This is a genomic window from Clostridium sp. chh4-2, assembly GCF_002899675.1.
Taxonomy (GTDB): Bacteria; Bacillota; Clostridia; order Lachnospirales; family Lachnospiraceae; genus CHH4-2.
Genome location: NZ_PKUU01000006.1, coordinates 1 through 57,671, shown reverse-complemented (window position 1 = coordinate 57,671; position 57,671 = coordinate 1). Strand labels below are relative to the sequence as shown.

The following is a 57,671-nucleotide window of genomic DNA, read 5'->3' as shown; positions in this document are numbered from 1 at the left end:
AGCATCGATATAGAAAAAGGTGAGTTTTTCACGCTGTTAGGCCCGTCCGGGTGCGGGAAAACAACGCTTCTGAGGATGATTGCAGGTTTTAATACAATTGAAGAAGGGGAAATCTATATAAAAGACCGCCTTATTAATAAGGTAGAAGCGCATAAAAGAGATATTGGGCTGGTATTCCAGAATTATGCTATTTTCCCTCATATGACTGTACGGGAAAATGTTGCGTATGGGCTGAAGGCAAAGCATATGCCTAAAAGCCAGATCGATGAGAAGGTGAGAGAAGCGTTGAAACAGGTTCAGATTGAGCCGCTTGCGGACCGGAAGCCCAATGAGCTGTCAGGAGGACAGCAGCAGAGGGTGGCTTTAGCCCGGGCATTTGTCATTGAACCCGGAGTGCTGCTCATGGACGAACCCTTATCCAATCTGGATGCAAAGCTGCGGGTTCAGATGAGGACTGTGATAAAAAGGCTTCAGAACCGTCTGGGCATTACCACGATCTATGTAACCCATGACCAGGAGGAAGCGCTTGCGATTTCGGACCGGATCGCCGTAATGAAAAACGGCAATATTATGCAGATCGGAACTCCGGAGGAGATTTACGGGCATCCGGCCAATGTATTTGTGGCGGGATTTATCGGGACGACGAACTTTATCAAAGGAACCTTGTCCGCTGTCGGCGGAACAGGAACGATCCGCACAGAGGGCAGAGAATACCGGGCGGCCTGCAAACGGGATTATCAGGGAGAAGTAATTCTGTCTGTCCGGCCGGAGCATGTCCGCCTGGCGGACGAGGGGATTCCGGGCGAGATCACATTTTCTGTGTTTCTCGGCGATTATATTGAATATGAGATTCGGTTGGAAAGCGGAAGCGAGATCAGGCTGAATGAGTATCTGGCGGAGGATGAGAAAAGGAAAAACGTGGGACAGAAGGTATTTGTACAGTTTGAAAAAAAGCGGATGATGGCATACGACCCGGTTACGGAAGAGGTGATTACGTGCTGAAAAGGAATGGGGTTAAACTGGATTTCTGGATGATCTGTAATATTGTGATATTGGCATTTTTAGGCGTGTTTCTGATCTTCCCATTTTCTTCATTGATTTTCAGAAGTTTGTTTTCATCGAAAACGGATGGAATTACACTGCAGAATTTTGTCACCTTTTTTACAAAGAAATACTATTACAACACATTGAAAAACAGTATGTACTGCTGTGTGGCAACCACCATAACAACCACGGTAATCGGCGTGCCGCTGGCCTATCTGATGACACGCTACAATGTGTGGGGAAAGAAAATCATCTATGTATTGATTGTGATGTCTCTCATGTCCCCGCCATTTATCGGCGCTTATTCCTGGATTATGATGTTTGGCCGGTCCGGTTTTGTCACAGGGCTGCTGTCGAAGATCGGCATTACGGTGCCGACGATCTATGGGAAACTGGGAATTATTCTTGTATTTACGTTTAAGCTGTTTCCGTACGTCTATTTATATACGGCGGGGGCTATGAACAGCATTGATAGTTCTCTGGAAGAAGCGGCGGAGAATCTGGGGGCCAGCAAGATGCGCAGACTGATGACAATCACACTTCCTGTGGTTCTGCCGTCTATCGCTGCCGGAATCGTTATGGTTTTTATGACATCATTAGCGGATTTTGGTACGCCTATGCTGATCGGCGAAGGATTTACGGTTTTGCCGGTGCTGATTTATAACGAATATATCAGCGAAATGGGCGGCAATGCCAACCTTGCCAGCGCGCTCAGCGTGATTGTGGTATGTTGTTCGACGGGGATTCTGTTAATACAAAAGCTGTTGATTTCCAGAAAAAATTATGTGATGACGGCGCTGCGCCCCCCGAAAGAGGTTGAACTCAGAGGCGTCAAACGTTTCTTAGTCTCCGTTCCGGTTATTATCGTAACCGCAATCGCCATTATGCCGCAGATTGTTGTGCTGATCACTTCTTTTGTCAATACGAACGGGCCGCGTTTCGTGGAAGGGTTCGGCATAAACAGCTATAAGATGGTGATTAACAGGCTTGGCCTGAATATCAGAAATACATATTCATTTGCGGTGGCCGCGATTGTATTGATTGTGTTGGGCGGAATGCTGATTTCTTATCTCACTGTGCGAAAGAGAGGGAAGATTGCTAAGATTCTGGACTGGCTTATCATGTTTCCTTTCGTTATTCCCGGGTCTGTGCTGGGTATCAGTCTGGTTGTGGCATTTAATAAGAAGCCTTTGCTGCTTACGGGGACGGCGGCCATCATGGTAATCTCCTATGTGGTGCGGAAACTGCCGTATACGGTCCGGTCGGGAAGCGCGTTCCTGCATCAGATGGACCCGTCTGTAGAGGAAGCATCTGTGAATTTGGGGGTGTCCCCGATGAAAACATTTTTTAAGATTACGGCGCCTTTGATGCTGCCGGGAGTCCTGTCGGGGGCTATTTTAAGCTGGATCACGTGTGTGAATGAACTGTCTTCAAGCATAATGCTTTACGCGGGGAAGACCTCAACCATATCGGTGGCCATCTATACCGAAGTGGTGAGAAACAGCTACGGAACGGCTGCGGCGCTTTCCTCTATTCTCACACTGACTACAGTGGCATCCCTGATTCTGTTTATGGCAGTGACGAAAGGAAAGGGATCGGTAATTTAACGGAGAGAAGGACATAAATATGATAGTTTCAAATTATGAAAGGGAGTACATGAGGGAGCTTGCAAACCGTCAGAGAGAGATCGCGGCTCTGCCCTGTATGAAGGAAAGGGAGCGGATGTGGACTCTGCATAATGATGCGAAGGGGGAAAAACCGCTTGTCACGGTAGAGGTGAGAACCTTTATCCAGGATTTGATTCCTGAACTTGTCTGTGAAGATGAGGCGGCCAGAGGAATAGAGAAAAAGCTTTTATCGACGATCTGCGGATATGAATATACAAGGGATGACCGGGTTGTTTCGGATTATTATGCCGTGTCGCCTGAAATTGATTTTTTCCCATTTTCAATAGAGCAGGTGAAACATCGTTCTGAAAAAGAGAAGACGAATCAGGTGGCATTTTCCGTAGAACCTTCCATTACGGACCTGGAACATCAGGTATTTGAGCTGGGGCCGTCAAAATACCATTTTCATAAGGAAGCGTTTGAACGGGAAACAGAATTGGCCCAGGAGCTGTTCGGAGATATTCTGCCGTTAAGGGTACAGGGGCCGCCGCTTGGATATTATCTGTCCAAAACGGTGATGGAACTGCTTGGAATGGAAGAAATGCTTTATGCATTTTATGATTATCCCGAGGAACTGAATCTGCTGATTAAGAAGGTGGATGAGGAATACCAGAAATATTTCGATTATCTGGAACAGCAGGGATTTCTCAGATCCAATAATGAAAATGCGCTGGTTAAGATGGGAACCGTGGGATACACGTCCCAGCTTCCTGACTGGAAGGCGTTGGAGGGAAAGAGGGTTACTACAAAGGATATCTGGGGACATTTGAATTCTCAGGAGACGGTTTCCATATCCCCGGAGACATTTAAAGAGTTTTTCGGCAGTTATTATCTGAATGCGGCCAAACGATTTGGGTTATGCACTTATGGCTGCTGTGAACCCATACATCCGGTTTGGGACGGATGCCTGGACCGGATGCCTGAAAGCCTGAGGAAAGCATCCATTTCCCCATGGTGTGATGAAGCGGTTATGGGGGAGCGGCTGAGGGGAACTTCTGTTATCTACCACAGAAAACCCAGCGCGGAATTTCTGGGGGTCGGAAAAGAGCTGAATGAAGAAGAATTCCGGCGGTACATTGAAAAAACCTTGATTCTTGCAGAAGGCTGCAAGGTGGAATTTTCATTCCGCGATGTGTATACGCTGAACGGCAACCGGGAGAAAGTGGCCCGTGCGGTTCAAATTGTAAGAGAATGTATCGGCCGGTTATGGAAAGGGTGAATGCTGCCAGATGCCGTTTCTGTATTCGCTGGGGGTAACTCCCATATGTTTTTTAAATGCGGTGCAAAAACTGCTTTCACTGTTGAAACCACAGTTAAAACAGATCTCTTTCACCGTACAGTCGGTGGATTTTAAATAATGCATGGCCGTATTGATCCGAACCTGAAGAATGTAGTCGTAAGGGGAATACCCGGTTTCGTGCTTGAAAATTCTGGTAAAATGATAAGGGCTCATATGGGCCCGTTCCGACAGGGCGTTTAAACTGAGTGGATTATCAATATTCTCATTGATGTAGAATAGGATATCATCGATTGTGGCCGTATGTTTTTGCGCAGCGTAGCTGCTGTCGGCGCTGAGCAGCAGGTCGGTCAGAAGCTGGAGGATGTATTTGGAAATAAGGGGTTCGTTAACATTTTTTTCCTGAAATGACAGAAAGATTTTTTTAATGACGTCTTCAAAATGGAGCGGGTCTTTGAGAGAGATCACATTGCCGCAGCTTTCCAGAATAATCTCGGAATAAGGGCAGGAAGTGCTTCCGTCAAAATGCAGCCATAAAATTTCCATGCCGGTCAGGGTATAATAAGCGTGAGGGTCGTAACAGTTGACAAACACACAATGTCCCTCTTTAAATGGATAGGTGATACCGTCGATTTCCAGGTATCCCTGTCCTTTTTTTACATAAATGATCAGAAAGCTGTCGTAATTATTGCGGCTGATATGATATTGTCCGTTACAGTAATAATGCCCTGCGCAAAAAGTATAAAAATAAGCCTTTTTTGCCTGAAGACAAGGTGTATACAGATATAACTGTGAATTTTTTTCTACGCCGGGACCTAGAGGACGCATTAAGGATCTCCTTTTTCATAAATGAGGTTTGCAGTTACTGATAGATTAAGTGTATCTCTAATATTTTAATTTTTCAATAAAAAGCTAGGATGAATATTTTTAACTGTTCAGTAGGTCTGCGCATTTACTGCGCTGACCGTAATAAAACTTGGAAAAGCAGGCAAAAATCCCATCGCCGCAGGCGATTTCGCATGGATTTTTGCTTGTAATTGTGAGGATACTGAACAATTACGAATATTTTTAAAATTAATAGGCATAATACTCATGTAACAAAAATAAATCGATATGAAACCAGGAGGTATGTAACGATGGCAAACAGAAATTATAGTGATATGGACAACTCTAGCTCAAGAAACAGCAGCCAGAACAACAGCCAGAACAACAACCAGAACAACAATCAGAATAACAGCCAGAACAGCAGCCAGAACGGCAGCCAGAACAACAGCCAGAACAGCAACAAGAACAACAGCCAGAACAGCAGCAAAAACAACAGCCAGAACAGATCTAACTGCTAATTGCATCTTTAAGGCTGTCAAGCTGGAGCCGTCACTTTAACAAGTGGCGGCTTTTTACATATAATAATAGTAGAACGTGCCTGAAAAGTCATTTCCACTGCCTGAATGCACCGGCCGGCGGAGGTAATGGCTTTTAAGACATCCTTCAGAAAGGACAGGTGGTTTTATGTCATTCCCTACAATTACATTGAATGAACTGGAATATTATCTGGATCAGGGAAGAGATATGATGGTGATAGATTTGAGGAACCGTTCTTCCTATCAAATGGGCCATATTAAAGGGGCGGTCAACATTCCTTTTAATGAAATAGATGATAATCTGGACTGTTTACCAAAGGATAAAGACTTGATCTTATACTGTTCCAGAGGCGGACAAAGTCTCCGGGCCAGCCGGTATTTGAGTGAGATGGGCTACCAGGCAGTGAATGTGGCCAATGGAATTACCTATTATAGAGGAAAATATCTGGAACGGATGTAGAACTTCATTGACAGATGATAGGCAAAAGCCTTAAAATACTGTTATAAATGCCCGCAGGTGCGGATGAGAATCCGCATCGGGCAATAGAATGGAGAAGAATTATGAAATATTTATTTGCATCAGATATTCATGGATCTGCGTATTACTGCAAACAAGTTTTGGATGTATATAAAAATTCCGGCGCACAGCGTCTGATTCTGTTGGGAGATATTCTCTATCACGGCCCGCGCAACGAACTTCCGAAAGATTATAATCCCAAGGAAGTTTTTGCCATGCTGAATGGATATAAGGATCAGATCTATGCGATCCGGGGAAACTGTGATTCAGAGGTGGACCAGATGGTGCTGGAATTCCCCATGATGGCGGATTATGCCCTTTTAGCTTTAAACGGCAAGACCATCTATGCAACCCATGGACATGTGTTCCACGAGGACAATCTGCCTCCGATGCAGACCGGGGACATTTTAATTCATGGACATACCCATCTTCCGGTAGCGAAGAAGCTGGGCGAAATTTATATACTGAATCCTGGTTCCACATCCCTGCCTAAGGAAGGCAATCCTAACAGCTATGCTGTGCTGGAAGAGGATGTGTTCAAGATTCTCACATTTGAAGGCGAGATCCTGAAGGAAATAACATTATGAGAAAATTTGAGTTGATTGCTCCGTGCCATTTCGGATTAGAGGTGGTTTTAAAAAAGGAGATAACAGACCTGGGATATGAGATTACCCAGGTGGAAAATGGAAGAGTGACATTTGAAGGCGACGCGGACGCTGTCTGCAGGGCCAATATATTTTTGAGAACGGCGGAGAGAGTTCTTTTAAAGGTGGGAAGTTTCCGCGCGGAGACATTTGAGGAGCTGTTTCAGGGGACGAAGGCGATTCCGTGGGAAGAATATATCCCGAAGGACGGTAAGTTCTGGGTTGCCAAAGCGTCTTCCATTCAGAGTAAGCTGTTCAGCCCTTCCGATATACAGTCGATTATGAAAAAGGCCATGGTCGAACGGCTGAAACGGGAGTACGAGATGGACTGGTTTCCGGAAAATGGAAGCAGCTATCCTTTGAGAGTATTTCTCTATAAAGACCAGGTTACGATTGGAATCGATACAACGGGAGAATCCCTCCATAAGCGCGGTTACAGAACACTAACCAGTAAAGCCCCTATCACGGAGACTTTGGCGGCGGCTTTAATCATGCTGACGCCTTGGAATAAAGACAGGATCTTGGTGGACCCGTTCTGCGGAAGCGGAACCTTCCCCATAGAGGCGGCCATGATGGCTGCCAATATCGCTCCTGGCATGAACCGCAGTTTCCTCTCCGAAGACTGGAAAGACCTGGTGCCGAGAAAATATTGGTACGGCGCCATGGATGATGCCAATGAAGCGGTCAATATGGACGTTCAGGTGGATATCCAGGGATATGACGTGGACGGAGACATCATTAAAGCGGCGAGGGCCAATGCGGAGGCGGCGGGAGTGGATCAGCTGATTCATTTCCAGCAGAGACCGGTCAGCGCATTGAGCCATCCTAAGAAATATGGATTTATTATTACCAATCCTCCTTACGGAGAGCGTATCGAAGAGAAAGAAAATCTTCCGGCTCTGTATACGGAGATCGGAGAACGGTTCAAAGCGTTGGATTCCTGGTCAGCCTGCCTGATCACCGCTTATGAAGATGCGGAAAAGTATATGGGCAGAAAGGCGGACCGAAACCGTAAGATCTATAACGGTATGATGAAAACGTATTTTTATCAGTTTATGGGTCCAAGACCCCCAAAAAGAAAAGTAGGAGAATCAGTTGAAGCGCAAAATTAGATATCTGGTTATTATTGGTTTGCTGCTGATTCTTACCTGTGTACAGAAAGTTGAGTTTTTCTATTCCGAGGCGGTGGTGGAAGGAAATGTGAAATCCATCCCGCCGGTGGAGTGGAGAACTGTGGTTGCGGAGAGTGTGAATTCCAAGCCGATCATTCTGATGGTAGACGGCAAACAGGTTGAGACAGCACGTGACCGCCTATATATGGATTCCAATAGTATGGAAATTATGATGCCGGTGTCGATGGTGACAAAGGCATTTTCCTGTGCAGAAAATTATTATGATAATTCCAGGCTGGTATTGGAGAAAAACACCCTTCGCGTTGAGCTGGAGGAATCGGTGGTGAACCGTGACGGAAAATTATACATACCTCTGACGGATATTGAACAGGGCCTGAATTATACGATGAATTGGGACATCGGAACCCATACGGTGACGATGGTGAACAAGAACCCTAATATGAGAATTATCCCCTATGCCTATGATTACAGGAAAGAAGGCCGTGTTCCGGCAGTGAAAAATCAGGGCTCTCTGGGAACCTGCTGGTCTTTTGCATCGCTGACGGCGTTAGAAACGGTTTTAATGCCGGAAGATCCCATGGATCTGTCTGAAGATCATATGTCAATTAACAACAGTTTCCATCTGTCGCAGAATGACGGAGGGGAGTACACCATGTCCATGGCCTATCTGCTGGCATGGCAGGGGCCGGTGCTGGAAGAGGACGATCCTTACGGGGACGGAATATCACCGGATGATCTGGACCCGGTTAAACATGTCCAGGAGATCCAGATTCTGCCCAGCAAGGACTATGAGAAGATAAAGGAAGCCGTGTATCTGTATGGCGGCGTTCAAAGCTCTCTTTATACGTCGCTTAAAAACTACAAAAGCCGTTCTGTGTATTATAATCAGGAAAACAATGCCTACTGCTATATCGGGCCGGATAAACCGAACCATGATTCTGTGATCATCGGCTGGGATGATAATTATCCTAAAGAGAATTTTAACATGGATTTAGAAGGGGATGGGGCCTTTATCTGTGTGAACAGCTGGGGGCAGGAATTCGGCGACGAAGGTTATTTTTATGTGTCCTATTATGATACCAATATCGGCATCCATAATATTCTCTATACCAGAGTGGAAGACCCTGATAATTATGACCATATCTACCAGACGGATCTTTGCGGATGGATCGGCCAGCTGGGGTATGGAGAGGAAACCGCTTATTTTGCCAATGTATATAAAGCCGGAGACGGGGAGGATTTACGGGCAGCAGGATTCTATGCCACAGGGCCTGATACGGATTATGAAGTATATGTTGCCCGGAATCTGGATGAGAGCCGGGATTTTTCCAAGCGGACTCTGGTGGCAAAGGGCAATTTTGCAAACAGCGGATTTTATACGGTGGATTTTGACAGGGATATTGAGCTGGATGACGGGGAAGAATATGCGGTGATCGTGAAGATTACAACTCCCGGTTCCGTTCATCCGGTGGCAATTGAATACGATGCCGATGACAATAAAGCTCAGGTGGATATCACGGACGGCGAGGGCTACATCAGCCTGAAGGGAACCGTCTGGGAGCGGAGCGAGGAAAAACAGAGCTGCAATTTATGCCTGAAAGCATATACGGTGGATCGCGGCAAACGCGGGGATTCACTGAAATAAATGGAGGAACATGATGAAACATAGGATTATATTTGCTACGGGAAATGAAGGTAAGATGAGGGAGATTCGTTTGATACTGGCGGATTTGGGAATGGAGATCCTGTCTATGAAGGATGCCGGAGTAGAGCTTGACATTGTGGAAGATGGGACGACATTTGCAGAAAATGCGGAGATTAAGGCTAAGGCTGTATGGGAAAAGACCGGAGATATCGTGCTGGCTGACGACTCGGGCCTGGTGGTAGATTATATTAATGGGGAACCGGGAATTTATTCCGCCCGCTATATGGGAGAAGATACCTCTTATGAGATAAAAAATAATAACATCATAAGCCGTTTGGCAGATGCCAAAGGCAAAGAACGGAGCGCCCGTTTTGTGTGTAACATAGCAGCAGTGCTGCCTGACGGACAGGTGGAACATACGGAAGCTTGTATGGAAGGGCTGATCGCTGATGAACCCGCAGGAAATGAGGGCTTTGGTTATGACCCGATTCTCTACATACCTGAATTCGGGCTGACCTCCGCCCAACTGAGCATCGAACAAAAGAATCAGATCAGTCATAGGGGAAAGGCTTTGGAGGCCATGAAAGAACGCTTAAACGCAATATTAGGGAGGAAAGCGGATGAAGATACTGATTGTTAGCGATACGCACCGGCGGGACGAAAACCTGAAAACAGTGATCGAGAAAACGTCTCCTATTGATATGCTGATACATCTGGGCGACGTGGAGGGAAGCGAAGATAAGATCGCAGGCTGGGTAAATGAAGGATGCCTGCTGGAAATGGTAGCGGGCAACAATGACTTTTTCTCCGCCCTGGACCGGGAACGGGAGATCACAATCGGAAAGTACCACGTTCTTCTGACCCATGGACATTATTATAATGTATCTTTGGGACCGGATCATCTGTTTGAAGAAGCCAAGGACCGGAAGATCGATATTGCCATGTTTGGACACACTCACAGGCCCTTTATGGAAGTACGGGACGGCGTTACGGTATTGAATCCGGGCAGCCTTTCCTATCCCCGCCAGGAGGGAAGGAAGCCGTCTTATGCGGTTATGGAGATTGACCGATATGGGGAAGCGCATTTTACATTCAATTATTTGTAGTAACTGTTCACAGGGCGGGAATATTGATACAAAAATCAGTGTCAAGCTTGTTTGTAAGCGGATTTTTGTATCGATATTCACATCGGAGGAACCTCCTGGCTTTTGTATGGCCATTGGCCATGTAAGAAAATGTTCCCTCTGAATAGTTACGAACTGTTGTCAATGGATAATAAATGGGATAATAAAAAATATAAAAACTGTTGACAAGGCGGAAGCTTTAGTATATAATAACTCTTGCGTTGTGAAACGGCGCCTGAAAATACAAGCGTAAGCGGAGTTTTCTGTCGGATCGGGGTGTGGCTCAGTTTGGCTAGAGTACCTGGTTTGGGACCAGGGGGTCGCAGGTTCGAATCCTGTCACCCCGATTAACAATTTTATATTACCTATGCGGGTGTAGTTCAATGGTAGAACACTAGCCTTCCAAGCTAGATACGTGGGTTCGATTCCCATCACCCGCTTACTTTTATCGGAAATTCTTTTTTGAAGAATTTCCGTTTTTTTATTGTAAGCGGCAAGGCAGCAGGAGCTGATTAATTTGAAAGTTACAAAAAGAAGATATAAATAATACAAAGAATATAAAATAAAACTATAAAATGTAACCAAACTGTAACCGGGCTATGGTATACTGGTGCTATTAAACGTATTATTATGAATAGGAGTATAAATATGGATCGGACAATCAAACGGTTTATGAAGAGAAGCTTTTCTTTCTTTTTATCATTTTGCGTAGTATTTATATCCTGCTATAATGTGGCCTGGGCGGATGTGCAGGAAACAGCAGCAGAGGAAGAAGCGGTAAAGTACATTGTGGACCTGGATCAGGATAAGCTGCAGTCTGCGGTTGAAACCGCCATACGCGGTGGACATATGGCAAAAAGCCTGGAAGAATATCAGTTCACCGGCGATGATGAAAGCACGCTTTTAGAATACAGTCTGCTGCTGGCCTCAAGCAAAGCGAATCCTCTATATGAAGTGAATTACCCATTTAAGAAGGGGCAGATTCCCTCTAAGACGGATATTCACATATTTGTCCGTAAGGCGGAGCTGGAAGAGGAAGAGCTGGACAGTGAAGATGGTGAGGACGAATTAGAGATAACGGCCGATGACAGCGGTTATCAGGTGACAGGAGAGGAAACATTGATTGTCCTCTATTCAAATCATTCTAAAAAAGATGTGATTTTCAGCCTGCGCATCGGTAATTGTATTACTCCGGAAGCGTATATCGCAAGCGCCGTTTCTCTAAAAGAAGAGATGGGGGAATTGAAAGAAGTTCAGGAAACTGCTGTTTCTATAGAAGAAACTCAGCCGGAGGAAACGGAAGAATCCGTGGAAGAGACCCGCTTGGAGGAAACAGAGGAAGAAACAGACGCAGTTCAGGACCAGGAAGAAACCATTGGTACTGAAGAATCTGCGGATCAGGACGACGTAACGGATGAAAGTGAAGCTGCTGAGGATCAAAATGAAAATTCCGAAGCAGGAGAGGAATCCGAAGAAGTATCCGAAGAAGATAATCAGGAATCAGAGGATTTTGATGATGTGAGCAACTCAGAAGCAGAAGATGAAGACAGCAAAGGTGACAGCAGTTCAGAGGAAATTACAGATGAAGGCTCTGATGGCTCTTCAGGTGAAGCGGAAGAAGCCGGTGATTCAGAGGCGTCCGATGATTCAGAGGAAGCCGGAGATACAGAACAGGGATCAGGAAGCGAAGAATCCGGCCAGAGCGATTCACAGGAAGAGGCGGATGGTTCAGATGAACAGTCAGGATCTGAGGACAGCGAGGACATAGGAACGCCTGTGGCCAGCATTTCCAGACACGAAGCGCCGGTTGTAGGGGCGGCTTTTGAAGAAGATGAGCTTGAGGAAGAAGAGATACTGGAGTTAGAAGAAGCAGAAGTCGGCATGAATTTGAATGCGGTTCTGGGTGGAAAGAAAGCGGATGCGGTTTATGTGATGACCAGCTTTTCCCTTGGAGACATTGTTTTGCAGAAGACTTACGCGTCCAAGATCACGGTTGTCAATCAGCAGACGGACAGCAGCGTGGATGGAAGTGACGCTGTGTGCGATTACACGTTAAAACTCAGCAGCAGCGATGGAAATGAGATGTCAGAGGGCGCATTTGATTCTGAATATGATGAGGAAAGCGGAATTCATACCATAAACTTTAGTTTGGAAGCAGGTTCTCGTATTACATTTACGAATGTAAATCCTCATTCCGTTTATTTACTGACGCAGAAGACTCAGGAATACAATAACTTTAAAAGTGTAAAAGAAGAAAAAGAAAAGATGAACTGGACCGTATCCGGAGAGTCCGGCGGGGGAGAGAGTCTGGGAGAAGAGTTTCCTTATGGATACGACGATTTTTCCGGCAATGACGCCTATGGTTCATTAATCGAGAGAGCGGAAGCCTTAGTCCGGGCCGCAAGAAAATGTAAAAATGACGATGAGAGAAAACGTCTTCTCGGGATTACAAGCTTTCCGAACAATGAGGAATACAGAAAGAAACTGGTAAAGGATTACTGCAAATACAATTTTGAAGACGGTACGACAGGATGGCCCCTTGCGGTTGACGAAGGTCTGGGAGACATTTTGGAGATGTCTAAAGCCAGCAAATTGGAGACGAAAGACGTTCTGACCGAAGAAAATGCATATTTAAATGTCTATATTAAGCCTGGCGCCACCCCACAGCTGATTCCTTATATCAGTAAAGATTCCGGAGCAAAGCTGTTTGAAGGCAATAATAATGTGGCGGATAAATGGAGAGCTTATCTGGTCTATAATTATGAAGACGGAAACTGGTATGAATGTGAGAACGGATCTTATGCGGATATCGCCTATCTTTACAGCCATACGGTATCGGAAACATTGAAAGACAGAGGTTATGAAGTCCTGAAATATGATCCGCGCAAGGAAGAGGCAGATCTGGATCAGGCCGAAACAGAGGGCTCCTTTATCAAATCGGGATTTCCATGTAATATAACGGTGACGTTCACCAATGAATATATCTATACCGCGCCGGCGCCTGATGATAATCAGGGAGAAGTGCCGGAGGGCGGCCAGGGGGAAAATGAAGGAGAAACCTCAGGTGATAATCAGGGAGAAAAACCGGACAATAACCAGGAAGTGAAGCCGGATGATAATCAGGAAGTGAAGCCGGGGGATAACCAGGAAGTGAATCCGGGAGATAACCAGGAAGTGATTCCGGATGATAACCAGGGAGTCAGCCCAGATGATAATCAGGAAGTGATCCCGGATGACAATCAACCGGCCTCCCCGGACAGCAGCCAGGAATCCTCAAATGGTGATTCAAATAGTTCCAGCGGGGAAGATGGCGGAAGCGCCGGAAGCAGCTCAGGAAATACTTCCGGAGGCAGCAGTTTTGGCGGACCCGGCAGGCAGGACGGATATGTATCGGAAGGACCAGGGGCTCAGAATAGGGCCGGAGAAACTGTGGATATCCAGGCGGAGCCAGTTCCAATGGGAGCGATTCCGGTAGATAATGTATCGTCAGCCCAGGACTTATTTGTTGTGGATGACGGAGAAGTGCCTTTGGCGGCACTGCCTAAGACCGGCGATTCGGCCAATGCCAAAGCGCAGACGGCAATGATTTTATCGGGAATCTTGCTGGCGTTTTATACGGCGGTCAGCAGGAAGAAAGAAACTGAATAGTCAGAAAAGAAAACATAGTTAAAAAGAGTTTAGAAGGTATTGTGAAAACGCATTTGGAGTCTGTTTCAGGCAGGCCGTGCGGTTCTTCACAATACCTTTTTGTATCATAGGAAAGTGATCCTATGATACAAAAAGCCCTCCGGGCAGGATCGCACTGCGGCGGTGAGGTATAATGTCGCTGAAGCGACCCGCCGCAGGCGGAGAATCCCGCAAGCGGGATTCTTTTTTATATGTCAGGGTCCATATATTAAAGCACAATCTCCTGTTTTAAGGCATTTTATATAGTATTTCGCTGTCAAATTGTCCCGATATTTTCAAGTGGGACTTAATCCCCGAAGTCTGCGTTCGCTTAAATTATCCGTTGCCGGAATATCTAAATCTTTGTAATCTTCTCTTGACTATTGGGTTACCCTATAGAATATCATAGATTCTGCGGCTGAAATTTGTGAAAATACAGGAGTATTATACATGAGTTATTCATTATCAAAAAAATTTACCTTTGGATCACTGTTGGTGTTCGCGCTTCCTACCATGATTATGATGGTGGTTATGTCCCTCTATACCATCGTGGACGGTATGTTTGTATCACGGTTTGTCAGCACCAATGCCCTTTCTTCGATTAACATCGTATATCCAGCAGTAAATATTGTGCTGGGAATCTCGGTTATGCTGTCCACCGGAAGCAATGCCATCGTTGCAAGAAAGATGGGGGAAGGAAAAGCGGAAAGCGCGAGGGAGACCTTTACTGCCATTATTCTTTTGAATATCGGAATCGGCCTGGCCATTGCGGTCTTTGGAAATCTGTTTGCAGCGCCCATCGTCCGGCTTTTGGGAGCCAGCGACGTGCTGCTAAAGGACTGCGTTACCTACCTGAGGTGGCAGCTGGGATTTGCGCCTGCTTTTATGCTTCAGATTCTGTTCCAGATGTATTTTATTACAGAGGGACGGCCGGGAATCGGCCTGTTTCTGACTTTGGCGGCCGGGCTGACCAATGCTGTGCTGGACTATGTGCTGATCGTGCCTATGGGTTACGGCATTGCGGGAGCCGCCATCGCTACGGTCACCGGTTATATGATTCCGGCTCTGATTGGACTGATCTATTTCACCCGTTCCAGAAAATCGCTCTGGTTCGTTCGTCCAAAATGGGACCGCCGGGAGTTGGGGGAAGCCTGTCTGAACGGCTCGTCGGAGATGGTTACCAACCTGTCCGCCGGCGTCATCACGTTTCTGTTCAACCGTTTGATGATGCGGTTTGCAGGCGAGGACGGTGTGGCTGCGATCACCATTATCCAGTATTCGGAATTTTTACTGAACGCATTATTTATGGGATTTTCTCAGGGCGTATCCCCGGTGATCAGCTTTAACTACGGCAGCAAAAACCATAGCCAGCTGAAATCGGTATACCGGACTTCTATGATTTTCACACTGGGAGCCTCCGTTACGGTATTTCTCTTCGCCTGGTGGGCCGGAGATGCGGTTGTGACCGTGTTTGCCAGAACAGGAACCGCGGTGTATGAGCTGGCGAGTCATGGCTTTTCCATCTTTGCATTTGGTTTTCTCTTCTCCGGGCTGAATATCTTCTCTTCGGCCTTGTTTACGGCGCTGGAAAATGGTAAAGTGTCTGCGGTTATTTCTTTTGTGAGAACTTTTGGGCTGATTATCACCAGCCTGTTGGTACTGCCGGCATTGCTGGGCGTGGACGGCGTGTGGATGGCGATTCCGCTGGCGGAGCTGGGAAGCACGCTGCTGTGCCTGTACTTCAGGAAGAAGAATAAGGGGAACTATCATTATGCGTGATATTTTTTAGGCAAATGATTTGCCGACCTGTGTAAATGATTGTCCAATCTTTTGATTTGTGAGCATTTTGAACGATAAAAAAGGACAAAGGCCACCGATCAGCAGGAAGAAATTGAATAGTTAAAAAAGAAAACGTAGTTAAAAAGAGTTTAGAAGGTATTGCGAAAACGCATTTGGAACCTGTTTCAAACAGGCCATGCGGTTCTTCGCAATACCTTTTTTGTATATTAGGGTTTAAATGTAAAAAACAATTCTTCATTTGAAATAATTTGAATAATTTTTTCACTTTTGTATTAATACCAGTTGGGAAAAATATGAATGAAATTAAAGAGATTAGTAAATGAGTTGACAAAAATTTGTGTAATATGTATAATAAATAAAAAGTGTTAACGCACACACTTTTAAAAATATTAAAAATGGAGGTATGAGTTTATGAAAAAGCAGGCTATGAGATTTATGTGTACTATGGTATGTGCAGCTATGCTTATGGCAAGCGGCTGTTCAGGCAAGCAGGTGGAAACACAGCCGGAGAGCCAAAGTAAGGAACAGACGCAGGCGGAGGCAAAACAGGAAGCAGAAAAAGAAACGAAAGCGGAAGCTGAAACACAGGACAAGCCAATGGTTGATTATCCGAAAAGTTCACTGACAATGATCGTTCCGGTAGCGGCAGGAGGCAATATGGACGTCATCGGCAGAATCGCAGCCCGTTACCTGGAAGAAGAGATTGGAAAGCCTGTAGTGGTGGAGAATATAAAAGGCTCCGGCGGTGCGGTTGGAGCGACTACCTATTTAGCAGAGGATGCCAATACGGAGAAGATTATATTTCTTCCTTCATCATTATTTACCGTAACCCCGCTCTATAGCGAAACGGAATATAAGCTGGATGACTTTACTCCGATTATTGGATTTAACCAGGCGGTCAGCGGAGTATTTGCATCAGCCGATTCCAATATAAAGACATTTGAAGACTTAAAAAATTTTGATAAAGACAAGACGCTTTTATTCGGAAGCGGAGGCATAGGAGTTGCCAACTACCTGTTTCAGTGTGCAGTATACGAAGAGCTGGGATTGAAGTATGATACGATTCCTCACTCAAGCGGTTCAGAAGGGCTTGTTAATGTTATTGCAGGAACAACTGATGTTGTGCTTTCCTCTATGGCAGCAGCAAAACAATATGTGGAAGATGGTTCACTTGTACCCCTGTTTGTATATTCGGATCAGCCATACAGCTATTCGAATGGAGTAACGGCGCCTCCTCTGTCAGAGTTTGGTATTAACGCACCTTATGACACCACACAGTTTTTTGCAATCCGTTCAGGAACGGATGACAGCATTGTTGAGTATCTGAGAACCTCTATTGAACATATATACGAGAACGAGAAATTTATGGAAGAATATACGGCAGCCGGCGGAGAGTTAATCCCGTTAAAGGGTGATGAGTTGAAACAGCAGATTGATACGCTTCAGAAAACAGCAGAAGAGATATACAACAAGATCAGTAACTAATGAGTGCACGGGATCAGGGGGATTTCATGAGAATTAATATAAAAACAAATTTATGCGCAGGTATTTTATGTATAGCGGCAGCTGTTGTTATCTGGTTTTTAATTCCAATGCAGATAGGAGCGCCTGCATCCGACAACATTACAGTTAATGCCAGGCTGTTTCCTCAGATTTTCACTGTTCTGATCGGTGTTTTTGGTATTATCCTGGTGGCAGGCAGTCTGGTGTTTCATAAAGAAGTTTATAAGGAACTGTATCTTCCGCAGGAAGCGAGAGTGTTGGGATATTATGGGATGGTTGCCCTATTTGTGGCAGCCATTCCGGTGATTGGTTTTTTGGCTGCATCCATCCTTTTTGTTATATTGTCGTTAGTATATTTCAAAAGCAGAAACAAATGGCACTATATATGTGCTGTTTTAGCAGCAGTGATAATTTATTTGGCCTTTTCCAAGGGGCTTGGAGTACGTTTTTAAAGGAAGGAGAAAAAACGGGTGCAGATGTTCATTGAAGGTTTTCAGAATTTTTTAGATATAAATGTAATCGTATTTTCTGCTGTGGGCATGGTTGTCGGAATTATATTTGGTGTAATTCCCGGACTGGCGGCTAATATTGGAATCGTTCTTTTTCTTCCGGTTACCTATATATTACAGCCGATGGAAGCGCTTCTTCTTTTGCTTGGGATCTTCTGCGGTGCTACATATGGAGGTTCGGTAACTGCAATTTTACTTGGTACGCCGGGAACTAATTCGGCGGCGGCCACGGTCTTGGACGGGTATGAGCTGACTAAAAAGAATCAGGCATGGAAATCTCTGATGATGGCGCTTGTGGCTTCTGTTATCGGCGGAATTATATCTGCGCTGCTGCTGTTGATAGCCGCTCCGTTAGTTGCTTCTGTGACGATCAAGTTTGCTCCGCCGGAGTTATTTACAATTTCAGTTTTCGGACTTTCGGTAATTGCGGCAGTTTCGGGTAAGAACTTCTGGAAAGGGCTTATCGGAGGAGCTCTCGGTATGCTTCTTTCTACGGTAGGATCAGATACAATGTCAGGAAAAACCAGGTTTATTTTTGGCAATATTAAACTTTCCACCGGGTTAAGCATGTCGGCCGTACTGCTGGGGATATTTGCCATCTGTGTTATTCTGGATAAGGCCAGAGATATTTTCGATGAAAATCAGGAAGATATCAAAAAGATCGTTTTTTCACATGATGATAAGCTGAGCCTGAAAGAGATCAGACAGTGCGTTCCGCTGATGATGAAGTCCTCGGTAATTGGCTGTATTATAGGAATTATACCGGGCGTTGGAGCAGGTATCGCAAGTATTCTTTCCTATAATGAAGCGAAGAGAGTCAGTAAAACTCCCGAAAAATTTGGAACAGGTTTTATTGAAGGGGTGGCGGCTCCGGAAGCGGCCAATAATGCAGTTACCGGATCAGCTCTGATACCAACGCTGACGTTGGGAATACCGGGTGCGCCTGCAGCGGCTACGCTTATGGCAGCTTTTACGATTCATGGCTTAGTTCCGGGACCATTGCTATTTAAAAACAGCGGTTCGCAGATGTACAGCATCATGATTGGCTTTTTGTTTTTGAATATCATTATGCTTTTTATAGGGTATGTTATGTGCCGTTTTTTTGTTAATGTGGTCCGGGTTCCGTCTCAGGTATTGATTCCCATCTTAACACTGACCTGCATCGCAGGCGCTTATTCAGAAAGCGGCAGCATGATTCAGGTATATACCCTGCTGGCCTTTGGGTTCCTGGGATATGTATTCTCAATTGTAAAAATCCCTGCAATACCGATTGTATTGGGCTTTATTCTGGGAAGTTTGTCGGAATTTAATTTCCGCCGTTCACTGGTTATGTCGGACCAAAGCCTGAGTATCTTTTTTAAACGGCCAATTTGTATCTTTTTCATTCTCTTGACAGTCGTTTTTATAATTACATTGACAGCAGATACAAAGAAAATAAAAGAAAAATTTACAAAGAGTAAAGGATAAATTATGCAGAATATAATTTTAATCATGGCTGACCAATTTAGAGGAGATTGTGTTGGCTATGGGGGAAATACGGATATTATGACGCCTTATCTGGATGAACTGGCCTCAGAAGGCTGCTATTTTGAACGGGCTTATTCACCCTCTCCTACCTGTATACCGGCGAGAGCATGTATGATAACCGGAAGGAAGGCGGCGGATACAGGTTTTTTCAGCAATGATTTTTCTCAGCCATGGGAGTTTCAGCAGACGATTATGAATACCTTGCACCAGCATGGCTATCAGACGATTAACGTGGGGAAAAATCATTTTAAACCGTTAAGAAGTAAATTGGGTTTTGAAGTTAATCTGTTATATGAAGTGAAGAATGATGAACGGGGAACGCCCAGTGATTACCACCTCTGGCTGGACAGAGAAGCTCCGGACGTAAAGGATACGGCTAAGGAGTATTCGCCGAATGCGTGGGAAGTGATTCCGTGGAATGCGGATTCCCGTTTACATCCTACGGAGTGGACCGTAACGGCAGCGATCGAACAGCTAAAACTGCGGGACCCGGTAAGACCGTTTTATCTGCAGGTTAGTTTTCAGCGCCCACATCCCCCGTTTGATCCTCCAAAGCATATATTAGATTTATATGCGCAGCAGGAGCTGCCGGAACCGGTAGTGGGGAACTGGGCTCCGCAGTTTGATGAGGATACCTATTGCAGTGATCCGTTTGAAGGCAGGATCAACAGGAGATATTTGGGTATGGCGAAGAAAGCTTATTATGCCAGCATTACCCATATTGACAGACAGGTTGGACGTTTGATTCATTATCTCAAAAAACAGGGGCTGTATCAAAATACAACGATAGCATTTGTATCAGATCATGGAGAGATGCTGGGAGACCACAATATGTTTCGAAAAGGGCCGTTTTTTGAGGGATCGGCCAGAATCCCTTTTATCATAAAGTTTGCGAAGGGCATTTTGGACGAAGAAAAAGGAACGAGAAAAGATATTCCTGTAAGTTTGCTGGATCTGTATCCTACCTTTACAGACATATGTGGTGCGGAGTGCCCTGAAGATGTGGATGGAAGAAGTTTATGCAGACTGATAAAGCATCCGGAGCTGAGAGACTACATATTCAGCGAAAATTACAGGAGCAACAGGCAGATCACTACCGGAGGAGCAGCCGTTATCGGACGCCGTTATAAATACATATGGAACAGCTGGCTTGGGAGTGAGTATTTGTTTGATTTGGAAGCTGACCCGGAAGAGCGGGAAAATCTTGCAGAGGATAATACGCAAAAGGATGTTCTTAAACATATGAGGGAATTGGTGATTGAGGAATACCGGTCACGGCCGGAGGACGATATGCTGGATGCAGACGGCAGATTAAAAGCCGGCCGTGTTCTTCCGGCATATCGAAGACCAAAAGAGAAATAATCCGAATGTTGTGTTAGAAGTAAAGGAGTGGACGCAGATTGAAAGCAATTATGCTTATGTTTGATACATTAAACCGGCATTTATTGGAGCCATACGGGTGTGCCTGGACAAAAACCCCCAATTTTACAAGACTGGCGGAACATGGAATTACCTTCGACCGCTGTTACGCCGGAAGTCTGCCCTGTATGCCGGCCCGCAGAGAACTGCATACCGGTAGGTACAACTTTTTACACCGGGGATGGGGGCCGTTGGAACCGTTTGATGATTCGCTGCCGGAAATTCTGCGGAAAAATGGAATTTACACCCATATGATCAGCGACCACCAGCACTATTGGGAAGATGGCGGCGCGACCTATCATCAAAGGTATGACAGTTGGGAAATTGTAAGGGGACAGGAAGCGGATAAATGGAAGGGGCAGGTTAAGTCTCCTGAGGTTCCCGAACACCTTGGCCGGGGATGGCGCCAGGACTGGGTGAACCGGCAATATATTGATTCGGAAGAAAAGCAGCCTTTGGCAGAGGTATTCCGTCTGGGGCTTGAATTTTTGGAAACAAATAAAAAGGAAGACAACTGGTTTTTACATTGGGAATGTTTTGACCCGCATGAACCGTTTTTCGCTGCCGAGCGCTACAAGGAGCTGTATCCTCACAACTACGACGGGCCGCAGTTTGACTGGCCTGAGTATGGGCCTGTGACAGAAACCCCGGAGGAAGTACAGCACTGCCGTTATGAATATGCGGCTCTTTTATCCATGTGCGATGCGTATTTAGGAAAGTTTCTGGATTTTATGGATGAAAATGATATGTGGAAGGAAACTCTGGTGATTGTCAATACCGACCACGGTTTTCTGCTGGGAGAACATGACCTGTGGGCAAAAAGCCTGCATCCGTGGTATAACGAAACAGCGCATATTCCCATGTTTATATGTGATCCAAGGAGCAAAAAAGCAGGGCAGCGAAGGGATTCTCTGGTTCAGAATATTGATATTCCGGTTACTATACTGAAGTACTTCGGACTTGAAGCGGCTGCCGATATGAATGGATGTGATTTGGCACCGGTTATAGAGAATGATAAAAAAGTCAGGGACTATGCTCTGTTTGGAATGCATGGCGCACAGGTGAACATAACAGATGGCCGCTATGTCTATATGAGAAGCCCTGTCACTGAAAACCGTCCTCTTTACAACTATACGCTCATGCCGACTCATATGCGGTGCATGTTTTCACCGGAGGAGATGAAAAGTGCGGTTATGCATAAGGGATTTGGATTCACGAAGGGAATGCCGGTGATGAAAATCAATGCTGCTGAGGATGGCTCCGGGGATATATCCATGAAAAATACGCTTGTGACTGCATTGTATGACTTGGAAGCGGACCCTAAGCAGCAGAATCCGATCGCAGACGAAAAAATTGAGCATATGATGGAAAAACAGATGGTAAAAATGATGCAGGAAAATGAGGCTCCTCCGGAACAATATATTCGTCTGGGTTTCGATTGGATTAATTGACAATGGACGGATTCTGCTTTTTGGGTTACAATCAGATTGGATTGTAGTTCGAACAGTCGAAATATCTGACTAAACCATATGGGGGAATACAAGTTGTCTAATATAACTATTAAGGAAATTGCACAGATTTCAGGCGTATCCGTAGGAACCGTAGACCGTGTACTGCATAATCGCGGGAAGGTGAAAAAGGAAAAAGCCGAATTGGTTCTTGAGATTTGCCGAAGAGAAGGGTATGAGCCGAATTTGCTGGCCCGGGCCATGATGATGAGGAAAAAAAATCTGCGGGTAGCTGTAATCATTAATAATCCTGGTAAGAATTTGTTTTCGGAACAGGTAAAAGACGGTCTGGAAGCGGTGCTTAAAGAGTGGAAAGACTATAATGTAGCGTTTGAATATTTTTATCTATATGACAGAGGGGCAGAGGAAGAACTGGAGTATCTGGAGCAGATTTCAAGTGATGAAACCGGGTATGACGGACTGATTATAAAACCGGTGAATGACCAGCGGATCAGAACACAGCTTGCAGATATGCAGAATAACGGAATGCCGATTGTTACCTGTACCTCTAACCTGGATGGTTTTGAGCCCTTGTGCTTTGTAGGGCAGAATCTTGTGAAAGAGGGGCGCATGGCAGCCAATATGCTGCTTAAATGTATTCCTGATATACATGAGGTTGCAATTTTATCAATTAAAAAGATTATTTTTGCCAGAATACAGAGAAGCGACAGTTTTACTAAGTATTTAAAACAGGCCAGAAAGGATATCTGTGTTCATAAGATGATTGAGTATCAGGAGACGGCTGAGGAGGTATATGCCCAAACCCTCGAGACACTGCAGGCATATCCGAAAACAGAGGCGTTATATGCACATACAAGGCATTTGGGCGCTGTACATCAGGCAGTGCTTGAACAAAAAAGAGAAAAGGATTTGGTAGTGTTTTCTTTTGGAAGCAAAGAGTATTTGAAGGAGTACATACAGGCGGGCAAAATTACATTTGCCATTGAGGAAACTTCTTATGGACATGGTTATTATGCGGGAAGAGAGATTCTTAATTATCTTTTGACCGGAAATCTTCCTGAGGAGAAGAACCATTATATACCATCGAATATTTTAATTGAAGAATCATTTTAAATAAGTGATTAAAAAGGGGCTTTGAGTATGAGAGCAGTTATGATTATGTATGATTCCTTAAATAAAAGGTATCTCAGCCCTTATGGAAATGATTGGGTTAAAACCCCTAATTTTCAGAGGCTGGCAGAACATAGTGTAGTATTTGACAGTTTTTATGCCGGCAGCCTACCGTGTATGCCGGCAAGACGGGAATTACATACAGGCCGCCTTAATTTTTTACACCGGGGCTGGAGCCCCTGCGAGCCATTTGATGAATCTATGCCGGAGTTGTTAAAGGAAAATGGTGTTTACAGCCATTTGATTACAGATCATTGCCATTATTGGGATGACGGAGGAGCCAATTATCAAAACCGGTTCGCCTCTTTTTCCTTTATCAGAGGGCAGGAAGGCGATCACTGGATTCCGGATGCCGGCAATTTAAACGGCACTTACTATGAACATGACCGGATAAACCGAACGTCAATGGTTTGGGAAGAGGATCATTATCATGTGCGGTGTTTTCGGGAGGGCAGTGATTTTCTGATAAAGAATCAGGATAAAGATAACTGGTATCTCCAGTTGGAATATTTTGATCCTCACGAGCCCTTTTTTGTGCCGGAACGTTTTAAAGAGCTATACACAGATCTGCCGGATACCGTAGATTGGCCCCAGTACTGTCCGGTTGGTGACGGAGACGAAGAGAAATTAAAATCATATATTGTTAATTATGCGGCATTGATAACTATGTGTGATGAATATCTGGGGAAGATATTGGATATTTTCGATAAGTATGATCTGTGGAAGGATACTATGCTGATAGTGAATACCGACCACGGGTATTTTCTTGGGGAAAAAGGGTATACCGGAAAAAATTATATGCCTGTTTATGATGAATTGGCCAATCTTCCTTTCTTTATCCATCACCCTGATTACAGTTGCATGGATGGAACCCGCAGGGATATGCTGGCTCAGACGCCGGATATTCCGGTGACAATCTTAGAATGGTTTGGGTTACAAAAGGGGAAACATATGCTTGGGCAGGATATCGGTGCGGTAATAAAGGACAGCCAGCCGATTCACAATGCCATATTATATGGATATCACGGAATGCATATTAATATAACAGACGGGACATACACCTATATGAGAAGCGCCGTGAATAAGGACAATGCCCCGTTGTTTCAGTATACGTTGATGCCTTGTCACATTACAAAACCCATGTGTAAAGAGGAATTGAAACAAGCTGATTCCGTGCTTTATACTGGCTTTGAATTTAATGATCATGTTCCGGTATTGAAAATTCCTGTGGACGAACGGTATGATAAAAAACGTTATTACCGCTACAGTGACCATACAAAATATGGAACTCTTCTGTTTGACAGAAAGAAAGATCCGGAGCAGAAGAATCCTTTAAATGCTCCGGAGATTGAAGAACAGCTTTGCAGACAGATGGTAACTTTGATGAGAGAAAATGAAAGCCCAAAGGAGCAGTATATACGGGTTGGGCTGGAAGTTCCGGAGAATTGCCAGTGAGATAAAATTAAATTACGCCTCAGATGAGGAAAGAAAGAGCCAAAACGCAGCATTCGTTTTGGCTTTTTCTTTCCTCATCTGAGGCATTTTATATAGTTTTTTACCTCTTTTTATAATTTAGTTGGTAAAAATATCAAATAAAGTATTGACATATAACTCGTCATAGGTTATTATATAAATACATCATATAACGTTATATAACAATATATAATAACATTTCTAAAATGGAGGAGAAATTATGAGACAAGAACACATTGATCAGATTAAGACAGCAGTCGCAGCGGTGGCAGCAAAGAAGAACCTTAACCATTTCTATTTTGTGGCATGCGGCGGTTCCCAGGCGTTCATGATGCCGGCACAGTATATCTTTGACAGAGAGATTGCAATTCCGGCCAGCATTTATTCATCTAACGAATTCGTACATAGAGCGCCGAAGGCACTTGGTCCTGATTCAGTTGTAATTACCTGTTCCCATTCCGGAAATACACCGGAGACAGTTAAGGCAACCGAAGTTGCAAGAGAACTGGGAGCTACTACAATCGCATTATCCAATCTGGTTGATTCTCCATTATGGAAAGCGGCTGAATACCCGATTCACTATGACTGGGGCAAAGAAGCAGACGCCAGCGATTTGAATAAAGCGGTATTATATTCCCTTCTGTTCCATATTTTAAATGCGGTTAATCCAAGTGAGAAATATGAAAAGGGAATCGCATCCGTAGCGAATCTGAACGACGTGATCGAAAAAGCAAAAGCCCAGTATGAAGAAACCGTAAAAGAATGGGGCAAAAAGTATAAGAGAGAAGAACTGATTTACACCATGGGCAGCGGCGCTAACTATGGAGAGGCTTACTCTTTTGCAATCTGCCTGCTGATGGAGATGCAGTGGATTCACTCAAGCGCAATTCATTCCGGCGAGTATTTCCACGGACCATTTGAAGTAACGGATTTCGACGTTCCGTTCATCATTATAAAAGGGGTTGGAGCAACCAGACCGCTGGATGACAGAGCATATGATTTCTGCAAGAAGTATTCAGATAAGATCATGCTGGTAGATGCGGAAACATTTGATATGACCGGTATTGATGAAGAGGTGAGAGAGTACTTTGCTCCGCTTTTGGCAGGTGCTGTCCTTCGCTCCCTGGCTGACGCCTTCGCATATGAAAGAGGACATGATTTAAGCGTTCGCCGTTATATGTGGAGAATGGAATATTAATTTCGATAGGAATGGGACGACGGAGTTCTGGCAGAGTGGGGGCTTGAATTCCGTCGTTTTTTATATCATAGGAAAGTGCTCCTATGATATAAAAAGCCCTTCAGGCGGAGAATCCCGCTTGCGGGATTCTTTATAGTATAAAATGAGACTTGTGGTGAAAAAGGAGGATTATATTATGAGACATAGTTTAAAAAAAGCAGCGGCCTTAACCATGGCGGCAGTGATGGGACTTTCCCTTACAGCCTGCGGCGGCGGTTCGGCTTCCGACAGCCAGAGCACAGCCGGCGGTGATAAGAAGACGGAAGCGGCAGCCAGCGAAGGCAGCAGCGGCGATAAAGTGGTAATCAATTTCTTCCACCGCTGGCCGAATGATCCGAAAAACTCCATGTTTAAGGAATTAGTGGACGAATATATGGCAGAGAATCCCAATGTCACCATCAATATGGACTGCATTTTAAACGACCAGTATAAAGAGAAGATCCGTATGGTGGTGAGCACCGACGAGATACCGGATGTATTTTCCTCATGGTCCGGAACATTTGCGCAGGAGATGATCGCGTCCGGCAATGTGATGTCTCTGAACGAAGTATATGAAGGGGACAGCGAATGGGCTTCCAAGATCGCACCGGCCAGCGTGGACGGATTTACATTTGACGGCCAGACCTATGGAATTCCGTGGTCTCAGGACGGCAAAGTATTCTACTATAATAAAAAGATCTTCGCGGACAATAATATTGAGATACCGAAAACCTGGAATGAATTTATCGCCGTGCTGGATCAGTTAAAGGCGGCTGGTTATGAAACTCCTGTGGTAGAAGGTCTGGCGGATAACTGGGCGATTCTTCATTACCTTGGAACGATGAACCAGAGAATGCTTGATCCGGAAGTTCTGGCTAAGGATTATGACGCGGCTGCAGGCGAATTTACAGATCCTGCTTATGTGGAAGTACTGAAAAAATGGCAGCAGCTGACCTCCTACATGGGAGATGTCTGTGTGGCTATCGACCACGAAACAGCCAGAAATACATATTTTGCAGCCGGTGAAGCGCCGATTATGTACCTCCAGTTTGCTGAAATCCCAATGCTTGAAAAATCCATTCCGGAAGACTTTGAATATGGATTCTTTAACTTCCCTGCTTTTGAAGAAGGAAAGGGAGATGCGGATGGCTTGACCGGAGCGCCGGAAGGTTTTATGATTAGTAATAAAGCAAAAAATCCGGAAGAGTGCGTGAAGTTTTTAAAATGGCTCGTGAGCAAAAAGGGCGGAGAAGCTCTTACTACAAAATGCGGAGATATCTCCAGCGTGGACGGAGCTGTGGATGAGAGCAATGCTCTGCCGTCACAGTTAGAGGCTATGGATATTATTAAATCAGCGTCCACATTAGTGCCGTGGTTTGATAATGCATGTGATGCTTCTGTCTATACGGTATACGGACAGGGAGCGCAGGCGATTGCAACCGGCGATGAGACACCGGAAAGCGTGATGGAACAGGTAAAGGAAGCAGCCGCCTCTTTACACTAAGTATAAGGAATGGGATGGTTCATTTTGAGAAAAAAGAGAAATATGGAAGCGTTGGCTTTCGTGATACCAAGTATTCTGATTTTGGGATTATTCGTATACTTCCCGTTGATTAAAAATGTAATTTACAGCTTCCAGTCTTTTACCCTGTCGTCTACAGTGAAGCAGTGGGTGGGCCTGGATAACTACAGACATCTGTTTACGGATAAGATTATTCTGACCTGTTTAAAGAATAATATTCTCTATGCACTTATTTCGATCGTGATACAGGTGGGATTCGGATTGGTACTGGCTGCGGTGCTGGAGGATGTGGCTTTCCACCGCTTTGCGCCGGTGCTGCGGAGCATTTACTTTATTCCTACTGTGATTTCCATGACTGTAGTCTGCCTGTTGTTCGAATTTGTCTACAATCCGCAGATGGGACTTTTAAACAGCTTTCTTCAGACAATCGGACTTGACGATCTGACAAGAATATGGCTGGGAAGCAAAAAGACGGCGATGTATGCGATAATCGCAGTTTCCCAATGGCAGAGTACGGGTTACGTGACCATGCTGTTCATCGTTGCCATCCAAAAGATTCCGAGAGATTTATACGAAGCGGCCGAAGTGGATGGAGCCGGAAAGATTAAGCGTTTCTTCTATATTACTGTGCCGCAGGTAAAACAGATGTTTTTTGTAACCATGATTTTAACCGTGGTGGGCGCTTTTACCGTATTCAACGAGCCTTATATTCTGACCGGAGGAGGTCCGGGTACGGCGACTATGGTATTGTCCCTGCATATGTACCAGACGGGATTTGTTAAGAACAACATGGGCTATGCATCCACCATTGCAATGCTGATATTTGTCATCACAGCGGTTCTGTCTTCCGTACAGTTCTTCAGCTATGGAACGGAAAAGGAGGAACGGTAATGAAAAAAGGTCATTTGAAAAAAAGAAGGGTATATGGGCCGTGGGAAATCCTTTGGATCGTGATCCTGCTGGTATTGGCCGGTTTAATTCTCTATCCCCTGTTTTGGATTTTGATGTCCTCCTTTAAAGATTACCAGGGAATTTACGGCGATGTTTGGGGATTTCCGGATATCTGGCATATTGAAAATTATGCGACTGCGTGGCATAAAGGAATATCCCAGTATTTCGTCAACAGCGCCATTGTAACGCTCTGCACGCTGATCGGCGTGGTATTTGTGGCCAGCTTTTCAGCATTCGGCATCTGCCAGCTGAGAGGCAGGCTGGGCAATGCACTGTTTCTGTTCTGCATGTGCGGCATCCTGCTTTCTCCGCAGGTATGCCTGTTGCCCCTGTTCATGCTGTTAAAGTCCTTAAAGATCAAAAATACGCTTTGGGCGATGATTCTGCCATATATTGCATTCCGCCTTCCTGTTTCCATCATGCTGATCCGCTCTTTCTTTGTGGGGATTTCAAAGGAACTGGAAGAAGCGGCTACCATTGACGGGGCCACATTGATGCAGATTTACAGGAATATTTATCTGCCGTTATCCAAGCCGATTCTTTCAACGGTAGTGATTATGACAGCATATTATGCATGGAATGAATTCGTATTTGCCACGATTTTCGTGGACAGCTCCAAACTCCGCACCATACCGGTGGGACTTATGACATTCAGGGATGGACTGATGACGGAATGGGGCGTTGTATTAGCCGGTATGGTAATCGCCTGTCTTCCGATTGTTACGCTGTTTATAATAATGCAGAAGAGTTTTGTAAGAGGTATGACCGCCGGAGCTGTGAAAGGATAGGATGAGGATATGAAGTTAATTGCAATAGGAGATAATGTTACGGACTGCTACATTGATGAAGGAGTTTATTTCCCGGGCGGCAACGCTGTCAACGTGGCGGTGAACTGCCGGAAAAATGGCGCCGAAAAGGTGAATTACATCGGTGTGTTCGGAAATGACGAGCGGGCGGATTATATTAAGGAATGTCTGACAAAAGAAGGCGTCACCTATGACCGTTCCAGAAAAGTCTATGCCCATACGGCCCAGCCTAAGGTTTATTTACAGGACGGAGACCGGGTATTTGCGGCCGGACCGAGGGACAGCTGTCAGCATTTATTCGCTATTAAGATTGTAAAAGAAGATATGGAAGTGATTGGGGAATACGATATCTGCCATACCAGCTGCTATTCCAATCTGGAATATGAATTGCCGGAGCTTCAGAAATTATGCAAGGTTTCCTTTGACTTTTCGGACAGAAGAGAGGATTCTTATCTGGAACGGACCTGCCCATATCTGAGCTTTGCATTTTTCTCCGGTTCGGATATGTCTGAGGAGGAGTGCGAGGCATTTGCCAAAAAGGTACACGGCCTGGGCGCAGGAATCGTGGGAATCACCAGAGGCTCCAAAGGAGCGGTCTTCTATGACGGTGTCAAAATGTACCGCCAGGGGATTAAAAAGGTGGATGCCATCGATACCATGGGCGCAGGGGACAGCTTTATCGCCGGTTTCCTGACCGCATACGGTGACGGCAGAACGATGGAAGAAGCGCTGGATTATGCAGCAGAGCGCTCGGCGCTCACCTGTACGGTCCGCGGCGGATTCGGACACCCTCACGCAGCGGATCAGGCGTAGGGAGCATAGTCAGATGATGTCTTGATTTTTGCTGTTGCTTTCGTGGGAAGACGGAGGGGATAGGCGGATAGCCGGCGGCAGAGATTAAGGCATCATTTTTGGTTATATCGGTTTCCATAGAAACAGTCGGAGCCGGCACAGATAACGGAATGCTCAACTGTTACAATTATCAGGCGGCATACGAAAAATTAGGTTGCATCTGATGATACGAGTATTATATAATATATTATAAGGTATTAAGATGTCACTTGTAAAAGGTCATGTATTCTGAGCAGAACTCCAGATTTGTGAATGAGTGCTGAGTTTCCGGGACCGGAGGATGAGTGGAGAAATTTACAGAAAAGGAGAGTCTGCTATGCTGGATCAAAATGCCTCGACACCATTGTATGAACAGTTGAAAAATGCAATAAAGGAAGATATAAAGGCTCAGATTTACCGTCCCGGCGACCGCATGCCCAGTGAAGCGGAGATGGAAGAGAAATATCAGGTCAGCAGAATTACAGTCCGCAGAGCCGTAAAGGAACTTTGCGACGAAGAAATCCTGGTCCGCAGGCAGGGAAAGGGCACCTTTGTGTTGAATAATGCCATGCACAGCCGTTTTGACCGTCAGGCCGGCTTTCATGATTCATTGGAGGAACAGGGCAGAAAGGTGGAAGTGAAGGTGCTGGAAAAGTCCATTGGACATGTGAAGCCCTCTTATGCCAATGATCTGCAGATTTCAGAGCAGGACGAGGTGGTTTATTTGAAGCGCCTGATGTATGCGGATGATATTCCGGTGATGATCGACACCTGTTACATTCCTACAAAACGTTTTCCGGAAATTTACGATAAACTGACCGGAGATTTCTCCGTTTACCGGATCTTGCGAGGGGATTACGGAGCCAGTCTGGACCGCTATTATAAGGTGCTGAAAGTGAGAAAAGCGACCAAGGAAGAAGCGGGATATCTGAACTGCCACAGTGGAGATCCTGTATTCGATCTGTTTAAGATCACCTATGACGGAGCCGGAGTGCCTCAGGATATCGCAATCAGCATATTAAAAGGTGAAGAAACCGCTTATGTGATCGCCAGCGATGAGGACGATCAGATGAGCCACGGCGGAATCCGGTGGAATGTGTAAATGCGTCTGAAAGATATTATGGCTGTGAAAACGGGGACAGGCTGCAGGCGTCTGAACCGCTGAATATTTTTTGAAAAAATATAAAAAAAGTGCTTGCATAAACAAATAAAATATGATAGACTATAACACGTTGACACGATAATTGTGTGCAATAAAACGACAGATTAAAACATCTGTAGTGAGTCTGTAGCTCAGTTGGATAGAGCAACGGCCTTCTAAGCCGTGGGTCGGGGGTTCGAATCCCTTCAGGCTCGTTTCGTATTCTAATACGATGTATATGGTGGGTATAGCGCAGTTGGTTAGCGCGCCAGATTGTGGCTCTGGAGGCCAAGGGTTCGAATCCCTTTATCCACCCTTTTAATTCCCTTTCCGGGAATTTTTTTTTAACAATGGGCTATCGCCAAGCGGTAAGGCACAGGACTTTGACTCCTGCATTACGTTGGTTCGAATCCAACTAGCCCAGTTTATCCGGAGAACAGATACCGGAAGAGATGCAGTAATTGGATAAACTGGGCTTGCCCAGATTTCCGGAGAACAAGTGCCGGAAGAGAATAACAGTTTGGGATATTAGCTCAGTCGGTAGAGCACTTGACTTTTAATCAAGTTGTCCGGGGTTCGAATCCCCGATGTCTCATCAGCGGATATGGCGGAATTGGCAGACGCGCTAGACTTAGGATCTAGTGTCCAAGACGTGCAGGTTCAACTCCTGTTATCCGCACTATATAATGATAATCCGAATCCGGTTTCAAGCGGGTTCGGATTTTTCGTATCTCTTGAGTATTAAAGTAAAAGCGGTGGTATCGTGAATGATGCTGCCGCTTTTCTCACCATCAGTGACTTGATTGCAGTGATTAGTCTCTGCTTAACCAATTTAGTCAATTGTATTATTTTTGCGAACGCATCCAGAATCCCCCTCCTCCAATAAAAGAAAACAAATCTGAAAGTACTTTCTTCACACATCATAGATCTTCAGTTTTCCATCAAAAATCCCCAAGAAAAATATACAAAATAACGATCGTCCTGAAAGAAAATGCAGGAATTTTAAAAAACTTGAAAATAATTTCATGCAAGAATATACTGAAATTATTGTTAATGATAAAGCGAGGGGGACCATATGAAAGAATACATTTGCATTGATATTGGAGGAACTTCAATTAAACACGGGCGGATCAGAGAGGACGGAAGTTTTATTGCCACCGGCGAGCGCGAAACACAAGCATGGCTGGGAGGCCCGGCCATTATGGAGAAGGTGACGTCCATAATTGAAGAATATCTGAAAGACAGCCAGGCAGAGGGAATCTGTATCTCCACGGCCGGCATGGTGGACTGTGAAAAAGGAGAGATCACCTATTCCGCTCCCCTGATCCCCAACTATACAGGAACCGGCATAAAAAAGATCATAGAAGACAGATTCCGCCTTCCCTGCGAGGTGGAAAATGATGTGAACTGCGCCGGTTTGGCGGAAAACTACGCAGGAGCGTCGAAAGGATGCAGGATCAGTCTCTGCCTCACCATAGGAACGGGAATCGGAGGCGCGATTGTCATAGATAATAAGGTTTTCCACGGCTTTTCCAACAGCGCCTGTGAAGTGGGCTATATGAACATAGGCGGCCGGGAGTTTCAGAAGCTGGGAGCGGCCAGTGTTCTGGTGAAAAAAGTGGCGGAGAGAAAGGGCTGCGGTGAAGATGAGATAAACGGAAAAAAGATATTTGAGATGGCGGCCCAAAAGGATGAGGACTGCATCCGTGCCATCGATGAAATGGCGGATGTTCTGGGCCTTGGAATTGCCAATATCTGCTATGTGCTGAACCCTGAGATCGTGGTTTTGGGAGGCGGCATCATGGCGCAGAAGGATTATCTGTATGACCGGATACGCAGCAGCCTGGACCGCCACCTGATCCCGTCTGTGGCTTCCAAGACAAAGCTGGCTTTTGCAGAAAATCAGAACCTGGCCGGAATGCTGGGCGCATTTTATCATTATAAATCAAGAAAAGGAGAGAGATAACAGAATGGAACACTACGAAAAAACAATTATTCCCCTGATAGAATCAGTATATGATACGTTCACCGTGTTAGAGAGGACAATCGCCGATTTCTTTATTCACAACACAAAGAAAATGGACTTTTCATCAAAAAATATCTCCCAGCTCCTGTTTGTTTCCGAGGCGTCCCTTTCCCGGTTTGCAAAGAAATGCGGTTTTAAGGGATACCGGGAATTTTTGTTCCGCTATGAACAGAATCTGCTGGGAGAAGCGCCGGTAACCGATGATTTCACGAAACAGGTGCTGAACACGTACCAGGAACTGCTGAATAAAAGCTATGCGCTGGTGGACGAGGCACAGATGGGCAGAATTACCGATATCATTTCCAGTAAAAAGCGGGTCTATGTTTACGGCAGGGGAAGTTCCGGGCTGGCCGGAATGGAGATGAAATTAAGGCTTATGCGGATCGGCGTCAATATAGAGGCGATTACGGACAGCCATGTGATGAAGATGAACTCCGTTCTTTTGGATGAAAGCTGTGCGGTGATCGGAATCAGCGTCAGCGGAAAAACACCGGAAGTTATGGATTCTCTGAGAGCTGCCAAAGGGATGGGGGCTACGACCATATTGATGACTTCCCATAAAGAAAAAGTATACCAGACTTTTTGTGATGAAATCCTTTTGATGGCTGTAAAAGAGCATCTGGATAATGGAAAGGCCATCTCGCCCCAGTTCCCGATTCTGGTGATGGTGGATATTTTCTATGCGCATTTCCTTCAGACGGATAAACTTCACCGGGAAACGCTGCATGAATATACGATGAATGCATTAGGTGAAAATAGTGTAGATAATTGATAAAAAACGAAAGAAACATCGTATAAAATGTACAAAATGCACAATAAACTGACGCGTGTGGGCTGCGTAATGGATAAAATATGAAAATGACTGAAAGTACTTTTTAAATGCTCCATATGTATTGAAAATAGAATCACAAGTGATATACTAAGCTTAATCACTGAAGGAGGATAGCGAGATGGATAATAGGATAGAACAATTAAAGGGGAAATTAATTGTTTCTTGTCAGGCGTTACCGGATGAGCCGCTTCATTCCTCATTTATTATGGGAAGAATGGCCGTTGCGGCGAAACAGGGAGGAGCGATGGGAATCCGTGCAAATACCATTGAGGACATTGCAGAGATTCGGAGTCAAGTGGATCTTCCCGTCATCGGCATCATTAAAAAGGACTATGCGGACAGCAAAATATACATAACACCCACGATGAAAGAGATTGACGCATTGATGAAAGTAGGGCCGGAGATCATCGCGCTGGATGCAACCGTAAACCAGCGTCCCGGGGGACTTAACACAGACCGGTTTTATGCGGCGATACGGGAAAAATATCCGGACCAGCCTTTGATGGCCGACTGTTCTACCGTGGAAGAGGCGGTTCATGCAGACGAACTGGGGTTTGACTTTATCGGAACGACGCTCGTGGGATACACGGATCAGAGCCGGGATCTGAAAGTAGAGGAAAATGATTTTGAGATCATCCGCAGCATTTTATCACAGGTAAAACACCCCGTTATTGCGGAAGGAAATATCAATACGCCTCAAAAAGCCAGAAGGGTGATTGAACTGGGGGCGTTCAGCGTGGTGGTGGGTTCCATTATTACCAGGCCCCAGCTGATAACCAGGTCATTTGCAGAAGCTTTGGAAGGGATTTAGCGGCGGATTAAAAGAAACTGCTGAATTAAATATATAATGATGAAGGAAAGGGAGAGTAAAATGAGAAATTTAGAGAAATACAAGGGAATTTTTCCGGCGTTTTATGCCTGCTATGATGAGAATGGGAATGTAAGCCCGGAAAGAGTGCGGGCGCTTACGGAATTTCACATTAAAAAAGGAGTAAAGGGCGTATATGTAAACGGATCTTCCGGAGAATGCATTTATCAGAGCGTGGAAGACCGGAAGATCGTGCTGGAAAATGTAATGGAAGCCGCAAAGGGCAGACTTACCGTAATCGCTCACGTGGCCTGCAATAACACGAAGGACAGCGTGGAACTGGCAAAACATGCACAGTCACTGAAGGTAGACGCGATTGCCGCGATTCCGCCCATCTATTTCCACCTCCCGGAATACGCCATCGCAAAATACTGGAACGATATGAGCGCGGCGGCTCCGGAAACAGATTTTGTCATTTACAACATCCCTCAGCTGGCAGGAGTTGCCCTGACCCAGTCCTTATTTGCAGAGATGAGAAAAAATCCCAATGTGATCGGCGTTAAGAACTCCTCCATGCCGGTTCAGGACATTCAGATGTTCAAGGCTGCGGCAGGCGATGATTATGTGATCTTCAACGGTCCGGATGAGCAGTTTGTCAGCGGACGTGTGATCGGCGCCCAGTCCGGAATCGGAGGAACCTACGGCGTGATGCCGGAACTGTTCCTGAAGCTGAATTCGCTCATAGAAAATCATGAGATGGATGAAGCATGTAAACTTCAATATGCAATTAACGACGTGATCTATAAAATGTGTACCTGTCACGGCAATTTATACGCAGCCATTAAAGAAATCCTGCGCATCAATGAAGGTCTGGATATCGGAGGCGTGAGAGAGCCGCTGCCGTCACTGATTGAATCGGATTATCCGATTGTAAAAGAAGCGGCCGCCATGATTGAAGACGCCAGGAAGAGATTTTGCTGAGGGGATGAACATGCACATAAGGAGAATGAAAGGGGGAAAATAAATTGACATCTAAGATTGACAGAAGAAACACAAAGTTCGCATACATGGTAAATGCCCCGCTGATCATCTATCTGTTATGTGTGCTGGTTGGCCCTATGATATGGGGCGTATCTTTAAGCTTTACGAATAAAACCATTGGAGGAAGCGCCGAATTTAACGGACTCAGCAATTACATCAGCCTGCTGAAGAACCCTGAATACAGATTGTCCATTTTAAATACAGTGAAATTTACGGTATTTTCCATCACAGGAAAAGCGTTTTTCGGAGTATTGATGGCGCTGGCATTGAATGTGGAATTCAGAGGGAGGAATCTTGTAAGAGCACTGCTGCTGATTCCGTGGACGCTTCCCAATATTGTGGCTGTTTTGAACTGGAGATGGATCTTTTCAGCCACAGGAGGAATCGCCAATTATCTGTTAAAATCTGTACATCTGATCGATAAAGATTTAGTTTGGTTTGGTTCCGCCGGCCTGGCTATGGCCACAATCATTGTAGCGAATGTATGGAGAGGGACTCCGTTTTTCGGAATCTCAGTGCTGGCAAAGCTTCAGACAATTCCAAACGATTATTATGAGGCGGCCGCCATTGACGGGGCAACCCTCTGGCAGAAATTCCGGTATATCACATTGCCTGAAATTAAGGATGTGCTGCTGCTTTCCACTTTGATGTCTACGATCTGGACCATCAACGAATTTGAGTCGGTATGGCTTCTCACAGGAGGCGGACCAAACGGTTCCACCCAGGTCATGAACGTATTCAGCTATAAAACCGCAATGAAGAGCATGCAGTTAGGAAAGGGAATTGCCGTATCCATACTGGCAATGCCGGTTCTGATCCTGTTAATCAATCTGCTTTCCCGTAAGATGCTGGGAAACGACGACAATTAAGACAGGAGGAGAAAAATGAAGACGAAAAAAAGAGTTATGATATTAAGCCGGCTTTTTATAGTTGTCTGCCTGGTCTTTGCGCTGGCGCCGATCTACTGGATGTTCAATACCTCCTTTAAGAGCCAGGCGGAGATCTACAGCAAAGTTCCCACCCTGCTTCCTCATTCATTTACAATGGAATCTTACCAGGTTTTATTCACCAAAACCGCATTTTTAAACGGGGTTAAAAACAGCCTGATCGTGGCCGCAGTCGTTTCCGCATTTTCAATCTTAGTTGCCTATCCGGCCGCTTATACGCTGGCAAGGGTCAAATTTGCGGGAAAGAAGATATTTTCCAAAGCCATCTTATTTACCTATTTGCTGCCCACATCCGTGCTGTACATCCCATTATATATTTTCGTTTCGAAAGTGGGTTTTACCGATAATATTCTGGGCCTTATTCTGATATATCCCACGTTCACACTGCCTTATGTGGCGTGGATTCTGATTCCTCATATCGCATCCATACCATATGATATTGAAGAAGCGGCGGTTATGGACGGATGCAACAAGTTTCAGATCATGTACCGGATTATATTTCCGCTGTCGCTGCCGGGAATTATATCCACCACAATTTTTGCTTTTGCGATGTGCTGGGGCGAATATCTGTATGCGCTGGTCAATGTTACAAAAACATCCATGCAGACATTTCCGCTGGTCATATCAGGTTTGATTTTTGGAGACATGTATCCATGGGGACAGCTGATGGCAGGAGCCATCACCGCATGCGTCCCGATTCTGGTTATCTATATTCTGGCTTCCAGTTCTTTAGTGGGAGGCCAGACTGCGGGCGGTGTTAAGGGGTAATGCAAATATGAAAGGAGAAGAAAGTATGATGAAAAAAGTATTGGCAGCAGGTCTTGCTGCGGTTATGGTTCTGTCAATGGCAGGATGCGGAGGCAAAACAGCAGGAGAACCTGCAAAAGAGGCCAAGGGCGAGAGCAAAAAGCTGACCATATGGGTGGAAAAGGTGTTCAGCGATGACGCCAACACAGCCATGGAGGAGAGAATTAAGGAATTTTCCCAGGAAAAAGGTATCGATGTGGATTATGAATTCATCGCCGCAACCGATTTTATGACAAAATTAAACGCTGCAATCGAAGCAGGAAACAATGTTCCCGATATCACCACATCGGCCGTTACAAAAGTGCTGAACTATTATCCCAATATTCCTTATACGGATGTGTCGGGAATCGTAAAAGAAGTAAACGACAGCAGAGCCTATTTCCCATCCATCTATGAAGGAACCAAGATTGATGAAAAACACTATTTTGTTCCGTTCACCAGTTCCTCCTGTATGATGTTTATCAGAAAAGAAAAGCTGGAGGAAAAAGGAATCACCAAGATCCCTGAAACCTGGGATGAACTTTTCGATGTTGCCACACAGATATCCGATCCCGACAACGGATTCTACGGATTAGGCGTTGGATGCGGCCCTACCGATGAGGACGGGGAGAACATATTCCGCAACATCATGTGGAATGAAGGTACCTATCTGTTCGATAAAGACGGAAATGTGACTGTGGACAACCCAAAAACAATCGAACTTCTGCAGAAATACAAAGATTTATATGACGGCGGCGTGATTCCGCAGGCAGCGACCACCTGGGACCCGGGCGGAAACAACAGCACCTATCTGATGCAGGAATCAGCAATTGTATTCAATGCGCCGACTCTGTATAACGCGTTAAAATCCGACGAAGCCAACAAAGAGCTCCTGGAAAATACAGAAGTGGTATCTCTTCCCGGCGGAAGCGATAATAACGTGACATTGGGATTCGTAACAGGATTTTCTATCATGAATACCTGCAAAAATGTGGACGAAGCCACAGAACTGATCAAATATATGATGGACAAAACCTGGTATGACAAATATGTGGAAATCACCGCTCCAGTATTCGCTCCGCTATTCGAAGATTTGAAAGGACAGGGAATCTGGGCAGAGGGCGTAAACGCTCAGGTAGTGAACTACGCGGAAAATGCCAGCGGCTATTATGGATATCCGGTTGAAAGCCTGAAAGGCCGTGCAGTTGCGGCAAAACACTATTTCACCTTCCCGGTTGCGGAAATGATGAACAAAGTGGCCACTAACACACTGTCACCGGAAGACGCAGTAAAAGATGCGGCAAAGAAAATCGCCGACGTACAGGAAACTGTAAAATAGCGTAACTGTTCAGAGGACGGGAATATTGATTCAAAAACAGAAGCATTATTCTGTGGAATATAGGAGAATTGAGATGCAGAAAACAGTATGGTTAAACTTAGACAGTGAAAAGGTAGATGTCACCTACCTGGATGAGCAGTGTAAAATCAACGGATGGAATTTCATCAAACAGCCGATTGCTCCCGGAGACGAAGAAAAGACCATCGAAATGGGCTTGAAAGCGGATGCGGTAATCAGCACCTGGGAACCATGGAACGACAGAACGCTTCAGGCAGTTAAGAATAAAGTTAAATATATTGTCAGATACGGCGCCGGCACGGATAACATCGACATTCCGGCCGCCACAAGAGCCGGCATTCCCGTAGGAAATGTGCCGGGAGCCAACTCGGCAGCAGTAGCTGAAACCGCTTTACTGCATATCTTAAATGCAGGACGGCGTTTCACAACCTGCGTGGGAGGCTGTAAAAAAGGCATCTGGCCCTCCACCATAACAGGAACAGAACTGGATGGAAAAACAGTGGGACTGCTGGGCTTTGGCAACATCAGCCGCCAGCTTGTCCGCATGATGTCGGGCTTCCAGGTAAATATTATCGCATATGATGCATTTGTTCCCAAGGAAGACTTTGAAAAATTCAATGTAACACCGGTAGACTGTAAAGAAGAGTTATTTAAGAGAAGCGATATCATCAGCCTTCACGTTCCGTTTAACGAGGAGACCAGCAAAATGGTTAACCGCGAGATGTTTGACCTGATGAAACCGACCGCCTATCTGATCAATACCTGCCGCGGCGGCGTTGTGGACGAACAAGCATTAATCGAAGCATTACAGCAGAAAAAGATACAGGGAGCCGGTCTGGACGTCCTGGAAAAGGAACCGCCGGAAAAGGATAATCCGCTGCTCGGAATGGACAATGTATTCATCACTTCCCATATGGGAGCCGCTTCCTTAGAATCCGAACACCGTTCCCAGGTGATCATAGCCGAATGCATAGCCGACTTTTTTGCCGGAAAAGTACCTTATAACCTGAAAAACAGAGAAGTTCTTGAATAGGAATACATAGCCGATGAATACAAGAATTGTATGTTTTGGAGATTCAAATACCTGGGGATACGATGCGGAAAGCGGCGGCCGTTTTGACGATGAGATCCGCTGGCCCGGAGTGCTGAAACGGGAACTGGGCCAGGGATATACGGTCATCGAGGAAGGCCTGTGCGGAAGAACAACCGTATTTGAAGACCCTTTAAATGAAGGGCTGAACGGCCTCAGTTACCTGTACCCCTGCCTGATGACCCATTCCCCTGTGGACCTACTGATCATCATGCTGGGAACCAATGACTGCAAGGAACGGTTTGGCCTAACCCCGAAAAACATAGCGGCCGGTTTAAAGAGACTTATAATAAAAGCACAGCAGACACCGGCCTGGAGAAGCAAACCTCAAATTCTGATTGCAGCGCCCGGGCCCATTGAAAAAGCCTGTGAAACATCCCCGGTGGGAGGCGAGATGGGACGGTGCAGCGAGCGGTCGGCCGGACTGGCCGCAGAATTCAAAGACTGCGCCAGGCTGCTGGGATGTTGGTTTTATGATGCGGCCGAAGTGGTGAAGATGAACCAGATCGACTATATGCATCTGGATAGGGACAGCCATGAGCGGCTGGGGAAAAAACTGAAAGATGTGATTTTGGAAGAAACCGGAATTTAAAGTAAAGCGTGAAGGCATTTCTGAAAATGCCTTGAAGATCGATGTAAATGTTGAAGGCCGGTATGAAAATATTGTTTTTAACCAGGCCGGGAAAATGTGCGCATGGAAAAAAAGATGAGACTGGTAAAGGAACGCCGTCCCATCTTTTTCCATGTGCATATTTTGTAAGCGTTCAGCCTTCCGATGCCTGTGCCGGCTCCGGCTGAACAGTTATCATTTTTTGTTTACTCCATAATTTTCCTATTTACAAACCGCATGAAAAGTTGTATGATAAAATTATTAATCGAACATACGTTCGAAAGATAAAGAGGCGATATTTTATGGTAAGACGCGTACATGTCATAGCAACTTTTAATTTAGACGGCCGGGTAAGACCCTTATGGCTGCGGCTGAAATTAGAAGATGATGCGCCGGTTTATAAGATATGCGACTGCCGGTGCAAGGATGAAGGAAACTGGAGCGGAGTCCTGTCTTTTTGGTGTGTCATCAGTAATGCCAGGGAACAGCACGAGATCCGTTTGGATTTCCATACGAAAGACCATGTCTGGAACCTTGTCCTGAATAATTCCAGCGTGGGTTTTGGAGCATAAGTCTTTCTGCCGCCATGGATTCCATAAGTAAAGCATATTGGATATTTGTAATCACATACCTCAAGGCTGCTTCAGCTGTTAAAAACAATTAAGATGTTTATTAAGTACGAAAAAAGGTATATAAAAGTATAGTTTAGGAAGGCGCCCTTAAAAGGCCAAGAAATTTACCAATTCTCTTATATCTTAAATGATTGGACAGATTTATATCCTCGATAGTGCCGTTTAAGGCCTTTAGCAGAATGATATCTTTGCTTTTATAGTATCTGCCTATATAAAGATAACCGTTAGTAAGGCGGATAATCCAGATCTCTCCCTGTTTCGGATAGCAGGCGTCATCATAGTGAAAACCCAACAGGGAATTTTTGAAAAACTTAGGGCTCAGTACATTGGTTTTCAGAAGGACACAGAAGGTGCATGCTTCTGAGAGATAATTACGGTCTATTGTCACCGGACCAATCTTTCGGCTTTCGTAATCGGCCAGTCCATCCACAATGTTTGTAAATTCAAAACACTGCAGGGAAATTTTATCCTTTGAGGAAAGATAGAGCTGCCGGTCATATTCTGTATTGATTACATATTTTATGTATTCCTGGTGACAGGATGGAAGCTGGTTGAACCGATGGACATACTCTTCTAAATCATAGGGTACCAGCGGCTTCCGGTCGGAAAATTCATCCAAAGAACAATTTAGCGCTTCGGCGATGGCAAGCATGGTATCGTAACCGGGATTGGTCGTAATTCCGCTTCCGATTTTAGTCAGAGTGCTCATGGGAATGTTGCTCAAATGTGACAGATCCTCATAGGTATAATCGCGAGAATTCATGATTTTTTTTAGTTTCTGATAATTCATTTGATCTCTCCGTTCCAAATTTGGAAAGTTTACGTAACATAGCTTTCTTGTTTTAATGGTTACAAAAATATATAATAATATAAAGATAAACGAAAAATGTAACAATTTATAACGAGGAGTATAACATGGATTATCAGGCATTTCAATTAATTCTAACAAATGAGTACCGGTTGGAAGTTACGCTGATGAGCTGCAAAGAGAAAAAAGCAGAGTTTATTCCGAATGGCAGTATGACGCCGTGCTGGTATACGCTGCTGAAAGAACGTATTTTTTTAGATGAGGATAATCAGCTGACAGCGAAAATTATGATTCTTTTAAATAATTTAGGCTTGTCACCCAATCTCTGCGGATATTCGTATTTGAAGAGAGCAATTGAAATGGGCTATTGGGATCCTACCGTATTGTATCATGTGACAAAGATGGTGTATCCCGATATTGCCAGGGAATATCACACCACGGTAGCCAGTGTGGAACGGGCGATCAGACACTGCATTGACGTGATATGGGAGAGGGGGAATAAGGAGCTTTACTATTGTATTTTAAGAGGAGTGAACATGGAAAAGCCAACCAATAGTTCCTTTATCGCCAGTTTAACGGAATCCCTTCGCTTTTTAGATAAATGCCGCCAGTCATAAAGAAAACCGGCGGCATTTAGCGGATCGATGAATCAGCCTCTGTCTTCCACAAGAAGCGTGCGCACCGTATCGGCGCTGGTATTCCAGTTGAGGACATAAAGCGTATAGATTCTGTTTACATTCAGATTTACATAGGTTGTTACAAGCGCAAGTTCCGGTCTGCGGCTTTGATAAACGGAGACCGGATAGCTGCCGGGGCGTACTTTGCTGAAGGAAGCCGGTTCTGCAAACTTAACGTTTGTAAAGGTCAGGTTGTTCATCACCACATTGACCGGCCCTGTGTAAAATGCCAGATTGCAGACACGGAAACAGGCGGTAAAGTTAGGTGTAGTGCACGGAGAATCGGTGATGGAAACCAGATCCAGGCCTGAGGCCGTATTGACGATAGCAAAGGTTGTCATACCGGCCACGGCCGACATGGATTTTTGGATGTATATATAGCCGTTATTTCCCATAACCGTAATGGTTATATAGCCGGGAGTGAACTGGCTGTACTGGGTGATCTCTCCATCGTTTAAATCATTTGTGAGCAATTGGTTATTGACATAGATGGAAAATGCATTATATCCAACGGAAGCATTTAAAAACCGCACAGAGGCTGCGGCATTTGGTATGGCGTTGCAGTACAGGCAGGGGATAACGGGTTTTGGAAAAAATGATATCACCGGCGGATAAGATGTTCCTGTATCCGGCATAATTGGAAAATAAGGCGGACTCACTGAAAAATCAGGATCTATATCAGGGGTATAATCGACTGAAAAATCAGGATCTAAAGGCTCATCGACAGCTGTATACCGGGTGGTTTCCGGTGAATTTGGATCAAAATCCATAATATATACCTCTTATTCGTTCTTATAGTAAAGTCTATTCCGTTTGATGTCCTAATGTGTGGAATAAAATGAGTGATTTTAATTAGATTAAGTTATTAGTTCAGCCTTCCGATGCCTGTGGCGGTTCCGGCAGTTTCCATGGCCTTTCCTGTGACTTTGCAGGGTATTAGCAATTCTTAACGCGCAGAATTTTTCGTTCAAGGGAAATGTCCACCTGTTTGAGCGTCAGTGAGTTTGGGCATTTCCCTTGGTTTTTAGGAAAATCCTGCACGTTTAGAAGTGCTTATGCCCGAAACCGGAACTGGAAAGGCCATGGAAACTGCCGGAGCCGCCACAGGCATCGGAAGGCTGAACTGATACGAATTAAGTTATTTGTAAGGAAAAGGTCTTTGACAGGAAAACAAAAATATCTTAAAATATAAATAAGCAAATAAAAGGGAGTAGCCAAACACCGAAAGGTGGGTTTGAAACCGTCAGCCGATAGGAAGGGAATCATGTAACTTTCTTATCCGTATCAAATGAGAAGCGCAAGACTTTTATTGTGGCAGTGATGTCATGATAAGGGTCTTTTTTAGTATCGGGATTCTATGATACGGAAAGTTCCAAAACAAAATCTGCTGCCACAGGCTTAATTGCCCAAGAGGCGGAAAGGAGAATTTGTATGAACAGAGATGAAATTGAAATCAGAGAGGCAGTCATGGCAGGACAAATCGCTCTTGCAAGTTTGGAAGAGGCCGGAAGGTATCTTTCCAGCGCAAGAAACTGGGGTATTTGGGATATGATTGGTGGAGGATTCTTTTCCACCATGATGAAACATTCTAAAATCAATGAAGCGGCGGCGTGTATGGAACGGGCCAGGGAAGATTTGAGAAAATTTAAACGGGAATTGAGCGATGTTTCGGTAGGCGAGAATATAGGAATCGAAATCGGCAGTTTTCTCACATTTGCGGATTATTTTTTCGATGGGCTGATCGCCGATTGGATGGTTCAAAGTAAAATCCAGGATGCGTCTGCCCAGGTGGAGGACGCCTGTTATCAGGTGAAGCATATATTGGAAGCATTGGAACGGATGCAGAATGAATAGAGATGAGGAGGTAATGAGATGGGCTGTTTAGGAAATTTGTTATGGTTTATTTTTGGCGGTTGTTTGAGCGGCCTGAGCTGGCTGTTGACCGGATGTCTCTGGTGCATTACAATAGTTGGTATACCGGTAGGAATGCAGTGCTTTAAGTTTGCGGGGCTCAGCTTTTTCCCCTTTGGAAAAGAAGTTGTATATGGAGGCGGGGCTGTTTCCCTGCTGCTGAATATCGTATGGCTGATTGTATCAGGCATTCCGCTGGCATTGGAATCCGCATTAATCGGAATTTTACTTTGTATCACGATTGTGGGAATACCATTTGGCCTTCAGCAGTTTAAATTTGCAAAACTGGCGTTGATGCCATTTGGCGCAGCTATTGTTTAAGAGAAAGAACTGAGATTTTGGATAAGGAGAGGTGAGCATGAAACAGGTTAAGGTTGTTTTGGTTGGAATCGGAGCTATCGGCAGAAAATATGCGGGTTTTATCAGTAACGGATTGGTTCCGGGTATGGAGCTTGTCGGAATCTGTGCCAGAAGCAGGGAAAGCCATCAGTGGATACGGGAAAACCTGGGCGGACAGATCAAAATCTATGGAACCATTGACGAGATGTTTGCCAAAACAGAGGAATTTGATGCGGTTATCGTCGCGTCTCCGCATACCAGCCATTTGGAGTATACGACCCGGGCGCTGGCAGAGGGAAAGCATGTGCTTTGTGATAAGCCGGCCGGAATTTCCGTTAAGGAGGCCAGGCTTATGGGAGCGGCGGCCCATGAGGCCCAAACGGTTTATTCCATGATGTTTCATCGCAGATCTTATCCGAAATACATGGCGCTTAAAGAATTGATTGTCTCAGGATGCCTTGGGGAGCTGAAGAGAGTGACCGCAAAGGATGTCACTTCCTTCCGCACCCAATATTATCACAAATCCTGTTCCTGGAGGAGCAGTTGGAACGGTGAAAATGGCGGAATGCTGATCAATCAGGGGCAGCATTCCCTGGATATATGGCAGTGGCTGTTCGGCATGCCAAAGTCCATTTACGCCTACATACCGTTTGGTAAATATAATGATTTTACGGTGGACGACGAAGCTTCCATGATTATGGAATATGAAAACGGCATGACGGGATCATTTTTCATGACCACCGGGGAGCCCACCGGAGAGGATGTGCTCGAGGTGGTTGGAACCAAGGGGCGGGCAGTGCTGACGGGAGCCCGCCTGGAGGTCTGCAGCTACCATGCGGATATGAATGATTATGCGAAGAATGCAAAGGTTACAAGCATTCAGGAACTGCACAGTACGTTAGAAACATCCGAATATGAGGAGATGGATGAGGAAAAACCATATATTCTCATGCTGAGGAACTTTACGCAGGCTGTTTTGGGAAAAGAGAGCCTGATTGCCCAGGGATGTGAAGGGGAGAGGGCGATGGAGCTGGCAAACGCCGCTTATCTTTCCGCCTGGAAAGGACAAAAGGTAACGCTGCCTTTGGATGCCGAAGAATATGAACGGTATCTGGATCAAGCGAAAAGGATAGAAAAATAGATTAGGAGGATACGATTATGCTGCTTGTTACAACGGAAGATATCAGTGGAAAGAAAATCGAGATGCTGGGTTTGGTGAAAGGTTCCAGCATTATGACGGTTCACGCCGGAAAAGATATTATGAACAGCTTTAAAACTCTTGTGGGCGGTGAATTAACCTCATACAATGAGATGATGGAAAAAGCCAGGGAACTGGCTACGGAGAGAATGATCAGTCAGGCCAATGCTTTGGGCGCAGATGCGGTCGTGGCGGTTCGGTATAACAGCAGTTCGGTTGCTCAGGGAGCGGCAGAAGTGATGGCCTATGGGACGGCTGTGAAAATTTTGTAGTTATTTTAAAATGTAAGAGAAAATTTTAAAAATAAATCAAGGGGACGGAGTTAACGGCGGATTTTGTTTAAGACATAGGCGGCGGCTTCCGCATCTTTGGGAGAGACATAGATGTAGTAGAAGGTTTCCAAGTGGGGCTGTTCTCCGAATCTTCCCATGGTCTGTCTGGCGCGGCTGCTTGTGGAACCGGTGTTGCGGATTTTGATGTCGTATGAAATGCCTGCATTTTGGAGCGCCTGTTTGGCTTTTACATAATCCTCCATTTTAGTGGATACATAGACTTCTTTTTTGAAAAACATGTAATTCCTCCTCCTCTTTCCTAATATAATAAAAACACAAGACCCACGGCCTTGTGTTTTTTTCATGGAGCATATGGGATTCGAACCCACGACCTCTTGAATGCCATTCAAACGCGCTCCCAGCTGCGCTAATGCCCCGCTAATAAAGCTATTATAAACGGAGATTGAAAAATATACAAGCATTTTTTTATGGAATTATTGAGTGGATTATTGAGCTGGTTACTGTTCACGGCAATTCGGAATTTATGGCCTGCATGGTTAAATTCTTCATATCGTGTACATTTTCAGGTAAAAATGTCGAAAGTCGTAATATTTATGAAAATAGTAAGGAAAAAGTCAAAAAAATTGAAAATAAATGGAATATAATAGAAAAAAATAAAAGATTAAGGGGAAAGTGAGGTAGTGGTATGTTAGAGCTGTTGGCAGGTTACATTGGTGTCATTGTAGTTGCTGTAATTGTCTTCTTATTTATTCTCATTATGGCAATTGGGTACAAGAAAGCGCCGCCGGATGTGGCGTACATTATATCCGGTCTGAAGAAGGAGCCTAAAGTGCTCATAGGGCGGGCAGGAATTATGATTCCTTATCTGGAACGAATGGATAAGCTGATGCTGCGCCAGGTTACAATCGATGTGAAGACGGACGATTTTATTCCGACCCTGGATTTCATTAACATCAAAGTGGATGCAGTCGTTAAGGTGAGGGTGAGCACAGAGCCCCAGAAGATGAAACTGGCTATGACCAACTTCCTGAACAAAGGAACCCAGGATATTGTGAATGACCTTCAGGATTCTCTTCAGGGTAACATGAGAGAGATTATCGGCACCATTTCCCTGAAGGATATCAATAATAACAGGGACGAATTTGGTAATCAGGTTCAGTCTAAGGCGAAAGTCGATATGGAGAAGCTGGGTATTGAGATCCTCTCCTGCAACATCCAGAACGTTATGGATAAAAACGGCTTGATTGAAGACCTCGGTATGGACAACACGGCGAAGATTAAGAAGGACGCCAGCATCGCAAAGGCAGAGGCCGACAGAGATGTGGCCATCGCCCAGGCCAAAGCGGATAAGGATTCCAATGATGCCAGAGTAGACGCCCAGACAGAGATCGCTAAGAGAAATAATGAATTGGAGATCAAACGGGCAGAGCTGAAAAAGACCGCGGATACCAAACAGGCCGAAGCGGATGCAGCATATGATATCCAGAAGCAGGAACAGAGAAAGAGCATTGAGACTGCAACAATCAACGCCGACATCGCCCGTCAGGAGCGCGAGGTTGAATTGAAGGCGCGTGAAGTAGAAGTTAAGGAAAAAGCGCTGGAAGCTCAGATTAAGAAACAGGCCGAGGCGGATAAGTTCGCAGAGCAGCAGAAAGCGGATGCAGATCTCTATAAACGCCAGAAGGAAGCGGAAGCTAAGAAGTTTGAGCTGGAAAAAGAAGCGGAAGCCAAGAAAGCCCAGGCGGATGCCCAGGTTTACACCATGAAGCAGGAAGCGGAAGGTATCCGGGCAAAAGGTGAGGCAGAAGCGGCGGCTATTCAGGCCAAAGCGCTGGCAGAAGCGGAAGGTATGGAGAAGAAAGCAGAAGCGTACCAGAAGTACAATAAGGCTGCTATGGCAGAGATGATGATTCAGGTTCTTCCCGATATCGCAGGCAAGATCGCAGAACCTCTTGCTAAGATTGATAAGATTACCATCATCGGAGGCGGCGGAGACGACAGCGGCATGAATACGGTGGCAGGCAATGTGCCAATCGTTATGGCTAAACTGTTCGCATCCATGAAAGAGGCGACAGGCGTGGATCTTGCGGATATTATGAGAGCCGATACCTATGATGCTAAGGTAAACCGCAAAGTTGAACTTACAGGGATGACTCAGGACCAGGCTGAGCTGTTAAAGCAGGCCATGGGTGAAGAGGAAAACAAAGCTGACGGAGATGTAGTTATTTAATAAACAGATTGGGGTGTCAAAAGGTCTTGCCCTCGAATCTAAACAAAAAAGGAACCTTGATTTTTCCATGGCTGTGATATGCCGGAAGAATCAAGGTTCCTTTTTTCGCTTCTATTAATCTTCTTCTGTGAATAAAACTTCAGGATCTAATGTTATGGTTCCGTCTTCCAAAACGATGCAGGGGATTCCCACGCCTCCGGCTTCCCGGACAGGATCGAAAAGGCTGTCATAAGCGTGATTGTCGCGGATTTTCAAAAAATCCTTCAGGTTCTGGGTCGCTGCCGAAAAATCACAAAACTCAAAGGGAATGCATTCCGACATCAGGCGTTTTTTCAGCGCCTCACAGTCCGGGCAGATCATGGTTCCATAAATTTTAATCATTGGCGTTACCTCCTGTTAGTTGTATTACCTTGCCTTCAAAGAAGGAGATATCCTCTGCCTGATGGGTGGATACGAGAAGCATGCGTCCGTTTAAACGCTCTTTTATATAGCGGATGACCGTCTGTTTAGTTTCCTTGTCCAGCCCGGTAAACGGCTCGTCCATGATGACGCCGTCCGAATCCGCAAGCATGGCGCGGCATACTGCCACCCGGCGCTTCATTCCTCCGCTCAGCGTGGAAACCGGCCGATCCAGACATTCGGCAGGAAGAATCCGTCCCAGCTCATCTAACAACTCACTCCGGCCCATGGGGCGGCGCATGACCATCATCACGTTCTCCAGAGGCGAAAATGATTCACACAGACGGTTTTCCTGAAATACCGCAGTAAAATGCGTCCCTTCGGTGATAGTCACCGTGCCTTCATCCGCTGTTTCCAACCCCAGAAGAATTCTCATAAATGTGGTCTTTCCGCTTCCGGAAGGGCCCATCAGACAATAGATATCACCTGACTTCAGTTCCAGTTCAGACAGGTGAAAAAGTCTAATTTGATTATATGATTTTACCAGATCTTTTACAAGTATTTTCATGCTGCCTTTTGATTCTCCTTTAAATATGAGATTACTGTACACAGCCCCAATGGTTTCAGCAGCTGTGCCCAACCGTCCGTTTCAGCAAAATGAGAAAGAAACGTTCAAATAATGCGCTGATGATTATGATGATAAACGTCCAGGCAAACAGATTGGCCGTATCCAAATAGATTTTTGACATATACAGCCGTTCTCCGATGGAATAATCAGGCACGCCGATGACTTCGGCAGCGATTCCCGATTTCCAGCTCATGCCCAGGGCGATCTTACAGCTGCTGGCCAGATAAGGAAAAACAGCAGGGCGGTAGATGTAATAAATCCGCTTCCAGCCGGACATTCCAAAGACAGACGCCATTTCCAGAAGTTCCCGGTCCGTGCTCCTAAGGCCGGCCAAAGTATTTACATAAATAACGGGAAAGACCACCAGAAATGAGCAGAAAACAGAAAGCTTTCCCGACCCGATCCAGATCAGCGCCAGAATCACGAAAGAAGCCACAGGTATGGACGTAACAAGGGTCATGAGAGGAGCCAGAAGTTCTTCCAGAAAATGAATGCGGTAAGCCAGGCTTGCCAGCAGGATTGCCAGTACAAAAGCGCCCAGGAAACCGATGCTGATTTTTCCAAAGGAAAAGGCAATGCTTTTCCAGAAATCAGCGGTGACTGCCTGGGAAAAAAGGGCCTTCATCATATCGAAAGGCCCTACTAATAAGATTGAGTTATGAATCGCCCGGCTGGTCAGCTGCCAGAGCCCCAGCCAGAACAGGGCGATTAAAAATTTGCGGATCATTGCATTTTTACTCATGGAAACACACCTTGATAATTCTTTTTATGGGAGATAATAGAAATCGTCGGCAGGAAGCGTTCCGCCTACAGATGCCGGTTCCTGGTCGAAAAGCACCTGAAGGTAACCGCTTATGGCTGATTTCATATCTTCTCCTGTTATACAGGTAATATTGCAGTAAGGAAGAGCTTTTTTGGCAATGGGAGCTTTTTCGATAATTCCCTGTGCAGCAACCAGTTCAGCGGTTTCATCCGGATTGGATACTGCAAAGTCGGCAGAAGTTTTGTGCTCTTTCAGGAAGTTGTCCACCGCTTCTTTGTTGTCTGCAAGATAATCATTGCGGACAATGGTAACGCCGGTAACCAGCTGACTGCCGCTTTCACCCTGAACGGCCTCCCATTCTTTTGTCAGGTCCAGAACCAGCTTTAAGTTTTCGTTCTGAGCCATGGCAACCGTAACAAATGGCTGCGGCAGAAGGCCGATGGCATCGGAATTCTCTTTTAACAGTGCGGCCACTTCGGTCGGTTCGGATTTGTATTCCAGTTTCACATCGTCTTTTGTCAGGCCGTTTTCAGCCAGAAGATAATTGATTACATAATCAGGCGTGGTTCCTTTTCCGGTCATGTATACGGTTTTGCCCTTTAAATCGGCCACGGATTTGATGGAATCGTCACCGGATACCACATAGAGAACGCCTAATGTGTTGATATCGATGGCGGTTACATTGCCTTTTGTCTTGTTATAAAGGACGCTGGCTACATTGGCCGGCACCAGAGCGATGTCTAAATCGCCGCTTACAACCTTTGTCAAAAGCTCGTCGGCAGCTGCAACCATGGTGAATTCATATGTATTTAAGGATTCCCCTTTTTCCGCCTGATCCATAAGAGATACCAGCCCCATGGAAGTAGGGCCTTTTAAGGAACCGACTTTAACGAGGGCTTTTCCTTCCGCTTCGGCCTGGGCAGCCGTATTAGGAGCGATTGTGGTTTCTCCGGCAGCGGATTCCGCGGTGGGGGCTTCGGTAGGAGCCTCTGTTGTGGTTTCGGCAGCAGGCGTGGTCTCCACCGCCGTCGACTGGGATGCGCATCCCGTAAGAGCCATGGCCGTCATAGCGCAGGCTAAGATAAATGATAATGTTTTTTTCATAATTCCTCCATTCTGCCGCATTGGCGGCATTCTAAGCATGATTTAGATTAGGTTCGACAAAAAAGAATCTCATGCCAAAAGGGCATGAGAATTCCGAGATCATTCGGTTTTCTCGCCTTCTCCATCAGTGAACCCTTTTGGGTAAGCACGAATACCGTTATTATAGCATTACAGGATACCCTTGTCAAAAATCTTTCTTCTAATTAAAATGAACCCCAAGTCTTTGTTTTAGAAGGGGGAGGATACAGAGGCTTGTTCAGCTTCAAACAGTAACTTTATACTGATAAGTTTTGAAAAAAATACATGAAATGGGATTGATAATAAAATCACAATATGAGATAATGTAGTTAACTGTAAATTGGAGTCTAACATATGAAATTAATAAGGTGGAGGAATTATTTATGAGAGTCACAATTTGTATTGGAAGTGCATGTCATTTAAAGGGGTCCAGAGAGATTATTCAGCAGCTTCAGGAATTGGTTACAGAGCATGGTTTATCGGAAAAAGTGGATTTAAACGGTTCTTTCTGCAGCGGAAACTGTGTGAACGGCGTCTGCGTGACTGTTGATGATAAGCTGTACTCATTAAAACCGGATGATACAAAGGAGTTTTTTGAGAAAGAAATTCTCGGGAGGCTTTAATTATGGGAATTATTGATTTCAAGGCTACAAAATGTAAACACTGTTATAAGTGTGTGCGGAACTGCGAAGTCAAAGCCATTATGATCAAAGATGAACGGGCGGAAATCATGGAGGACAAGTGCATTTTATGCGGACACTGCCTTCAGATCTGTCCTCAGTCAGCTAAGACCTTAACAAGCGATCTGGATATTGTAAAAGGGTACATAAGGCAGGGAATACCTACGGTCATCTCCATTGCACCGTCCTATATGGGATTGTTAAAATATAAAACCCTGGGTCAGGTGAATTCCGCGCTGAGAAAACTTGGCTTTTTAGATGTGCGCGAAACGTCCGAAGGGGCCATTGTGGTCACACAGGAATATGCAAAGCTTTTGGAAGAGGGAAAGATGGAGAACATCATCACAACCTGCTGTCCAAGCGCCAACGATCTGATCGAGATCTATTATCCTCAGCTGGTTCCTTATCTGGCTCCAGTGGTTTCCCCGATGATCGCCCATGGAAAACTTCTGAAGAAGGAATTCGGACAGGGAACAAAAGTTGTATTTTTAGGTCCGTGTATTGCTAAGAAGAAAGAAGCCAGAGATCCGCGCCACGACAGCTATGTGGATGCAGTTCTCAATTTCAATGAGATCGAGCGGTGGCTGAGAGAAGAGGACATCGTCATTGAAGACTGTGAGGATATTCCTTTTGCCAACATCGATCCAAAGGTTAACCGGTTGTATCCGGTTACTAACGGGGTGGTAAATTCCGTACTCACCACAGAGCGGAAGACGGACAGCTACCGCAAGTTCTATGTTCACGGATCGAAAAACTGTATTGATCTCTGTGCCAGCATGTCCAGGGGAGAGATTAAAGGCTGCTTTATAGAGATGAATATGTGTTCCGGCGGATGTATTAAGGGGCCGGCGGTCAATGACGAAAGCATTTCCAGATTTAAGGTGAAGCTGGATATGGAAGAAACAGTAGCGAAGGAGCCTGTGGACTTCAAACAGGAAAGTGATATGACGGAAGGGCTGCGTTTCGGCAAGGTCTTCCTGGATCATTCACCAAAAGATCCGATGCCCACAGAAGCACAGATTCTGGATATTCTGCGTCAGACCGGAAAGAACAAGCCGGAAGACGAGTTGAACTGCGGCGCCTGCGGATATCCGACCTGTCGGGAAAAAGCCATTGCGGTTTTCCAGAAAAAGGCGGAACTCAACATGTGTATTCCGTTTATGCATGAAAAGGCGGAGTCGTTATCAAACCTGGTTATGGATACGTCTCCTAACATCGTTTTAATCGTGGATAAAGATATGAAGATCATGGAATATTCCGCGGTTGGAGAGAAATATTTCGGAAAGACGAGAGCCGAAGCCCTGAATATGTATCTGTATGAATTCATTGATCCGGTGGATTTCCAGTGGGTTTATGATACACATCAGAATATTCACGGCAAGAAGGTTACTTATACAGAATACAGCTTATCCACGCTTCAGAATATCGTCTATGTAGAGAAGGAAGATGTGGTGCTGGCCACTTTCATCGATATTACGAAAGAAGAAGAGCAGGCCCAGCAGGAGTATGAGAAGAAGCTGGAAACCATTGACCTGGCGCAGAAAGTCATCCATAAACAGATGATGGTGGCGCAGGAGATTGCCGGACTTTTGGGAGAGACAACGGCTGACACCAAGACAACGCTGACCCAGCTTTGCCGTTCCCTTCTGGAAGAAGGAAGTGAAAGCGAGGTCAAATAAATGGGAGTTACCGTAGACGTTGCTTATAAAAGCCTGAATAAATTTACGGAAGTCCTGTGTGGCGACAAGGTGGAGATTCTCCAGACAGAGGATTCCAATATTCTGATTCTGGCGGATGGTATGGGAAGCGGCGTAAAGGCCAATATCCTTGCCACCCTGACTTCCAAGATCCTGGGAACCATGTTTTTGAACGGCGCTACGCTGGAGGAGTGTGTGGAGACCATCGTCGAAACGCTTCCGGTCTGCCAGGTTCGTCAGGTGGCCTATTCTACATTCAGTATTTTACAGGTATTTAATAACGGGGATGCTTATCTGGTGGAATTTGACAATCCGTCCTGTATCTTCATCCGGGATGGGAAATTGGTTCCGATTCCTCCGAACATCCGCGTTATTGAGAATAAAAAAATCAACGAGTTCCGTTTTAAAGTGAAAAAGGGGGATGCCCTGATTCTGATGAGCGACGGAACCATCCATGCGGGCGTTGGACGCCTGCTGAATTTCGGCTGGGTTTGGGATGATATTGCGACTTATGCGGTAAAACAGTATTCCATAACCATTTCAGCCATGCGCCTTGCCAGCGCCATCAGCCGGGCATGCGACGAACTTTACCAGTTCCGTCCCGGCGACGATACCACGGTTGCCGTTATGAGAATCATTGACAGCAAGCCGGTTCATCTGATGACCGGCCCGGCTCAGAAGATGGAAGACGACGGCCGGATGGTGGCCGACTTCATGAGCGGCGACGGCGTGAAACGAATCGTATGCGGAGGTACAAGCGCTACCATCGTTTCCAAGGTGCTGAAAAAACGTCTGGATGTTTCTCTGGATTATGTGGACCCGGAGATTCCGCCGATCGCTTATATGGACGGCATTGATCTTGTAACAGAAGGTGTGCTCACGTTAAACCGTGTGGTACAGCTGCTGAGACGCTATGTGAAAAATGAAAGCGTTTCGGAAGAATTTTTCCTGGAGTTGGATAAGCCCAACGGTGCTTCTATGGTGGCGAAAGTGATCATAGAGGACTGTACAGAGCTTCATTTATACGTTGGAAAAGCGATTAACAGCGCATATCAGAACCCTGGCCTCCCATTTGATCTGGGCATCCGCCAGAATCTTGTGGAACAGTTGAAGCATGCGGTGGAAGATATGGGCAAACAGGTAATTGTAACTTACTATTAATTATTATATTTAGGTTTCTGTTTAGGAGCACGAAACCGGAGGAGAGAAGAATCATGGTAACGAATGACGCAACAATATTGAAACTGAAGCATGAAGTGCTGTATGAAGTGGCGAAGATGGCTTGGGAAGGCGAACTGGAACAGCACAGGGACGAGATTCCATTTAAGATGATTCCGGGGCCGCAGGCTCAGTTCCGCTGCTGCATCTACAAAGAACGTGAGATTATACGCCAGAGGGTACGCCTTGCGGAAGGCAAATGCCCGTCCAGCGGAAAAGACACGATCAATGTCGTACAGGTAATCAGTTCCGCCTGCGAAGGCTGTCCGATTTCCCGTTACGTTGTAACCGATAACTGCCAGAAGTGTATGGGAAAAGCATGCCAGAATTCCTGCCATTTCGGTGCAATCTCCATGGGCAGAGACCGTGCCTATATCGATCCTGACAAATGTAAAGAATGCGGAAAATGTTCTCAGGCATGTCCTTACAACGCCATCGCAGACCTGATGAGACCATGCAAGAAGAGCTGCCCGGTAGACGCCATCACCATGGATGAAAACGGCATTGTTGTGATCGACGAAAGCAAATGTATCCAGTGCGGCGCATGTGTACACAGCTGTCCTTTCGGCGCCATCGGCTCCAAGACATTTATGGTGGATGTGATCAACCTGATCCGCGCAGGAAAGAAAGTGGTGGCAATGGTAGCACCTGCTACAGAAGGCCAGTTCGGACCTGATATCACTATGGCCAGCTGGAAAACCGCTCTTAAAAAAGTGGGATTTGCAGATATGGTGGAAGTCGCATTAGGCGGCGATATGACCGCAGCAGCAGAAGCGGCTGAGTGGGCTGAAGCATATAAAGAGGGCAAAAAGATGACAACATCCTGCTGTCCGGCCTTTGTCAATATGATCAAACAGCATTTCCCAATGCTTTTAGACAACATGTCAACCACCGTATCCCCAATGTGCGGCGTATCCAGAATGCTGAAAGCTCAGGACCCGGAAGTGATTACCGTATTCATCGGGCCATGTATGGCAAAGAAGAGTGAAACTCTCGACTTGAATATCCAGGGCAACGCGGATTATGCCATGACATTTGGCGAGATTCGCGCTATGATGCGCGCAAAAGGCGTGGAACTGGAACCGGAAGAGAATACCTATCAGGAAGGTTCCGTATTCGGAAAGAGATTCGGCAATTCCGGCGGCGTTACCGCTGCGGTAGTAGAGTGCTTTAAGGAAATGAACGAAGATATCACACCTGAAGTCATGAAATGTAACGGCGCTGCGGAATGCAAGAAAGCGCTGATGATGCTGAAGGTAGGAAAGCTTCCGGCAGATTTCATTGAAGGTATGGCTTGCGTAGGCGGCTGTGTAGGCGGTCCCAGCAAACATAAAACAGAAGTGGAAGCAAAGAAAGCCAGAGACCAGCTGATCGGAGCTGCTGACGGACGTTTAGTCCATCAGAATCTGGATAACTATGAAATGGATAAGTTCTCCATGCATAGACATTAAGTTGTTTTTTAACGGGGGTGGCGGAAAGGTACGCCCGGAATCGGGAGGCGGAGCCGGAAGACGAAGGCCGGAGGGGCCGTCCGGGCCGGGGAAGGAAGATGCAGCCAGATCGGATTCGGGATTCGCCCCTAAGAACAACTAAGGCCCGTAAGGACAGAACAAGGCAGGCCGGCGCCATTCGCAGTGAACTCTTTATGACTTCGCTGCTCAAGGGCGCCTTAGAAACTGACACGGAAATCAGTTTCTACCTGCCTTGTTCTGCCCTTACGGGCCTAAGATGTTCTAAAGGGGTTCCATACGATCCGATCTGTCTGCATCTTCCTTCCCCGGCCCCAACGGCCCCTCCGACCTTCGTCTTCCGGCTCCGCCTCCCGATTCCGGGCTGGTTTTCGCTGGCCGGGTTAAAAACAATAATCACATTTGCACAGATCGTTAAGGGATTTTCAGAAATGCCTTCGGGTTTTACTTTAAACGTCAAGGCATTTCGCAAAATGACCTCACCCTTTACATTAAATGGTGAAGGCATTTCTGAAAATTCCTTAACGGTTGATGTAAAAACTTACTCTCCCCATCAAATCTTTTTTCCTCAGCTAGCCAAGCAACAGCCGGAAAGAAGGGGGAATCTGGGCGGGCAGCGGAAATCATAAGGAATAGGGGATCGTTTGCAGACCCTTAGAGGTACTTGGTCGGCAGAAATGGAAAAAGGCAGACAAATACTGAATACCGAATCAGTATTTGAGGCGCCCCTTGAGC

Annotated in this window: 56 protein-coding genes and 8 tRNA genes (1 of these 64 running past the window's edge); 55 read left to right on the top strand and 9 right to left on the bottom strand. The window is 45.5% G+C overall.

Features of this window, described 5'->3' with window-relative positions; translation table 11 throughout:
- The 3 genes in view from C0033_RS07970 to C0033_RS07960 are tightly spaced (at most 19 nt apart) and all read left to right on the top strand, a layout consistent with a single transcriptional unit that may run on beyond the window.
- Positions 1–1,002, top strand: partial view of an ABC transporter ATP-binding protein gene (locus tag C0033_RS07970; protein WP_103227336.1) — the 3' portion only. 69 nt of this gene lie to the left of the window's left edge; the window shows 1,002 of its 1,071 coding nt (coding positions 70–1,071); its start codon lies off the left edge, out of view; it ends in the stop codon at positions 1,000–1,002.
- Entirely contained in the window at positions 996–2,651 is a 1,656-nt protein-coding gene (locus tag C0033_RS07965) for an iron ABC transporter permease (protein WP_242984446.1), read from the top strand. Before C0033_RS07970 ends, C0033_RS07965 begins: the two co-directional genes overlap by 7 nt.
- Positions 2,652–2,670: 19 nt before the next feature.
- Positions 2,671–3,930 carry a hypothetical protein gene (locus C0033_RS07960; protein ID WP_103227335.1) on the top strand — a complete coding sequence of 420 codons (1,260 nt, stop codon included), beginning with the start codon at positions 2,671–2,673 and terminating at the stop codon, positions 3,928–3,930.
- On the opposite strand, the gene C0033_RS07955 is transcribed toward C0033_RS07960, so the two are convergent.
- Entirely contained in the window at positions 3,916–4,776 is an 861-nt protein-coding gene (locus C0033_RS07955; RefSeq protein ID WP_103227334.1) for an AraC family transcriptional regulator, read from the bottom strand. The two genes, C0033_RS07960 and C0033_RS07955, sit on opposite strands and share 15 nt — an antisense overlap.
- A 308-nt stretch (positions 4,777–5,084) precedes the next feature.
- Between C0033_RS07955 and C0033_RS07950 the strand changes: the two genes are divergently transcribed.
- From C0033_RS07950 to C0033_RS07755, 40 genes are all read left to right on the top strand, one after another.
- Positions 5,085–5,291 carry a hypothetical protein gene (locus C0033_RS07950; protein ID WP_103227333.1) on the top strand — a complete coding sequence of 69 codons (207 nt, stop codon included), beginning with the start codon at positions 5,085–5,087 and terminating at the stop codon, positions 5,289–5,291.
- 166 nt (positions 5,292–5,457) lie between these two features.
- Positions 5,458–5,769: a rhodanese-like domain-containing protein gene (locus C0033_RS07945; RefSeq protein WP_103227332.1), complete on the top strand. Its 312-nt coding sequence runs from the start codon at positions 5,458–5,460 to the stop codon at positions 5,767–5,769.
- A gap of 101 nt (positions 5,770–5,870) precedes the next feature.
- A complete protein-coding gene (yfcE, locus tag C0033_RS07940) occupies positions 5,871–6,413 on the top strand; it encodes a phosphodiesterase (protein WP_103227331.1) in 543 nt (180 codons plus the stop codon).
- A complete protein-coding gene (locus tag C0033_RS07935) occupies positions 6,410–7,582 on the top strand; it encodes a class I SAM-dependent RNA methyltransferase (protein ID WP_103227330.1) in 1,173 nt (390 codons plus the stop codon). Before yfcE ends, C0033_RS07935 begins: the two co-directional genes overlap by 4 nt.
- Positions 7,566–9,248, top strand: a complete 1,683-nt coding sequence (locus C0033_RS07930; RefSeq protein ID WP_242984445.1) for a lectin like domain-containing protein — start codon at positions 7,566–7,568, stop codon at positions 9,246–9,248. Before C0033_RS07935 ends, C0033_RS07930 begins: the two co-directional genes overlap by 17 nt.
- A gap of 13 nt (positions 9,249–9,261) precedes the next feature.
- A complete protein-coding gene (rdgB, locus tag C0033_RS07925; protein ID WP_103227329.1) occupies positions 9,262–9,888 on the top strand; it encodes an RdgB/HAM1 family non-canonical purine NTP pyrophosphatase in 627 nt (208 codons plus the stop codon).
- Positions 9,869–10,354: a metallophosphoesterase gene (locus tag C0033_RS07920; RefSeq protein WP_103227328.1), complete on the top strand. Its 486-nt coding sequence runs from the start codon at positions 9,869–9,871 to the stop codon at positions 10,352–10,354. The genes rdgB and C0033_RS07920 overlap by 20 nt, the downstream gene beginning before the upstream one ends.
- A 290-nt stretch (positions 10,355–10,644) precedes the next feature.
- Positions 10,645–10,719: transfer RNA gene (locus C0033_RS07915), tRNA-Pro, on the top strand.
- Between the two features lie 22 nt (positions 10,720–10,741).
- Positions 10,742–10,812, top strand: a tRNA-Gly gene (locus C0033_RS07910).
- Between the two features lie 208 nt (positions 10,813–11,020).
- A complete protein-coding gene (locus C0033_RS07905) occupies positions 11,021–14,020 on the top strand; it encodes a doubled motif LPXTG anchor domain-containing protein (protein ID WP_180994624.1) in 3,000 nt (999 codons plus the stop codon).
- A gap of 468 nt (positions 14,021–14,488) precedes the next feature.
- On the top strand, positions 14,489–15,817 hold the full coding sequence (locus C0033_RS07900; RefSeq protein WP_103227326.1) for an MATE family efflux transporter: 1,329 nt from the start codon (positions 14,489–14,491) through the stop codon (positions 15,815–15,817).
- A gap of 432 nt (positions 15,818–16,249) precedes the next feature.
- A complete protein-coding gene (locus tag C0033_RS07895) occupies positions 16,250–17,323 on the top strand; it encodes a tripartite tricarboxylate transporter substrate binding protein (protein ID WP_103227325.1) in 1,074 nt (357 codons plus the stop codon).
- Between the two features lie 26 nt (positions 17,324–17,349).
- Positions 17,350–17,793 carry a tripartite tricarboxylate transporter TctB family protein gene (locus C0033_RS07890; RefSeq protein ID WP_180994623.1) on the top strand — a complete coding sequence of 148 codons (444 nt, stop codon included), beginning with the start codon at positions 17,350–17,352 and terminating at the stop codon, positions 17,791–17,793.
- A gap of 24 nt (positions 17,794–17,817) precedes the next feature.
- Positions 17,818–19,317: a tripartite tricarboxylate transporter permease gene (locus C0033_RS07885; protein ID WP_242984455.1), complete on the top strand. Its 1,500-nt coding sequence runs from the start codon at positions 17,818–17,820 to the stop codon at positions 19,315–19,317.
- A gap of 3 nt (positions 19,318–19,320) precedes the next feature.
- Positions 19,321–20,739 carry a sulfatase-like hydrolase/transferase gene (locus C0033_RS07880; RefSeq protein ID WP_103227322.1) on the top strand — a complete coding sequence of 473 codons (1,419 nt, stop codon included), beginning with the start codon at positions 19,321–19,323 and terminating at the stop codon, positions 20,737–20,739.
- 38 nt (positions 20,740–20,777) lie between these two features.
- A complete protein-coding gene (locus C0033_RS07875; RefSeq protein ID WP_103227321.1) occupies positions 20,778–22,247 on the top strand; it encodes a sulfatase in 1,470 nt (489 codons plus the stop codon).
- A 93-nt stretch (positions 22,248–22,340) separates the two neighbouring features.
- Positions 22,341–23,378, top strand: a complete 1,038-nt coding sequence (locus C0033_RS07870) for a LacI family DNA-binding transcriptional regulator (protein ID WP_180994621.1) — start codon at positions 22,341–22,343, stop codon at positions 23,376–23,378.
- 27 nt (positions 23,379–23,405) lie between these two features.
- The gene (locus tag C0033_RS07865) at positions 23,406–24,890 is read left to right on the top strand and encodes a sulfatase (protein ID WP_103227319.1); all 1,485 of its coding nucleotides are present in this window, start codon (positions 23,406–23,408) and stop codon (positions 24,888–24,890) included.
- Between the two features lie 238 nt (positions 24,891–25,128).
- Positions 25,129–26,106 (top strand): SIS domain-containing protein, encoded by a 978-nt coding sequence (locus tag C0033_RS07860; protein WP_103227318.1) that lies wholly within the window; start codon positions 25,129–25,131, stop codon positions 26,104–26,106.
- Positions 26,107–26,281: 175 nt separating this feature from the next.
- Positions 26,282–27,628, top strand: a complete 1,347-nt coding sequence (locus C0033_RS07855) for an extracellular solute-binding protein (RefSeq protein WP_103227317.1) — start codon at positions 26,282–26,284, stop codon at positions 27,626–27,628.
- A gap of 9 nt (positions 27,629–27,637) precedes the next feature.
- The gene (locus C0033_RS07850) at positions 27,638–28,537 is read left to right on the top strand and encodes a sugar ABC transporter permease (protein ID WP_103227316.1); all 900 of its coding nucleotides are present in this window, start codon (positions 27,638–27,640) and stop codon (positions 28,535–28,537) included.
- Positions 28,537–29,385: a carbohydrate ABC transporter permease gene (locus C0033_RS07845; RefSeq protein ID WP_103227315.1), complete on the top strand. Its 849-nt coding sequence runs from the start codon at positions 28,537–28,539 to the stop codon at positions 29,383–29,385. Before C0033_RS07850 ends, C0033_RS07845 begins: the two co-directional genes overlap by 1 nt.
- 9 nt (positions 29,386–29,394) lie before the next feature.
- Entirely contained in the window at positions 29,395–30,216 is an 822-nt protein-coding gene (locus tag C0033_RS07840; protein ID WP_103227314.1) for a PfkB family carbohydrate kinase, read from the top strand.
- A gap of 355 nt (positions 30,217–30,571) precedes the next feature.
- Positions 30,572–31,336 carry a GntR family transcriptional regulator gene (locus tag C0033_RS07835; protein WP_103227313.1) on the top strand — a complete coding sequence of 255 codons (765 nt, stop codon included), beginning with the start codon at positions 30,572–30,574 and terminating at the stop codon, positions 31,334–31,336.
- Positions 31,337–31,516: 180 nt separating this feature from the next.
- Positions 31,517–31,590, top strand: a tRNA-Arg gene (locus C0033_RS07830).
- A 26-nt stretch (positions 31,591–31,616) separates the two neighbouring features.
- Positions 31,617–31,690, top strand: a tRNA-His gene (locus tag C0033_RS07825).
- A gap of 36 nt (positions 31,691–31,726) precedes the next feature.
- Positions 31,727–31,799: transfer RNA gene (locus tag C0033_RS07820), tRNA-Gln, on the top strand.
- A gap of 98 nt (positions 31,800–31,897) precedes the next feature.
- Positions 31,898–31,970: transfer RNA gene (locus C0033_RS07815), tRNA-Lys, on the top strand.
- Positions 31,971–31,973: 3 nt separating this feature from the next.
- Positions 31,974–32,054 (top strand) — tRNA-Leu (locus C0033_RS07810).
- A 396-nt stretch (positions 32,055–32,450) separates the two neighbouring features.
- The gene (locus C0033_RS07800; RefSeq protein WP_103227311.1) at positions 32,451–33,341 is read left to right on the top strand and encodes an ROK family protein; all 891 of its coding nucleotides are present in this window, start codon (positions 32,451–32,453) and stop codon (positions 33,339–33,341) included.
- Between the two features lie 4 nt (positions 33,342–33,345).
- A complete protein-coding gene (locus C0033_RS07795) occupies positions 33,346–34,173 on the top strand; it encodes a MurR/RpiR family transcriptional regulator (RefSeq protein ID WP_103227310.1) in 828 nt (275 codons plus the stop codon).
- A 178-nt stretch (positions 34,174–34,351) separates the two neighbouring features.
- The gene (locus C0033_RS07790; RefSeq protein WP_103227309.1) at positions 34,352–35,044 is read left to right on the top strand and encodes an N-acetylmannosamine-6-phosphate 2-epimerase; all 693 of its coding nucleotides are present in this window, start codon (positions 34,352–34,354) and stop codon (positions 35,042–35,044) included.
- A gap of 60 nt (positions 35,045–35,104) precedes the next feature.
- A complete protein-coding gene (locus C0033_RS07785) occupies positions 35,105–36,022 on the top strand; it encodes a dihydrodipicolinate synthase family protein (protein WP_103227308.1) in 918 nt (305 codons plus the stop codon).
- A gap of 44 nt (positions 36,023–36,066) precedes the next feature.
- The gene (locus C0033_RS07780; protein ID WP_242984444.1) at positions 36,067–36,951 is read left to right on the top strand and encodes a sugar ABC transporter permease; all 885 of its coding nucleotides are present in this window, start codon (positions 36,067–36,069) and stop codon (positions 36,949–36,951) included.
- A gap of 15 nt (positions 36,952–36,966) precedes the next feature.
- Positions 36,967–37,797 (top strand): carbohydrate ABC transporter permease, encoded by an 831-nt coding sequence (locus C0033_RS07775; RefSeq protein WP_103227307.1) that lies wholly within the window; start codon positions 36,967–36,969, stop codon positions 37,795–37,797.
- A gap of 25 nt (positions 37,798–37,822) precedes the next feature.
- Positions 37,823–39,154, top strand: coding sequence for a sugar ABC transporter substrate-binding protein (locus C0033_RS07770; protein WP_242984443.1), 1,332 nt, complete (start codon positions 37,823–37,825; stop codon positions 39,152–39,154).
- 73 nt (positions 39,155–39,227) lie between these two features.
- The gene (locus C0033_RS07765; protein WP_103227306.1) at positions 39,228–40,205 is read left to right on the top strand and encodes a phosphoglycerate dehydrogenase; all 978 of its coding nucleotides are present in this window, start codon (positions 39,228–39,230) and stop codon (positions 40,203–40,205) included.
- Between the two features lie 13 nt (positions 40,206–40,218).
- A complete protein-coding gene (locus C0033_RS07760) occupies positions 40,219–40,854 on the top strand; it encodes an SGNH/GDSL hydrolase family protein (RefSeq protein WP_103227305.1) in 636 nt (211 codons plus the stop codon).
- Positions 40,855–40,916: 62 nt separating this feature from the next.
- Entirely contained in the window at positions 40,917–41,060 is a 144-nt protein-coding gene (locus C0033_RS26940) for a hypothetical protein (RefSeq protein ID WP_180994620.1), read from the top strand.
- Positions 41,061–41,174: 114 nt separating this feature from the next.
- Positions 41,175–41,444, top strand: coding sequence for a hypothetical protein (locus C0033_RS07755; protein ID WP_103227304.1), 270 nt, complete (start codon positions 41,175–41,177; stop codon positions 41,442–41,444).
- Between the two features lie 133 nt (positions 41,445–41,577).
- Here C0033_RS07755 and C0033_RS07750 read toward each other — a convergent pair whose 3' ends face one another.
- Complete coding sequence (locus tag C0033_RS07750; protein ID WP_103227303.1) at positions 41,578–42,294, bottom strand: XRE family transcriptional regulator; 717 nt, start codon at positions 42,292–42,294, stop codon at positions 41,578–41,580.
- A 125-nt stretch (positions 42,295–42,419) separates the two neighbouring features.
- Here C0033_RS07750 and C0033_RS07745 point away from each other — a divergent pair, with 125 nt between their 5' ends.
- Positions 42,420–42,929, top strand: a complete 510-nt coding sequence (locus C0033_RS07745; RefSeq protein ID WP_242984441.1) for a sporulation initiation factor Spo0A C-terminal domain-containing protein — start codon at positions 42,420–42,422, stop codon at positions 42,927–42,929.
- Positions 42,930–42,961: 32 nt separating this feature from the next.
- Here the strand turns inward: C0033_RS07745 and C0033_RS07740 are convergent, their stop codons facing one another.
- Positions 42,962–43,759: a DUF4397 domain-containing protein gene (locus C0033_RS07740; RefSeq protein ID WP_242984440.1), complete on the bottom strand. Its 798-nt coding sequence runs from the start codon at positions 43,757–43,759 to the stop codon at positions 42,962–42,964.
- Positions 43,760–44,420: 661 nt separating this feature from the next.
- Between C0033_RS07740 and C0033_RS07735 the strand changes: the two genes are divergently transcribed.
- From C0033_RS07735 to C0033_RS07720, 4 genes are read left to right on the top strand one after another with little or no spacing between them, the layout of a single operon-like run.
- On the top strand, positions 44,421–44,843 hold the full coding sequence (locus C0033_RS07735; protein WP_103227301.1) for a hypothetical protein: 423 nt from the start codon (positions 44,421–44,423) through the stop codon (positions 44,841–44,843).
- 18 nt (positions 44,844–44,861) lie between these two features.
- Positions 44,862–45,221: a YccF domain-containing protein gene (locus C0033_RS07730; protein WP_103227300.1), complete on the top strand. Its 360-nt coding sequence runs from the start codon at positions 44,862–44,864 to the stop codon at positions 45,219–45,221.
- Between the two features lie 37 nt (positions 45,222–45,258).
- Positions 45,259–46,380 carry a Gfo/Idh/MocA family oxidoreductase gene (locus C0033_RS07725; RefSeq protein WP_103227299.1) on the top strand — a complete coding sequence of 374 codons (1,122 nt, stop codon included), beginning with the start codon at positions 45,259–45,261 and terminating at the stop codon, positions 46,378–46,380.
- Between the two features lie 17 nt (positions 46,381–46,397).
- Positions 46,398–46,709, top strand: coding sequence for a YbjQ family protein (locus tag C0033_RS07720; RefSeq protein ID WP_103227298.1), 312 nt, complete (start codon positions 46,398–46,400; stop codon positions 46,707–46,709).
- Between the two features lie 50 nt (positions 46,710–46,759).
- Here the strand turns inward: C0033_RS07720 and C0033_RS07715 are convergent, their stop codons facing one another.
- Both C0033_RS07715 and C0033_RS07710 read right to left on the bottom strand, forming a co-directional pair.
- Positions 46,760–47,008, bottom strand: a complete 249-nt coding sequence (locus C0033_RS07715) for a hypothetical protein (protein WP_103227297.1) — start codon at positions 47,006–47,008, stop codon at positions 46,760–46,762.
- A gap of 65 nt (positions 47,009–47,073) precedes the next feature.
- A tRNA-Ala gene (locus C0033_RS07710) sits at positions 47,074–47,146 on the bottom strand.
- A gap of 269 nt (positions 47,147–47,415) precedes the next feature.
- Between C0033_RS07710 and C0033_RS07700 the strand changes: the two genes are divergently transcribed.
- Positions 47,416–48,960, top strand: a complete 1,545-nt coding sequence (locus tag C0033_RS07700; protein ID WP_103227295.1) for a flotillin family protein — start codon at positions 47,416–47,418, stop codon at positions 48,958–48,960.
- A 114-nt stretch (positions 48,961–49,074) separates the two neighbouring features.
- Here the strand turns inward: C0033_RS07700 and C0033_RS07695 are convergent, their stop codons facing one another.
- Genes C0033_RS07695 through C0033_RS07680 form a run of 4 tightly spaced genes read right to left on the bottom strand, consistent with a single transcriptional unit; the run spans position 49,075 to position 51,854 of the window.
- The gene (locus C0033_RS07695) at positions 49,075–49,341 is read right to left on the bottom strand and encodes a glutaredoxin (protein WP_103227294.1); all 267 of its coding nucleotides are present in this window, start codon (positions 49,339–49,341) and stop codon (positions 49,075–49,077) included.
- Complete coding sequence (locus C0033_RS07690; protein ID WP_103227293.1) at positions 49,334–49,927, bottom strand: ATP-binding cassette domain-containing protein; 594 nt, start codon at positions 49,925–49,927, stop codon at positions 49,334–49,336. The genes C0033_RS07695 and C0033_RS07690 overlap by 8 nt, the downstream gene beginning before the upstream one ends.
- 55 nt (positions 49,928–49,982) lie before the next feature.
- Positions 49,983–50,729, bottom strand: a complete 747-nt coding sequence (locus C0033_RS07685) for an ABC transporter permease subunit (RefSeq protein WP_103227292.1) — start codon at positions 50,727–50,729, stop codon at positions 49,983–49,985.
- Between the two features lie 24 nt (positions 50,730–50,753).
- Complete coding sequence (locus C0033_RS07680) at positions 50,754–51,854, bottom strand: ABC transporter substrate-binding protein (RefSeq protein ID WP_103227291.1); 1,101 nt, start codon at positions 51,852–51,854, stop codon at positions 50,754–50,756.
- Positions 51,855–52,255: 401 nt separating this feature from the next.
- Between C0033_RS07680 and C0033_RS07675 the strand changes: the two genes are divergently transcribed.
- From C0033_RS07675 to C0033_RS26730, 6 genes are read left to right on the top strand one after another with little or no spacing between them, the layout of a single operon-like run.
- A complete protein-coding gene (locus C0033_RS07675; RefSeq protein WP_103227290.1) occupies positions 52,256–52,495 on the top strand; it encodes an NAD(P)H-dependent oxidoreductase subunit E in 240 nt (79 codons plus the stop codon).
- A 2-nt stretch (positions 52,496–52,497) separates the two neighbouring features.
- Positions 52,498–54,231, top strand: coding sequence for a [Fe-Fe] hydrogenase large subunit C-terminal domain-containing protein (locus tag C0033_RS07670; RefSeq protein ID WP_103227289.1), 1,734 nt, complete (start codon positions 52,498–52,500; stop codon positions 54,229–54,231).
- Positions 54,232–55,410, top strand: a complete 1,179-nt coding sequence (locus tag C0033_RS07665; RefSeq protein WP_103227288.1) for a SpoIIE family protein phosphatase — start codon at positions 54,232–54,234, stop codon at positions 55,408–55,410.
- A gap of 53 nt (positions 55,411–55,463) precedes the next feature.
- Positions 55,464–56,918 carry a 4Fe-4S dicluster domain-containing protein gene (locus C0033_RS07660; protein WP_103227287.1) on the top strand — a complete coding sequence of 485 codons (1,455 nt, stop codon included), beginning with the start codon at positions 55,464–55,466 and terminating at the stop codon, positions 56,916–56,918.
- A gap of 1 nt (position 56,919) precedes the next feature.
- On the top strand, positions 56,920–57,060 hold the full coding sequence (locus C0033_RS26935; protein ID WP_180994619.1) for a hypothetical protein: 141 nt from the start codon (positions 56,920–56,922) through the stop codon (positions 57,058–57,060).
- Complete coding sequence (locus C0033_RS26730) at positions 57,017–57,565, top strand: hypothetical protein (RefSeq protein WP_146043749.1); 549 nt, start codon at positions 57,017–57,019, stop codon at positions 57,563–57,565. The genes C0033_RS26935 and C0033_RS26730 overlap by 44 nt, the downstream gene beginning before the upstream one ends.
- Positions 57,566–57,671 lie beyond the last annotated feature (106 nt).

Coding starts and splice junctions, on each gene's coding strand:
- C0033_RS07960 (WP_103227335.1), top strand. CDS start 2,671: ATGATAGTTTCAAATTATGAAAGGGAGTACATGAGGGAGCTTGCAAAC.
- C0033_RS07955 (WP_103227334.1), bottom strand. CDS start 4,776: ATGCGTCCTCTAGGTCCCGGCGTAGAAAAAAATTCACAGTTATATCTG.
- C0033_RS07950 (WP_103227333.1), top strand. CDS start 5,085: ATGGCAAACAGAAATTATAGTGATATGGACAACTCTAGCTCAAGAAAC.
- C0033_RS07945 (WP_103227332.1), top strand. CDS start 5,458: ATGTCATTCCCTACAATTACATTGAATGAACTGGAATATTATCTGGAT.
- yfcE (WP_103227331.1), top strand. CDS start 5,871: ATGAAATATTTATTTGCATCAGATATTCATGGATCTGCGTATTACTGC.
- C0033_RS07935 (WP_103227330.1), top strand. CDS start 6,410: ATGAGAAAATTTGAGTTGATTGCTCCGTGCCATTTCGGATTAGAGGTG.
- rdgB (WP_103227329.1), top strand. CDS start 9,262: ATGAAACATAGGATTATATTTGCTACGGGAAATGAAGGTAAGATGAGG.
- C0033_RS07920 (WP_103227328.1), top strand. CDS start 9,869: ATGAAGATACTGATTGTTAGCGATACGCACCGGCGGGACGAAAACCTG.
- C0033_RS07905 (WP_180994624.1), top strand. CDS start 11,021: ATGGATCGGACAATCAAACGGTTTATGAAGAGAAGCTTTTCTTTCTTT.
- C0033_RS07900 (WP_103227326.1), top strand. CDS start 14,489: ATGAGTTATTCATTATCAAAAAAATTTACCTTTGGATCACTGTTGGTG.
- C0033_RS07895 (WP_103227325.1), top strand. CDS start 16,250: ATGAAAAAGCAGGCTATGAGATTTATGTGTACTATGGTATGTGCAGCT.
- C0033_RS07890 (WP_180994623.1), top strand. CDS start 17,350: ATGAGAATTAATATAAAAACAAATTTATGCGCAGGTATTTTATGTATA.
- C0033_RS07885 (WP_242984455.1), top strand. CDS start 17,818: ATGTTCATTGAAGGTTTTCAGAATTTTTTAGATATAAATGTAATCGTA.
- C0033_RS07880 (WP_103227322.1), top strand. CDS start 19,321: ATGCAGAATATAATTTTAATCATGGCTGACCAATTTAGAGGAGATTGT.
- C0033_RS07865 (WP_103227319.1), top strand. CDS start 23,406: ATGAGAGCAGTTATGATTATGTATGATTCCTTAAATAAAAGGTATCTC.
- C0033_RS07860 (WP_103227318.1), top strand. CDS start 25,129: ATGAGACAAGAACACATTGATCAGATTAAGACAGCAGTCGCAGCGGTG.
- C0033_RS07855 (WP_103227317.1), top strand. CDS start 26,282: ATGAGACATAGTTTAAAAAAAGCAGCGGCCTTAACCATGGCGGCAGTG.
- C0033_RS07850 (WP_103227316.1), top strand. CDS start 27,638: ATGGGATGGTTCATTTTGAGAAAAAAGAGAAATATGGAAGCGTTGGCT.
- C0033_RS07845 (WP_103227315.1), top strand. CDS start 28,537: ATGAAAAAAGGTCATTTGAAAAAAAGAAGGGTATATGGGCCGTGGGAA.
- C0033_RS07840 (WP_103227314.1), top strand. CDS start 29,395: ATGAAGTTAATTGCAATAGGAGATAATGTTACGGACTGCTACATTGAT.
- C0033_RS07835 (WP_103227313.1), top strand. CDS start 30,572: ATGCTGGATCAAAATGCCTCGACACCATTGTATGAACAGTTGAAAAAT.
- C0033_RS07800 (WP_103227311.1), top strand. CDS start 32,451: ATGAAAGAATACATTTGCATTGATATTGGAGGAACTTCAATTAAACAC.
- C0033_RS07795 (WP_103227310.1), top strand. CDS start 33,346: ATGGAACACTACGAAAAAACAATTATTCCCCTGATAGAATCAGTATAT.
- C0033_RS07790 (WP_103227309.1), top strand. CDS start 34,352: ATGGATAATAGGATAGAACAATTAAAGGGGAAATTAATTGTTTCTTGT.
- C0033_RS07785 (WP_103227308.1), top strand. CDS start 35,105: ATGAGAAATTTAGAGAAATACAAGGGAATTTTTCCGGCGTTTTATGCC.
- C0033_RS07775 (WP_103227307.1), top strand. CDS start 36,967: ATGAAGACGAAAAAAAGAGTTATGATATTAAGCCGGCTTTTTATAGTT.
- C0033_RS07770 (WP_242984443.1), top strand. CDS start 37,823: ATGATGAAAAAAGTATTGGCAGCAGGTCTTGCTGCGGTTATGGTTCTG.
- C0033_RS07765 (WP_103227306.1), top strand. CDS start 39,228: ATGCAGAAAACAGTATGGTTAAACTTAGACAGTGAAAAGGTAGATGTC.
- C0033_RS07760 (WP_103227305.1), top strand. CDS start 40,219: ATGAATACAAGAATTGTATGTTTTGGAGATTCAAATACCTGGGGATAC.
- C0033_RS26940 (WP_180994620.1), top strand. CDS start 40,917: ATGAAAATATTGTTTTTAACCAGGCCGGGAAAATGTGCGCATGGAAAA.
- C0033_RS07755 (WP_103227304.1), top strand. CDS start 41,175: ATGGTAAGACGCGTACATGTCATAGCAACTTTTAATTTAGACGGCCGG.
- C0033_RS07750 (WP_103227303.1), bottom strand. CDS start 42,294: ATGAATTATCAGAAACTAAAAAAAATCATGAATTCTCGCGATTATACC.
- C0033_RS07745 (WP_242984441.1), top strand. CDS start 42,420: ATGGATTATCAGGCATTTCAATTAATTCTAACAAATGAGTACCGGTTG.
- C0033_RS07740 (WP_242984440.1), bottom strand. CDS start 43,759: ATGGATTTTGATCCAAATTCACCGGAAACCACCCGGTATACAGCTGTC.
- C0033_RS07735 (WP_103227301.1), top strand. CDS start 44,421: ATGAACAGAGATGAAATTGAAATCAGAGAGGCAGTCATGGCAGGACAA.
- C0033_RS07730 (WP_103227300.1), top strand. CDS start 44,862: ATGGGCTGTTTAGGAAATTTGTTATGGTTTATTTTTGGCGGTTGTTTG.
- C0033_RS07725 (WP_103227299.1), top strand. CDS start 45,259: ATGAAACAGGTTAAGGTTGTTTTGGTTGGAATCGGAGCTATCGGCAGA.
- C0033_RS07720 (WP_103227298.1), top strand. CDS start 46,398: ATGCTGCTTGTTACAACGGAAGATATCAGTGGAAAGAAAATCGAGATG.
- C0033_RS07715 (WP_103227297.1), bottom strand. CDS start 47,008: ATGTTTTTCAAAAAAGAAGTCTATGTATCCACTAAAATGGAGGATTAT.
- C0033_RS07700 (WP_103227295.1), top strand. CDS start 47,416: ATGTTAGAGCTGTTGGCAGGTTACATTGGTGTCATTGTAGTTGCTGTA.
- C0033_RS07695 (WP_103227294.1), bottom strand. CDS start 49,341: ATGATTAAAATTTATGGAACCATGATCTGCCCGGACTGTGAGGCGCTG.
- C0033_RS07690 (WP_103227293.1), bottom strand. CDS start 49,927: ATGAAAATACTTGTAAAAGATCTGGTAAAATCATATAATCAAATTAGA.
- C0033_RS07685 (WP_103227292.1), bottom strand. CDS start 50,729: ATGAGTAAAAATGCAATGATCCGCAAATTTTTAATCGCCCTGTTCTGG.
- C0033_RS07680 (WP_103227291.1), bottom strand. CDS start 51,854: ATGAAAAAAACATTATCATTTATCTTAGCCTGCGCTATGACGGCCATG.
- C0033_RS07675 (WP_103227290.1), top strand. CDS start 52,256: ATGAGAGTCACAATTTGTATTGGAAGTGCATGTCATTTAAAGGGGTCC.
- C0033_RS07670 (WP_103227289.1), top strand. CDS start 52,498: ATGGGAATTATTGATTTCAAGGCTACAAAATGTAAACACTGTTATAAG.
- C0033_RS07665 (WP_103227288.1), top strand. CDS start 54,232: ATGGGAGTTACCGTAGACGTTGCTTATAAAAGCCTGAATAAATTTACG.
- C0033_RS07660 (WP_103227287.1), top strand. CDS start 55,464: ATGGTAACGAATGACGCAACAATATTGAAACTGAAGCATGAAGTGCTG.
- C0033_RS26730 (WP_146043749.1), top strand. CDS start 57,017: ATGCAGCCAGATCGGATTCGGGATTCGCCCCTAAGAACAACTAAGGCC.